This is a genomic window from Mucilaginibacter auburnensis (assembly GCF_002797815.1).
Lineage (GTDB): Bacteria > Bacteroidota > Bacteroidia > Sphingobacteriales > Sphingobacteriaceae > Mucilaginibacter > Mucilaginibacter auburnensis.
In genome coordinates this window covers 1-57,671 of record NZ_PGFJ01000002.1, presented here as the reverse complement: position 1 = coordinate 57,671, position 57,671 = coordinate 1, and the positions used below count along the sequence as shown (strand labels likewise).

Here is a 57,671-nt window from a genome sequence, read left to right as displayed (position 1 = left end):
AGCTTGTAAAATATGTAAAGGGACCTGATTTCCCTACCGGAGCAATTATTTACGGGACAGAAGGCCCGCGAGAAGCATTGGAAACCGGTCGTGGCCGTGTAGTTATACGTGCCCGTGCGGAGATTGAAACATATGGGGGTGGAGATAGAGAACGTATTATAGTTAGCGAAATACCTTACCAGGTAAACAAAGCTAACATGATTGAGCGTACTGCCGACCTGGTTAACGAGAAAAAGTTAGAAGGCATATCAGCTATTCGTGATGAATCCAACCGCGAGGGCATTCGGATAGTTTATGAAATACGCCGCGATGCAAACGCTTCAATTGTATTAAATAACCTATTCAAATATACGGCACTTCAAACTTCGTTTAGCGTAAATAACATCGCGCTTGTTCATGGCAGACCGATGCTGCTTAACTTGAAGGATTTGATCCACCATTTTGTTGAGCACCGCCATGAAGTAGTAATACGCCGTACCAAGTTTGAGTTAGCCGAGGCAGAAAAACGGGCGCATATATTAGAGGGTTTATTAATAGCGCTTGACCACCTTGATGAGGTGATCAAATTAATTCGTGCATCTCAAACACCGGATGAAGCCCGTGAGGGGTTGATCAGCCAGTTTGGACTAACTGACCTGCAAGCACGAGCCATATTAGATATGACATTGCGCAGGTTAACAGGACTTGAGCGCGATAAGATCAAAGAAGAATATGCCGCTTTAATGAAACTGATTGAGCATTTAACTGCCATCTTAAACGATGAAGGTATGCGAATGCAGATCATTAAAGATGAGCTATCAGAGATAAAAGATAAATACGGTGATGAGCGTAAAACTGAAATTGTACACTCATCTGCCGAAATGCAAACGGAAGATTTCATTGAAGACGAAGACGTTGTTATAACCATATCACATGAGGGTTATATTAAACGTACGCCTTTAACAGAATACCGCAGACAGGGTAGAGGTGGAAAGGGATCATTGGGCAGCAACAGCCGCGATGCTGATTTTATTGAACATCTGCTTATTGCTTCTAACCACAACTACATGTTGTTCTTTACAGAACAAGGACAATGTTTCTGGTTAAGAGTATTTGAAATACCGGAAGGTTCTCGTACATCAAAAGGCCGTGCAATTCAGAACATTATAAATATTCCAAAAGAGGAGAAAATAAAGGCTTACATAAAAGTGGTGAATTTGAAGGATAAGGACTATCTGGAAAATAACTTCATTATTATGTGTACACGAAAAGGTGTAATTAAAAAAACGTCGTTAGAAGCATACTCTCGCCCACGGGCTAATGGCATCAATGCTATCAATGTTAATGAGGGAGATTCATTATTAGAAGCTAACTTAACAAGCGGCAGCAGCGAAATTGTTATGGCGTTAAGCTCAGGCCGCGCAATACGCTTCAATGAGTCTACCGTAAGACCGATGGGCCGTACCGCTACGGGTGTAAGAGGTATTACTTTAGATAGCGAGAAAGACGAAGTTGTTGGCATGATAAGCATTGACAATCCTGAAACAACAGTATTGGTAGTATCAGAAAAAGGTTACGGTAAACGTACAGATATAGATGACTACAGAGTTACCAACAGAGGCGGCAAAGGAGTAAAAACACTAAATGTTACCGATAAGACAGGCAATTTAGTAGCCATTAAAGGCGTTACTGATAAAGAAGATTTGATGATCATCAACAAATCTGGTATTATCATACGTATTGCAGTTAGCGAATTACGTGTAATGGGTAGGGCAACGCAAGGAGTGAGGTTGATAACCCTTAAAGGTGAAGACGAAATTGCTTCTGTAGCAAAAATTGAGCACGACGAGGAAGAAGATAGTCAAAACAATGAAGGGGAGGATGCTGTTGAAAACAACGACAACCCAGAGGAAACAACAGAATAAAAGGAATGAGAATTCGTAAAATCATTTTTTCGGTTTTACTGATAATGTTTATCACACCCGAGGCATTCTGCCAATCGGAAGTGCTGAAAGGTGTGGTAAACAGTCTTGCTCGTTACAAAAGAAATAAAGAGCTGAAATATTTGTCAGCTGCAAAAAAGTCAATTGATAGCCTGATCGCTGTCAATAACGACACATCCAACTTTGAGAAAAATGTGTACCTGGCTGTTATAAACAGTTCTGTGTTGTATGCAGACTCGCTTAACTCTCTAAATCTTCCTGCTGACCTTTTAAATAAGACAACACAATTGGTTGACAAATTAAATGGAAGCAGAAAAAGGAAAGTCTTTGAAGAGGATCTAAAATACGTTGCTAATTGTCTTGCTAACGTACACATTCGTAATGCTTTTAATTACTTAAAAAAGTCAGATCTGTTGGTTGCGCAGCAAAATTTATTAAGTGCTAAAAAGTATGCTCCGCATTTTAATCGTCTGGATGCCTATTTAGCTTATATTAACGGAAGATTGGGAAATTTATCTGCAGCTGCCTCTTTTTACAACAATCTACCATTAACAGAGGAGGCCTGGAGTGAGAATATTGAGGCAGCTTCTGCTGTTTATAAAGCCGTAGGAGACACGACAAAAGCAATAAAATTACTTGAAAGAGTTAGAAGATCATCACCGGAAAATGGTTTCCTCTTACTTGATGAGGCTAACATTTACAATAATAAACGCGACTATGCTTCGTTAGCACCTCTTTTACCTGCATTACTTGAATCAAATAGCAATAATCCGGATATAGTTTTTGTCGCGGCTAACTGCTATGACAGGCTAAACAACTTTGAAAAAGCCGAAGCTCTTTATTCACAGGCTATAGAGTTAAACAGTTCCGCCTACGAACCAATATTTAATTTAGGCTTGCTTTACTTACGAAAAGCACAATTAAAAAACTTTACAGATAATAAAGACTTATTAGCTGCAACGAAGTGGCTCGAAAAAGCACATGAAGTGGCTCCGCTTAACACAAATAACCTGGAAGCTTTGCGCTTACTTTATACCAAAACCGGAAATACAGTACAACTAAATAACATTAATAATAAACTGAAACAGTTAACCAATTAAGATTAATATGAAAATAAAAAATTTATTTGCCAGCGCAGGCTTAGCATTTTTTTTAGTTGCGCCCGCGTTTGCACAAAAAGGCGAACTATCTACAGCTAAAAGTTCTTTTGATACTTACGATGGGTTACGTGCAACAAATAACGCTGCATTGGTAAAGCAATCTCTTACAAAAGCTAAAGCCGCAATTGATAAAGCTGCTGTTCACGAGAAAACGTCAGCCTTGCCTGAGACCTATGCTTTAAAGGCTGCAATCTACGCTCATTCAGCAATGCAAGATTCTGTAGAATCCACTTCCGCACCGCTTTTCACCGCTGCTGAAGAAGCTTTGGTAAAAGGGAAGGAGCTGGACGTTAAAAAGGAGAATGAGAAATATTTATCATCTGCTGAGTCTGCATTAGCTCAAAGCAAGTTAAATTTCGGAGTTTCTTATTATAAAGCAAACAAGTTTGACGATGCTTATAAAGCCTTTGATTACAGTCAAAAATATGCCAAAGGTGATACCTCGGCTATATATTTCGCCGGTATATCAGCCGGGGCTGCAAAAAACTATCCGGCGGCTATTGAACAGTATAAAAAACTATTGGCAACTAATTTCTCAGAAAAAGATAAAATCTATTTAGATCTTTCATCATTGTACTTATCTGTAAAAGATACAGTGAATGCAATGAATATTGCTGCGGAAGCTGTTCAAAAATACCCTGCTGATGCTGAATTACGCAAAAGAGAAATAGAGGTATCATTACAATCAGGAAAAGTTGACCAGGTTTTAAGCAAGATACTATCTGCCATTGAGAAAGATCCAAAAAATAAAACTTTGTATTATTACGCTGGTATTACTTACAGCCAGATAGCAGATGGTTTCACACCGAAAATATCCAAAACTAAAGATGCTACCGCTTTAGCTGCTCTACATAAAGAGAAAGAATCAAATTTTGTAAAAGCTGCCGATATGTTTAAAAAAGCGGTTGAAATTGATCCGGCGTATTTTGATGCAATTCTAAATCTGGGTTATGTTACATTAAATCCTGCAATTGATACTTATAACGCTGCTCAACAATTACCTGCAACAAAACAAAAAGAGTATGATGCTGCTTTAGCAAAATCAAAAACTCAGTTTGAAGCTGCCAGACCATATTTAGAAAAAGCAACAGAAGTTCAGCCGAATAACGTTGATGCATGGAGTAATTTGAAAACTTACTACATAGGAACTCAAAATACCGCTAAAGCGAACGAAGTTCAAAAGAAAATAGACGAACTTAGCAAAAAGTAAAGGAGTTTATAAATTTAAAGCCTGCGATATGCAGGCTTTAAAAATAATTTACTACTTAACATAATGTTAATTATGTGAAATATTTACTACTGAGCTGGGCGTGCGGTTGTATCTGTTTTATCAGTGTCTGTACGTGCGGTATCAGCAGGCATTGTTGTAGAATTACTATCCATTACTGCTGAATCTGAATTGGTTGTTGTTTCATTCATCGAGCTGCAGCCCGAAGCTATTGACGTGACAACCGCCGCGACAAAAGCCAAACTTAAAATTTTCTTTTTCATAGTATTAGTTTTTTAATTATCAATTAAACAATTACTTATGTAACCCAAGCATTGCTGTATTGTTTATTTTTTTGGCCTTTATACTTAAAAAATATATATTTTGTATAATGTTAGTTTCAGCACGCGTGTTAAAATGGCTTCTTAGATTTTATCCGCCTTTATTTTTTCAGAGGATATGGACAGTTAAAATTTGTCATGATTTTACCGGAATAACCCTAAAGATCAGCAAGAGCGTATTTAATACCAATTACAATCACTCCATATTTGGAGGAACCATATTTTCAGCTGCAGATATCTGTTATCCGGTTCTGTTTCATCAAATTTTTAGCAATAAAGGTTATAGCGTTGCCGTATGGTCTCGTTCAGCCGAAATTCATTTTATAAAAAAAATAACTAACAAAGTAGTTTTCAGTGTTAACTTGTCTGCTGAACAGATACAAGAAGTTGAAGTGCAGCTAAACCAAAGCGGAAAGTTTATCAGGTACTACCCTATTGTTATTTGTAATATGATTGGCGAAGTTTGCGCCGACCTAAAATGCGAAGTATATATTCGTGACCTTACGTTTACAAAACCCGACAGTGAATAAAGTTTACATGAACGATGAAGCCTTTACTAAAAAAGGCTTTTTAATATCAACAGATCAATCCCTGCTTGATATGGATGTTATTTATAATTACCTTGACAAAGATTCATATTGGTCAAAAGGAGTTCCATTTGATCGTTTGGAACGAGCAGTTAAAAATTCGCTAAGTTTTGGTGTGTATCATAACAAAACACAAATTGGGTTTGCAAGAGTGATAACAGATACAGCGACATTCGCTTACTTGGCCGATGTTTTTATATTACCCGATTACAGAAGACAAGGATTGTCTAAATGGCTGGTGCAAACCATTATGGTCCACCCAGATTTGCAGGGTTTGCGTAGATGGAGCCTGGCCACTGCCGATGCGCATGGCCTTTACGCACAATTTGGCTTTAGTGAAATAACGCATCCTGAAAGGTGGATGCAGATTTATACGCCTTACAAGGTTGAGGATTGATTGATGAATGTTAAAAAACAGATCTTTGAAGGCGAAGGTGTAACACTCGACTTTAAGAAAACCATTACCAGCTGTGAGAAGATTGCGCGCACAATGGTTTCCTTCGCTAATAACAGGGGTGGCAGGCTTCTTATCGGCGTAGCTGATGACGGAGCGATCAAGGGTGTAAAATCTGAAGATGAGGAACGTTATATGATAACCAGGGCGGCACATTTATATTCCAGGCCAGCTCTTGAACCTCGGTTTGAAGAAATTTATGTTGATGATAGACTGATTTTAATAGTTGATATTGAAGAAAGCAATCTTAAACCACATTCAGCATTAGCCGAAGATGGAAAATGGTGGGTCTACGTTCGTGTCAAAGACAAAAGCGTTTTGGCGAGCAAAGTTATGGTAGACGTTTTAAAACGCTCCACAAGCCCAACCGGAGTTTTCATATCTTATTCTGATAAAGAAAAGCTATTGCTGGAATATCTTGACAAAAACGAACGTATAGATATAAAACAATTATGCGACCTGATAAAAGTTGGCAGACGTGCCGCTCAACGCCTGTTGGTCAATCTTGCGTTGTCAGGCATTATCAAAATACACACTTCTGAGAAGGAAGAATATTACACCGCCGCAGGATAGTATAAATCTGTATTTTTGCGAACCTCTGCATCGCGAAATGAAAACAACTTACAAGAAATACAAAAATCATTATAGGGATAACTTAAAACTGGCTATACCAGTGGTTATTTCTCAAATGGGTCATACCCTGGTACATGCTTCAGATAGTATAATTGTTGGCCACTTTGCCGGCACTGTAAGCCTGGCAGCTGTATCATTAGCCAGCAGCATTTTTGTTGTTCCAATGGTTATTGGCATAGGAATTTCGTACGGCTCTACCCCACTTATTGCCCAACACAATAGCCGTGAAGAATTCTCAGCATGTGGAAGATTGCTGTCCAATAGTTTATTTATAAACCTCCTTAGCGGAATATTACTTTTTTCATTCATTGCGGTAGGTTCGGCTTACGCACTTGAGCATCTAAAACAGGATCAGAAAGTTATTGTACAAGCAAAGCCTTTCTTGATATTGTTGGGCACATCTATTATTCCTATGCTGGTCTTTAATACTTTTAAACAGTTTGCAGAAGGACTGGGATTTACCAAACAGGCTATGCTGATCTCCATATGGGGTAACATACTCAACATTTGTTTAGGGATAATATTTGTTAAAGGACTATTTGGTATCAAGCCAATGGGCATTATGGGTGTGGGATACAGTACACTAATAGATCGCTGTACAATGGCTTTAGTAATGGCGGTCTATATATTTCGTTCTAAGCATTTTAAAAAATACCTTACAGATTTTTCTTTAACAAAAATTGACGCTAAACGCTGTTTGCAAATACTCGGTATTGGCGGGCCGGTGGCTTTGCAGTACGGATTTGAGGTAAGCGCATTTAGTGGTGCTGCTGTAATTATAGGCAGTATTGGGCTTGTGCAGCTTGCAGCGCACCAAATAGCAATTAACCTTGCGTCAATAACCTATATGATGTCAAGCGGCCTTTCGGCGGCTGCTGCTATCAAGTCTGGTAATTACTTTGGCGTGCGCGACCACTCCTCTTTGCGAAAATCAGCAAATGCAAGCTATCATGTGGTGATAGCGTTTATGGCAATAACAGCTATAATTTTTACCATTGGAAACAACTTTTTGCCATGGATATATACTGAAGACAAAGCTGTAATAGCCGTTGCATCACAACTACTTATTATCGCAGCAATGTTTCAGTTGTTTGACGGCACGCAGGTTATTGGATTGGGTATTCTACGTGGTATGAGCGATGTAAATATCCCCACCCTTATAACGTTCTTCGCCTATTGGGTGTTAGGCTTACCACTGGGCTGGTTACTTGGTATTTATTTAGATTGGGGTGTATCGGGTGTTTGGTATGGCCTAACGGCTGGCTTATTGGCGTCTGCTATTTTATTGTATACCCGGTTTAAAGTGATCAGCCATAAGCATAGATTGGCGGATAGAAATGCATTAATAATTGCAAGAGATTAAAAGAATATTTCTTTCGCTAAGGCATATGTTGCACAATGGGCGTCAACAATGTTTCTGATATCAGGAGAGTAGCCGCCGCCCATACTCACCTGCACGGGAATATTATTTGTTTTGGCAGTTTCCAAAACAAACTTATCCCGTAATTTGCAGGCTTGTTGAGATAACGAAAGTTTTCCAAGTTTGTCTGATGCTAAAACATCAACTCCTGATAAATAAAACATAAAATCGGGTTGTTGCTGTTCAATGAGTTGGGGTAAAATGTTATGCAAAATATTTAAATATTCATCATCTCCGGTACCGTCGGCCAAACCTACATCAAGATCAGATTGTTCTTTTCTATATGGAAAGTTATTGGCGCCATGCATTGAAAATGTGAAAACGCGGGATTCCCCATTAAATATTTCAGCAGTTCCATTACCTTGATGTACATCTAAATCAATTATTAATATGGATCTTGCTAATTGTTTATTTAACAAATAATTAGCTGCAATGGCCTGGTCGTTCAACATGCAAAACCCTTCTCCCCAATTACTCCCTGCATGATGAGTGCCTCCTGCTACGTTAAATGCAATTCCATGGTTCAATGCAAAATGACAACCATCTATTGTTCCTTGAGCTATTCGTTGCTCACGAGCTACCAACCTATCGGTGAGTGGAAAGCCAATTCGCCTCTGCTCCTTTGCTGTTAATGCGAGATGATGTAATTGCTGCCAGTACACTGCATCATGTGTTGCCAGAATAACTTCTTCCGAACATAAATCAGGACTAAACAAATTTTCGTCGGTTATTATCCCTTGGTGTATCAGTTGTTCTGGTATGAGCTCATACTTCAGCATTGGAAAGCGATGTCCATCTGGCAGCGGGTGTGCATATATTTGATCGAAAGCTATTTTAAGCACAAAGAGTTATTTTAAACAAATAATTATTATGTAACGAACCAAAGATATCACGTATGTCTAAAAGCGGCTTACAGAGCTTAGTTTACATATCAAGCCTTATTGGGTTTGCTAACATAGGGATCTCCTTTAACGTAAAAGCGATAAGGAAGCAATGCATCCTCTTTTGCATATGCGACACCTACACGAGGTACAGCAGCAATTTGGTCATCTGTAAAGCTGAGGCCGTTATCTTCCAACCATAAAACATCACTTTGTAAACTCAAGCCATTTAATTTACGATCAATACCAAGAGCCTGCCCAACAGAGCCGGGCCCGGATGTAATATTATGTTTCGCAATAAGCATTTTACGCCTTGTCAACATATCATCTAACCCAATTGTTGGATGAATAGCCCTTATCAGAATTGCACATGGATCACCTTCATTAGAAACAACAATATTGAACATTTCATGAATGCCGTAACAAAGGTAAACATAAGCAATGCCACCTGACGCAAACATAGTTTTTGTGCGCTGGGTTAATCGGCCGCCGTAACTGTGCGCTGCTTTATCATTAATGCCATTATAAGCTTCTGTTTCAACTATATATCCACCTGTTATTACACCATTTATACAAGTAAATAAATGCTTACCTAACAGCTCTCTTGCAAGTGCCACAACATCATTTCGCTCATAAAAAGATGTAGGTATTTTCATTTTTTACGCAAGATGTTTTTCAACGCTTTATTTACTTCTTTGGCTTTGTCAAATATCATAATATGGGTACCCCCTTTTACGATAATTGGCTCCATGTTTCGATTTAATGGGAAAACCCTGTCAACATCACCAATGATCTGATAAACGTTATTGGGTACGGTTTCGTTTGTCCAATGCAATACCGCCCACATGGCCCATTTCATAAAAAACGGAGAAGCATGCAAAATCATATCTTTAAAAAGCCAAAGCTCCTCCTCTTTCATGTTGCCAAAAACAGGCCTTATAGCACCGCCGAGATGAGTAAATACTTTATCAGGTAATAATTTGTAAATAGGCGCTTTTCTAAATACGCTAAAATACCACGGGGCTTCATGCACCGTGCGTATACTGGAGATTAATATAGTTTTACTTAACGGCACTTTCTTAGCTATTTCCATGGCGATCATACCTCCTAAAGAATTACCAATAACAACATCATTGTATTTTATATCATATTCGCTAATAACCTTTTGCGCATACTTTTCTAAAGTATCTGTTACATCAGGTATAATCCAATCAACCGGCACAACTTCGTAATCTGATATCTCAATGTTATTATAAATACGTGTGTCAGCACCCAAGCCGGGTATCAAAAATACTCTGGGCATTGCCATTATAACTTAACAAGGTTTATAATCTCGGCCAGGTATTTTGCATCTACCTCGTCAAAATGCGCGTGATATTCGCTATCCACATCTAACACTGCTACCACTTCACCATTTTGAAAAACAGGTAATACTATTTCTGAAACAGATGCTGAACTGCAAGCAATGTGACCGGGAAACTGTTCAACATCCGGCACGATGATGGTTTGCTGCTCATGCCAGGCAGTGCCGCAAACCCCTTTACCCTTTTTAATTCGCGTACAAGCCACAGGGCCTTGGAACGGGCCGAGTACCAGCTCCTCGCCTTTTACTAAGTAAAAACCTACCCAAAGCCAATTAAATTGTTCTTTAAGCGCAGCACAAACGTTGCCCATGTTTGCAATTACATCATCTTCTCCGGAAAGCAAAGCTTCTATTTGAGGTATAAGTGATGTGTATTGTTCCTTCTTAGTTTCAGCTTTGCTAATAATTAAGTCTTCTGCCATATAAACAAAGGTAATTACGGACATGTCAAAGAAAATAAGACGAATATCATTTTTAATGATTTATTTAGCCAGATGAGAGTAGTAGCTGAGTTACCCCACGCGGATTTTAAAATCACGATTTTTAGTATGAACCAAAAGTTTATTGTGAAGATGGAACGGGGAACATTGGAGCAAACTTATAAAGTAGCAGAAATGGACCTTACCGACGGCGTGAATAGTGTATTTGAATTACTTGACGAAGAGTTTCTTAAAACTGTATCGGCACGTTTTAAGGATATGGCGATTGATTTTAAGGCGAGTTATAACAGATACAACTATTAATAAAGGTAATTAATATAATATATTGATATTTAAATAGTTATATTAGTAATGTTAAACATCTCGAAAAGTACTGAATACAATTGTTAAATCGGTTTAAGCCGCTTCATACTATATAAATGTTTTAAAGCTTTTTATGAAACTTCTTTTATAGCATAAAGCGGCTTATAATTTATGTTGGCTATCAATTTATTTGACCAACTCAAATTTTGCAGTAAAGTGTCTAAGAAACGGAGTTTGATAAACCATCTTCATTCCACTCACATTTGAACGTTTTTCAAAAACGGCAATTATTACCTCTGTTAAGTAATCCATATGGCTTTGTGTATAGGTACGTCGGGGGATAGCCAGTCGCACAAGTTCCTGCTGCGCATGCTCGCCGAACATTACTGACCCAATCTCCACACCTCTTATTCCTCCCTCCAGATACAATGCCGCGCACAATGCCTGTCCCGGAAACTCGTGCGCAGGTATATGTGGTAAAAAAGCTTTCGCATCAAGGTACAGCGCATGTCCGCCAGTTGGTTTCAGATACGGCACTTGAAATTCATCCAGTTTTTCACCAATGTATTCAATACTGCGAATACGATATTTTAGATAATCCTCTTCAACTATTTCTTTTAAACCTATTGCAATAGCCTCAAGATCACGGCCCGATAACCCTCCGTATGTTGGAAAGCCTTCCGTAATAATAAGCAGATTACGGCATTCTTCCGCCAGTTGCTGATCATGTACCGCTAAAAAGCCACCAATATTTGCAAATGCGTCCTTTTTCGCGCTCATTGTGCAACCATCTGCATAAGAAAACAATTCCTGTGCTATTTCTTTAACTGTTTTATCCTTAAACTCCGGTTCGCGTTGTTGAATGAAGTAGCAGTTTTCTGCAAAACGGCAGGCATCAATAAAAAAGGGTATCTTATATTCTAAACAAATTGACTTAACTTCTCTAATATTAGCCATGCTAACCGGTTGACCGCCTCCGGAATTATTGGTAACAGTCATTATAATAAGGGATATATTTTCCGCGCCTTTCTCTTGTATAAATTCGCGAAGTCTTTCCGTATCCATGTTCCCTTTAAACGGAGCCGGAACAGACGGGTCTTTGCTGGCGGTTGTTAGCAAGTCCACTCCTAAAGCTCCGGAAAATTCTATATTTGCTCGGGTTGTATCAAATAAGGTATTGCTTACAACATATTTTCCTATTCCACCTTTAATTGTAAATAATATCTTTTCTGCCGCACGGCCTTGATGGACAGGTATAATAAAAGGCATGTGCGTTAAATCGCGCACCGCAGCTTCAAAACGGAAGAAACTGTCGCTACCTGCGTAACTTTCGTCACCACGCATTACACCCGCCCATTGTTCACTGCTCATGGCACCGGTTCCGCTGTCTGTTAACAGGTCAATAATAACATCTCTGGATCGTAAAAGAAAAGGGTTATAATGTGCTTCTTTAAGCAAAACGGCGCGCTCTTCGGCCGTAGTAAAATGGATCGGCTCAACCGATTTGATCTTAAATGGTTCAATAATAGTTCTCATGAAAAAATATTAAAAAATGAATAAATAGTGCTGTAGTTTTAGCACTCCTTCATTCCGGGTTTTTAATAATATTTTTCCAGTTGGATAACATACCCCAAATGTAACGATTAATTTAATTTCAATTCGCCATTTGATTTGTGGGTTACATACTTTGTTATAAGCGCTTTTATATCTCTTACTAAATGGCATTAAAATTTCCATTTCAAAACCTGCAACAAAATGCGCCCAATAAGTGTAATTTTATTTAGCATGAGTAAAATATTTACAATAGCAGACGGTCTTGAAAATTTAGGTGCCCTGCGCACCGGAGGGCAAGGTTCTGTATATAAAGGCAAACGTACAGGCGCCATTTATACCGCAGTAAAACTTATACCAACACCAATCCACATAGAAAATGCGCAGGACAAAAACTATCGCAACTTCCAAAATGAGGTAGCCAAACTCAAAAAAGTAAATGAAAAACCGAATCCCAATGTAGTAAAAATGCTGAGCTGGGGTATTACTGAAAGCGGCTCGTTCCCTTACATAGAAATGGAATATATTGAGGGGCCCGATCTGAGCGAATTGCTTACTCCGCCAAATGAAAAAATATTTACGCTGAAAGAACTGCTAAAAGTTGCAGATCAGTTGTCGTGCGCACTTAAACATTGCCATAAAGTGGGCGTTAAACACGGTGATATAAAAAGCGATAACATAAAGTATAACACGCATACAGGTAACTATGTACTGCTTGATTTCGGACTGGCTATTATGAGTGAGGAACAGCGCCGCACCAGCATACGCCACGCCGGCGCTGTTGAATTTATGGCCCCCGAGCAAAATGAAGGTAAAATGCTGTTGCAAACCGATGTATACAGCTACGGTATTATCCTATACGAATTATTAAGCGGTCAGGTACCATTCCCTTTAAATAACAACAGCGATACGGCACGCAATACGGTAATGGTGGCGCATATGGAAGATAGTGTGCCTGATGTATTGCAATTGCGAAGAAATAACCTGCCTAAATCTTGGAACGAAGAAAAAAAAGAAACTGAGATGCAGGTGCCTGCGTGGTTGCTTGAAGTGATAAATAGGTGCCTGCAAAAACGCCCTGAAGATCGTTATGATAGCGGCGTTGAATTGCACCACGCTATCGCAAATGGCAGTGTTTCTACAGGTATTAACGTTATTAATGCACTTCAACCTGAAATAATAGCTTTACAGGAAGAAAATAAAAGGCTGCAACGGGTACTGGCCGAACGATCACAACCGGTAACAACATCCGGAGTATCTGGCGCACCGGTATCCAAAGCATTTTTTAACAGCATTTTCGCGCTCATGATTGTGTTTATGTTGCTATCAGGCTACCTGTTGTTTTTTAAAGACGGTTTTTCCGGCAGGGACAATGCAGCAAGGACAGATAGCATAGCAAAGGCAGACACATCTACTCAGATGATAGAACGTGAGTTGATGGAGCAGGCACTTCAACGCAGGCGTGACTCTTTAAGAGAAGAAGAAGAAGAACAACGACGCGTCAGAGAAGCTGCGCAGCAAGCTCAAGTTGATACCGGAACGGATCAAAACCCGGACACAACGTTAGCGCCAACCGAGTTTTAAAACAATATAATTCAACATAAAACATCTATAATAGTAAAGTGTTCAGTACACATACTTGCAATATTAATGGAAACTAAAGGAAATTTCTGGCAACGTTTAGGCATACAGGATTGGTTTCTTACCAATGAAACATCGGGCATAAACGGAAAAACTCCCGCATTAACCCCAGATACAGTTTATAAATACATTATAGAAAAGTTTGATGACTCTATTAAAGAGCTATCATTTGGGAACCGTGTAGTTTTCTATCATGAATTCATTATTAGTTTTAACGCTGACGACTACCGTGATTTTGTTGAAAACAAGCAGGGTATTTTTGGTTTGATAGCCAAAGAAACGGTAAAAAAATTTTACGAGATATTAAAACAGCTAAGGGCCGCCGGCAAAACGGTTGAGCCTTCAGGTTCTAAATGGGTTTTCAGGCTGGTATCCCACCCGGACTATGTTCGCGGAGATAAGGGCTTTATAGGTAAGCTACTACCTGATAACAATAACACCCCCAAACCTGAGAATTTACGGGTAACATTCATTCCTCGACAAACTGGTATTGCGCAAACCTTTGATGTTAATAATGATATTTTGAAGGGCTTTACTTATTACAGCGATGGCTATATGGAAATCCCATACGAAGAAGAGTTGGAATATAACGAAGAAAAATCTTTAACCAGCAATGCAATAGCACGTTTAGAGACCATCATTCCTGACAAACAATTTGCCGGTAAAAAGGTGGAGTATTTAATGAAAGCTGATGATATAATCGTATCTGGCAACGATGAAACGCGCGACGAACCTCATATTTTCAAAATTCCGTCAGAATGGGTTAACTCTCCGCACCTTCAAATAAAATTTAATAAAACAGATGGCAAGTTTTACCTGGCATCCTTTGGCGAGGTAACTACCATGAACGAAGTTGTTGTTAAAGCCAGTGATATTAACGCACCGCTTTGGGTGGAGCTTCCTGTAAATTCACGGTTATTGCTTAACGGAATTATTGGTATTAATCTATTCAAAGCATAGTATGTCGCACATATTATCCATAGTGCTATTGATATTGGTTCTTGGCTTATTGGTCACACATTTCATTGATATAAAAAAATCGGGCAACTAAAATGGCTGAGAACTTCTTCGGGCAAACAGATACCGGTAAAGTACGCGACAATAACGAAGATACGTTTATTGCGCAGTTAAGTTCAAACAAGCAATATATATTAGCTTGCGTTATTGACGGAGTAGGCGGATACCACGGTGGAGAAGTTGCAGCAGACCTTGCTAAAGAAGAAATATTAAAACACCTGGGACAAAGCAAAGGCGATCTAATCCCCGATATGATTGATGCGTTCAAGCGCGCAAATGCCAGGATCTATGCCGAAAAACAAGTCAATAGGAAGCATGAACAAATGGCGTGTGTGGCTACGCTGGCCGTTGCCGATCTAAAAAACAATCAGTTTTTCTATGCTCACGTAGGTGATACCAGACTTTATTTGCTGCGAGATGGATCTCTTGTAAAAATAACAAACGACCATTCTTTTGTTGGGTATTTGGAAGATTCAGGCAGGTTAACTGAAACTGCTGCCATGAAACACCCTAAGCGCAATGAAATAAATAAAGCATTGGGTTTTAGCGAATTGATAGAAACTGATGATACTTATATTGAAACGGGGCAATCTCCGTTTTTACCGGGCGACATGCTGCTGTTATGTAGCGATGGACTTACCGACATGGTGGATAAAAACGACATCACGCAACTGGTTACCGGTAATGACACGCTTGAACAAAAAACTGCTGCACTTATTGAGGCGGCCAACGTTAACGGTGGCAATGATAATATTACCGTTGTTTTGGTAAAAAACAACAAAGCACCTCAAACATCAGGTACAGTGCTACAGGCTTCTACAGCAAAAAAAAGCACGGTTTCGCTTGACGAACAACTGCCAATAGTTGAGCATATACCCCAGAATGAGATTTTAACACCAATGCAACCTAAAAAAAGTAATTTATTAACTCTATTGCTATTTATAATTTGCCTAGCCCTACTGGCATCATCAATATGGCTTTTTATGCAGTGGCAAAAGTATGCACCGCATAACGATACAGCGACTAAAACAACAAATCCCGCACGTAATACCCAGGAAGTTTTATTGCAGGATGCGTTCAACAATGCCAAAGGCGACACACTTGTTCTGTCTGACAGTATTTTTAAAAGCCCGATATTAATAACTGATACGATATTTATAAAGGCCGACAGCCTTTTTGTAAAAGCCAGAGGCAACATTATTTTACAGCGTGACACCGCCTACCACGGTCCCGCCATTGTAATATCACCTACAGCCAAAGTAACTTTGTTAGATAGCCTACAATTCAGTGGTTTCCCCACCGCTATTTACCTTAACAATACTAACTTGATTTTGAAGCATACCAGTTTTACTGGTAGTATAACACCTGTAGTAAACAGATTTACTTTTGGGGGCAAATCAGTTGTTAACAGCAAGATATCCGTAATGACAACTAATACCGATTCTGTAAATAAACGCCACGCAAATATCAATGGATCAAAATAAGCCCGCTACAATGCCAGGCCGCAACATTGAACGCTCTTTTTTATTGGCAGTAACTATACTGTTGGCGTTGTTTTTCTTCCGGTTATACACAGTTTTGCAAACAAGGTTCGAAGATGTTGAATCGCGCGTGAAAGACGGAACAATGATCAACCTAAATGGTAAGAATCCGGCTGCGGCTGTAAAGCTTTTACTTCAAAAAGGTTATTATTTTGATGATAAACGCGATGTTGACCTAATTGAAAACACAGTTGCTGCAGCTATAAAACCCGGAGAAACAATTGACAACATTGGTGAACTGAATAAACGCAGGTTTAACCTGCTGGCTGATGAAGCTTATGTAAAGGGTGGCGAATCCTTTAAATCTCGGGTGGATGCATCAAGATCTTTGTTAGGTTATACAGGCAATGACTCTCTGACGTTTATCCAGGAGAAACGGAGCCCTTCCACCCTGCCCTCGGTTGTTGACCTCAAAATGGGAGAACATACCATGGATGGCTTCATCCTTAATAAAGCGACACCTGTGCCAGGCGTTTTGGTAAAGCTGGAACTGATATTACCTCAGGATAGTATTTATAATGACGAACCTATTGAAGACATAAAGATTGTAACCGCTAAAAAAAACGGAATTACAACTGTAAACTTACCTGACAGCGCCGGTAAAAAACATTTGCAGGAACTTAGCGCATACGCACGTACTGATAACAAAGGTCATTTTGCATTTACTAATCTGCCGGCCAATAAAGCTTTTAAAGTTTTGCCTTTACAACCCGGCTTTCAATTTGGATCATCACAGGGCGTGCAAGATCTTGATGGTGATGCCTCGTTCACATTTCAACAAACACCACATACTATCAGACTTTTCTCTACGCGCGATTTTAACATTCTGAAAAAAGAAAAGGCGCTGATCATACGTACCCCGCAGGAATTTAATCGCTGGTTCATTATCATCGCCGCAAGTTTAATAGCTGCATTCGTGCTGATGCATATTGTTCTATCGTGGAAGTTCAGAGCGGCAGATCAATTTATTTTGCCGGTTATTATGTTGTTTACCGGGCTTTCTTTTTTAACATTATTAAGCCTGCAAGACCCTTTACGCGACAGATTCTTAGCTAAAGACAGCTTAGCTTATTTAGTGATTGGTTTTTTTGTAATGCTGATAGTATTATTTGTCAATCTGCGCAGTTTCAATACAGACTCGCGTTTGTACCGCATGCTGGTATTTAAAAATCTACCATCGTCTGCAAATGGTTGGCCCTGGGTAATTTCAGCAATAGGCTTATTAGCATTAACCATAACATTTGGTACCGGCCCCGAAGGTAGCGGTGTAAAGGTTAATCTATTTGGCTTTCAGCCTAGCGAAATAGTAAAATATCTTATCATACTTTTTCTGGCAGGTTTTTTTGCAGTTAACGAAAAGCTCATCAGCGAATACACCAGTTGGCGAAAACGCTGGTCGTTTTTTTGGTTTGCGCTGATATCCATACTTACCACGCTAATGTTGTTTTTGCTTCTGGGCGATTTAGGGCCGGCAATGGTAGTGTGTTTCACTTTTATTGCATTGTTCTCCTTTTCGCGCGGCGATTTTATGTTTATGGCTGTATCGGTGGTGCTTTATGTAATTGTGTCGTGGATACTCAAAAACGTATGGCTTTCTGCTGGTGTAACACTGAGTATTGTAGCGTTACTGATGTTATTACAGCGCAAACAATTAAGTGAATCGGCTATGATGGTGCTGCTGATAATGGCTGCGTTTTTAACAATAGACCAAGTTCCTTATCTGGATAAATTATTCCCTGGCCCTGTGCAGCGTTTAGTTGATCGAAAAGCCATTTGGCAGGATGCCTGGAACAATGAAGTTTATGGTGGCGATCAGGTAGCTAACGGACTTTGGGCCATGGCGGGCGGTGGTATTACCGGGCAAGGTGTTGGTGAGGGCTACGCTAAAACTATCCCGGAGGCACATACAGATATGATACTCCCATCAATGGGCGAAGAATTTGGCTGGATGGGTATTGTAACCATTTTTGTACTCTTTCTTTTGTATCTGCACCGTGCTATTATAATAGGGCGCCGAACGGGTACGCCGTTTCTTTTTTACTTGTGTGCGGGTATAGGTATTTCCACCTTTGTGCAGTTTATCCTTATTGCGGGTGGCTCAACCGGCGCCCTGCCGCTATCTGGCGTATCTTTACCGTTCCAAAGTTATGGGGGCTCATCGCTGGTGGCTAATCTATTAGCTTCGGGATTTCTACTCTCAGCATCAAGGGTAAAGGGAACACCGGTACAAATGAACTACATAGCCAAACAACAAGATAATAATCTGGTACCCGCGCTTCTTGCAGCATTTATTGGTATATTCCTATTAACAGTAAATGTGTCCCGTTATTTATTTAACAACAAAATTTGGGTTGTCCAGCCCTCGCTTGTTGCTGATAGAAGTGGCGCGCGCATGTTTAGTTATAACCCACGTATCGCTATTTTAATGAATAGGCTCAAAGCCGGATCGCTGTTTGACCGCAACGGTGTGATATTAGCAACCAGCGATCCGGACAGCGTGAAGCGACAACACTTTAAACTGTATGGGGCAGGCATTGAGAATTACAACCTCGACTCGGCAATGCATAAACGTGTTAGCAGATATTACCCATTTGATGAACAGATGTTTTTTTGGACAGGTGATGCAAATACCGGCGTGTTTAATGGCAGCGTAAACGGTTACTTTGCCGAGTATGAGCACGCCGCCGAACTGCGTGGATTTGATATGCCCACTACCAGATTTACTGTATTAGCGAAACGCTATTCTGAAAACAGATACCTCGCGCGGGGCGTAAAAGAAATGACCGTGGTTAAAAAAGATTATAAAGCTATCGCTCCGCTGCTACTTGCCGGAATAAACAGCAAAGAAGTAGAAGCTTTTAAAAATCGTAACCGGGATGTAAAGCTCACTATGGATGCCGGTTTACAAACCAGTATACAACGCTCTATAGCAACAGATACCTCACTAAATGATAACAGGGTATCAGTGGTTATAATGCAGGCTAATACCGGTGACGTGTTAACTTCGGCAGTATATCCGCTCCCACCTGTTCATAACTGGGAAAAACTGACCATGAGTTATGCTGAACAAAACCAGCTATCGCAATGGATAACAACTTCTGACCTGGGCTTTACACACTTTACTCAACCTGGCTCAACGGCTAAAGTACTTACATCTATGGCTGCCTTCAATAAACTGGGGTTGGCTGCTGCCAATAAACGATACTCCGTAAGTACTTCGGAACGCATTCGCACTAAAGGTTTGGAACCTGATGAAACCGGCGTAATTGACCTGCGCCGCGGGTTGGTAAAATCAAATAACGTTTACTTTATTAAGCTGGCCAACCAGGAACATTTGCAGGAGCAAATGGGCGATTTGTATTTAAAAACCGGTATGTTTTTACATGGTGTAGGGGGCTACTATTATAATAAGCCCGAAGAAAATGCCGCTCAGGAAGAAAAGTGGCGACAACTATGGCGCAGAACAGAGTTTAATACAAAACCGCGCTATAATCCTAACAACATTCGCCTAACACGCGCAAAAGGTATTTCGGGTATGGCGTGGGGACAGGGCGAATTAATTGCTACGCCAGCGGCGATAGCCCGCCTGGCATCAGGCGTAGCAAATAATGGTATGTTAATTAATAACCGCTATGTTTTGGAGGTAAGCGATTCTCTGCTTCCTGTGAAGCCAGCGATAAAATTGGCTAACAATCCAAAATACGCGCAGCTTTTACGTGAATATATGATAGAGCAAAGTGCCCCTAAAAGATATACATTGGGTGTTTCAGTAGCGGGTAAAACAGGTACTCCCGAGCGCATCTGGAAAAAAGAACAGATCAATGATGGTTGGTATGTATTTTTTGCTCCAATGGCAAAATACAATGGCAATATTGTGGTTTGTGTACGTATAGAATCAACCAAAGGCTCGTCAGACGCGGTGCATCTGGCCGGGCGGCACGTTGTACCATTCTTAATTAAAAAGGGTTATATTAAAGATATTACTCCGCAAACAAATCAATGAAGGTTAGGTTAAACAAACAGGTTGAAAAAAACGTCAACATTAAACATGGTATTCAATTTTTTTAACAATGATGCTGATGAGCGCCCGTCAGATGTGAAAGGTGTGCGCCACGCCCTACTTCAATTTATTAAACAACAATTGCAAAAGGCAGAAGGCGGCGAAGGTGGTAACATAAAAGGTGTTTGCCTTTATATAAATACTACCGATGCGGATAAACATGTTTATGAAGCCGCTGTTTATGCCGAACAACCCCAATTATTGAGGGACGAGATACAAAGAACTGCTGACGATTATGCAGTAGCGCTTCCCACGAATTGGTCGCTTGATGTAATATTTGATGAAAACATTCCTACCGAAGCAACAAAGGCTCTTAATATTGATGCAGCATTTTTTGTTAAAACAGCTAAACACGCTATAAAAAAAGAAGCCACAGCTTATATACGTGCTTTAAGCGGAGAGACATTGGAATCAGAGTATATACTAAAATCAGAAAGCGGTAAAATTAACATTGGTCGCGATAAAAAAACACAGTCTGATGAAGGATATTTCCGCACCAACCACATAGCATTTCCGTCAGAGAGTAAAAGCAAAGAAAACAGATTCATCAGCAGACAGCACGCACATATTGAGTGGAACAACGATGCAGGGCGCTTTATGATATTCGCCGATGAGGGTGGCATACCTCCCCGCAATAAAGTAAAAATACGGTCAGAAGCTAATGAACAGATAACAAAATTACACGCTACCCACATTGGCCACGAATTGCAGGAGGGTGATCAGATAGTATTGGGAGAGTCAGCAGTAATTGAATTTAGCTATAAATCCCTTAAAAATGAGTAAGGTATTTACTATAGCTGATGGATTAGAAAACCTTGGTGCATTGCGTACAGGTGGCCAGGGTTCTGTTTACAAAGGCAGGCGCTACGGCCCTATTTATTCGGCGGTAAAGCTGATACCAACTCCGTTATATACGGAAGACCAAAATGATAAAAATTATCGCAATTACTTAAATGAGGTAGCTAAACTACAAAAGGTTAATGAGAACCCAAGCCCCAATGTAGTTAAGATATTGAGTTCAGGTATTACAGAAAGTGGCTCCTTTCCATTTATTGAAATGGAATATATTGAGGGCCCTGACCTGGCCGAATTGCTGCAGGCACCGCACGACAAGATCTTTACTTTAAAAGAATTGATAAAAGTTGCCGATCAGTTAGCATGCGCGCTTGCGCATTGCCACAAGGTTGGTGTTAAACATGGCGATATTAAAAGCAACAACGTAAAGTACAATATACACACAGGTAACTATGTGCTGCTTGATTTTGGTTTAGCTATAATGACTGAAGAACAGCGTCGCAGCAGTATGCGCCATGCCGGAGCTATTGAATTCATGGCTCCTGAACAGAACGAAGGTAAAATGCTTTTGCAAACCGATATATATAGCTACGGAATAATTTTGTATGAGTTGCTTACAGGCCAGGTACCCTTCCCGCTTCCGGGCAATGGAGATACCGGCCATAACGCGGTAATGGTGAGCCATATGGAACAGGATATACCAAATGCTGCTACTTTGCGCAAAGCTAACTTGCCGGAACATTGGAGTGAAGACAAGAAAGTGCTGGAGATGCAGATACCTGATTGGTTTATGCGTTTGCTACATAAATGTCTTCAAAAAAATCCTGAAGAGAGATTTGCTGACGGTACAGACCTACACAATAATATAATAAATGGTAGTTTATCTGCCGCATCTGCCCAAACAGACGCACTGAGTGCAGTGGCATTAAATACTGAAAACACACGACTCCGCGAACAACTTGCAGCTATTAAAGGAGCTGACGGAACATCTTATAACCATTACCTTAATGTTTTTGAGCGCGATAAGAGGATGGTTGTCATTTCAAAAAAATTATTAATTGGGGTAGTGAGCATAGCGGGCTTGTTTCTTTCATTATTTCTTTTTAAAGTATTCTCGTCCAAGACAAACGGCAACACTTACGCCCCGGTTTACGAATCGCCATATACGTTTTTAAAACCTTATAATACAGACAGTATGATGAGGGCTGAGCGTGAACATGTAATCAGATTAAGAATGGACAGCATTGACCGGATTAAAGCAACACAGCAAAAAAATTATATTCCGCCGCCGGCAAAGAAAAAAAGAAAAAAATTCCTGGGAATATTCTAATTAACTAAGGGTTGTACCCTTTTTGAAATTATGGATCAACCAGCATGTAAATCTGTTAAGTCAATTAATATTGTGGATTTTGATAGCTGCGAAAAAAACGCAAAACAGATATTGCCGAAGTCAAATGAATAAAATACAATTTAGCCTAAGTGTCATTTATAAATCATTTCGAGCGATTGATTAAAATGTTTATGGTTTTGTATCGTCTGTTGATTTATGTTAAAAAGATTCCCTCTTATTATCCTGATCTGGTTGTTGAGCAACCTTTATTTTTATCAGGCTATCAAAACAACTGTCGCCACTAATCAATATGCAATAGTTTACTGGACAGCTAATCTTTTATTGATGGCAGGCATATTGGCCGCATTTTTTGTACGGCGTGGTTCCCCTTTACAGCAGACACTTATTACCTGGTTGATGGGTTTGATGTTGTTAGCCTTTGTTCCAGGCGTAGCAGCTGCGCCTATCCTATTATTAGAAGATATTACCCGGATATTCCGTGACTTTCCGCCACGTTCCATCTTAATCAGCCAATTGGCAATCGGTGTGGCATTCATCGCTTTTTCGGTAGTACTGTTTGGCATTACTCGGGGCCGCCACTTTTATCGTTTAAAGAAAACTACACTGCGTTTTCCCAATCTGCCCGAAGCTTTTGATGGATTTACGCTTACCCAGATAACCGACGTGCACTCAGGCAGTTTTACAGACGCAGCCGGCGTGCAAAAAGGCCTTGATCTGATCAATGCTCAGCGTAGCGACGTTATCCTGTTTACTGGCGACCTGGTTAACAATAAGGCTAGCGAAATGGAACCATGGATAATACCTTTTGCCGGACTTAAAGCAAATACCGGCAAATATTCGGTACTGGGTAATCATGATTATGGCGATTATATTAGTTGGGAAAGCGCGGAAGCAAAAACGGCCAATTTAAAACGCCTTAAGGAAGTGCACGCCGACATTGGCTTTAAGTTGTTGTTGGACGAGTCTGTTCAGCTCCACAGGAATGGCGCTTCTATTACGATTATTGGCGTAGAAAATTGGGGAAAAGGTGGTTTTCACAAATATGGCGATCTTAGTAAAGCCACCAATAACGTAGATAATGACGCATTCAAGATACTGCTATCACATGATCCCTCCCACTGGGAAGCTGTTACCTTGAATCACGAAAAGCCTATTGATTTAACGTTGTCGGGGCACACGCACGGTATGCAGTTCGGTATTGATTTTCTCGGGCTTAAATGGAGTCCTGTGCAATATGTCTATAAACAATGGCTGGGCCTTTACGAAAACGCAGGTCGTTACCTATATGTTAACAGAGGTTTTGGCTTTCTGGGACTCAAGGGTCGAATTGGAATGTGGCCGGAGATAGCAGTTATCACGTTGAAACGCGGATAAATGAATAATACATCCTTTCCTATTATTTTCAAATACCCGGTAAAGTGGCTGTAGCTGCTTTACTTGCCGATACAGAATTTACTAAATATATTATCCAGTAAATCATCGGTTGTAACAGAACCCGTTATTTCACCTAAGTAATGTAAGGCCTGTTTAATATCCATAGCAAGAAAATCTGACGTAATATCCTCCATCCCACTTAAAACCCTTACAAGTGCATCCTCTGTTTTTTGTAGTGCCTCGAGGTGTCTAACATTGGTTACCAAGATATCCTGACCCTCCAGTCGCTTTTTGACAGCCGCATGATAGATTTTAAGTTTTAGCTCATCAATGTGCTGTTTTTCTTTAGCAGACACAATAACAGCGCTTTCGGTTTGGGGAATAGCAGCTTTTTCATCATTAGAAAGCAGATCGGCTTTGTTAGCCACAACTAACATATTAATACCAGGCTTACTAAGCTTTTCCAGATCTTCATTCAATTCGGCCAAAGTAATTTGCGCAGCATCATACAAGTAAATAAGCAAAGCAGATTGACTTATTTTTTCCATTGTACGCTCCACACCTATTTTTTCAATAGTATCTGTAGCCTCTCGTATGCCAGCAGTATCAATTAAACGGAAGTTGATGCCATTAATATTAAGCACCTCCTCTATCGTGTCACGTGTAGTACCCGGTATATGGCTTACAATAGCACGCTCTTCGTTTAGCAGCGCGTTAAGTAAAGTTGATTTACCGGCGTTAGGCCTACCTGCTATCACCGTGTTAATTCCCTGCTTAATAGCATTGCCTAATTCAAACGATTGGATTAACGCTGTTATAACTTTTAAAATATCGTTGATCAATTTTTTTAACTGATCACGGTTGGCAAACTCAACGTCTTCTTCTGCAAAGTCAAGCTCCAACTCAATTAACGACGCAAATTGCACCAATTGCTCTCTTAAAACTTGCAACTGGTTGCTAAAACCACCCCGCAATTGCTGCAAGGCAATTTGTTGTGATGCTTTTGAGTTAGACGCTATCAAATCTGCAACAGCTTCTGCCTGCGACAAGTCAAGTTGGCCATTTAAAAATGCTCTCAACGTAAACTCGCCGGGCTTGGCGTTTCTCGCACCGTTTTTAACCAGCAACTTAATTATAGACTCAATAATGTAATTAGAACCGTGGCATGATATCTCTACAACATTTTCGCGGGTATAAGACTTCGGCCCTACAAATAATGATACCAGCACTTCGTCGAGTAACATATCGCCGTCAACTATATTACCGAAATGAATGGTATGTGAGCTTTGCTGAGTTAGGTCTTTTCCTTTAAAAACTTTATTGGCAATGGTTATAGCATTTGGTCCAGACAGGCGTATAATTCCTATAGCACCGCTTCCGGGCGGTGTTGCTAATGCTACAATGGTTTCTGTTATATAGTTCATTGTTCGTAATTTCACGGCTCATAGGGTGGTTAAAAACACACCATCTGGGCGCGATGTAAAGGTCGCAATTTACTGATGAATAGTAACCATTAAGCGTCAAACAAAAATCATAACTTGTCCCGCAATATGGTAACCTTTTTTGAAGCATCTCTTGATAAAATTTCTGTGCACCACGTAGGCAATAAGTCGCAGAATGAAATGTATGCGCTGTCTGAAGCATCATTGCAGTTAAAAGATGAATTAATGAGCAGTTTGCTGATGCAATACTTTTTATCACCTTTTGAAAAAACTAACGAAGTATACCATTTAATGCATAGTAGTGGTGATTTGAAATTAAATGAGCTACACCACTTCGTTACACAGGCATTTGTTAACGAAAACCAGTTTCATGAGGTATCCGAACAAATAGCTAAATACCTTTATGAGGTATCTGATCATCCGAAGATAAAACCAGGAGAAGTTTACGTTACCTGCTTTAAACAACTTCAGATTGAAGGTGAGTTATTAGATGCTATCGGCGTATTTAAATCAGAAACCAAAGAAACATATCTAAAGGTTTACCCTGATAAAGGCGGGTTTAACCTGGGTTATGAGGAAAATGCCATCAACATTAATAAACTGGATAAAGGCTGTCTCATTTTTAATACCGACAAAGAAAGCGGCTATAAAGTTGTGGTTATCGACAATAACACCAGGGGTACAGAAGCCGCCGTTTATTGGAAGGATAGCTTTTTACAATTGAAGATCCGTAACGACAGCTATAATCAAACCAGTAATGCATTGGGTATTTACAAAAACTTTGTAACCAATAAAATTGATGAAGATTTTGAAATGACCAAGGCTGACAAAATTGACCTGCTCAATCGCTCAATGAAGTACTTCAAAGAGAAAGAGACTTTTGACCTGGACGAGTTTGCAGGTGAAGTAATTGGCAATGAACAGGCAATTGCGTCTTTCAAAACATTCAAAAACCAATACGAGGAAGAGTTTGAAACACCCATACCTGATACCTTTGACATTGCAGCCAATGCTGTAAAAAAACAGGCGCGGGTTTATAAAAGTGTTTTAAAGCTGGACAAAAACTTCCATATTTATATTCACGGTGATAAGGACCTGATAGAAAAAGGATTTGACGATGGAAAGGCTATGAATTACTACAAAGTTTATTTCAAAGAAGAACAATAGATGATAATATTGCTTGTATTACTTTTAATAGCTCATCTGGCTTCAGCGGTATACTTTTCTATCAAAATAATGAATACTGGCTTGCTTACAATAAAACAAAAGAGCTTAAACATAGTATTACTATTCACCATCCCCAGTATATGGTGCTCGTTGATTTTTTATGTTTTAAAAAAACAGCCCGGTTCTCACAACATACCGGTAAAAAACGATGTGTCAACCAAGGAATTCCATGAGAGCAAAACAGGCTATCCAATGTAATTTACACGTCTTCCTTTTGTAACAACGCGGGTATCGTTCTTAAAATTAATTTAATATCATTCTTAAAGCTGTGGTTTTGAGCATAGGTATTATCCAACATCAAGCGTTCGTCTTCGCTCATCTCACCTTTACCTCGCTTTTCTACCTGCCATAGGCCGGTTATACCTGCAGGTGCGGAAAAGCGTAATACATATTTGTCTGTAGTTAATTTCTCAGCTTCATACAATGGTAACGGACGGTTACCTACAATACTCATGTCGCCTATAATAACGTTCCATAGCTGGGGCAATTCGTCAATACTTGTGTTACGTATAAACTTACCAACTTTAGTTATTCGTGGATCATTTTTTATTTTGAAGAAGGCCGAACCCGCAGCATTTTGCTTGCTATACCTGAAATCTTTTTCGCACCAGCTAACTTTATCAGCGTACAACGGATACTGACATTTACCATAACTTTGACAGGCATCACATAAAAACTGATGCGCTGCAGTTTCGGTCTCTTTAGGCTCGTTACCCGAATCTATATTGTATTGATTTAAGTGTTGAAGGTCTTTAACCCGCTGATCGGCATTGACATACATCGACCTGAATTTATAAAACCTGAATACACGGTAACCAGTTCCAACCCTTAACGAGTAGTAAAATGCCGGACCTTTTGATTCAAGTCTGATCCAGAGATAAATAATCAAAAACAGTGGCGAAAGCATTAGCAAAGCTCCACCTGCAAATACAAGGTCAAATATACGTTTACTTGTTTCTATTTTCTTAAGCTTTGGTGTTGTATTTTGAAGGCTACCTCTTAGCGACGACCAGTTTTCAATCAAAAAATTAACTCTTACTTCTATGTTTTCAGAGATCAAAGGCAACCTAAAAACGTCTGCTACACCAGAAGCTAAGGCCAGCTTTACTAAATTTCTATTTAGATGATTAACTATCAATAAAAAAGGTACAGGTGGCAATCCCTTATTTTTAAGTGCTTCTACCAGAGCCAATCCCGAGGGCGCCATAATTTCGCTGTTGCAAATTACGGCACATATTGGCAATTGCTGATTTTGCCATGCAGAAACGAGTTCAATACCGTTGCCATATAAAGCCAGCTCCCGGCCATTAAAGTTTAACGTCTTAAAAATAGCAATAGCTGTATCATCAAACCCAACCAGCGCAATTATCTGTTTACTTTCTATTGAAGAAGTATTGGTTATACTCATAACGCGGTAGCTTTGTTAATTTACAATTCGCCTTAAAACAACTCTTATACGGGCTTCCAGTTCGGCCGGATTGAAAGGTTTAACTATAAAGTCATCTGCTCCGCTGTCTAAACATTTAATGCGTTTATCAGAGCTATCTTCACCCGACAAAATAATTATTGGTATGGACTTAAAAAAATCACTTGCTTTTACTTGATTGATTAACTCTAATCCGTTTAACTGCGGGGTGTTTAAATCGGCAATAATAAGGTCGGGTATGTTGCCGCTTTGCATAAATGCCAAAGCCTCCATCCCATCTTGTGATATTTGAATTTCATATGTGGCACTTAAAAACTCTTTAAGTATGGCCTGCATATATAGGTCGTCTTCTACTACAAGTATTTTTTTTTGGATGGTGTTTGATAAACTCATGTTTTAGTAAGCAAGTATGATAATTTGAATGAATCTGGCTGTCAAGAATACAAAATATTGCGCTTGTTTAAATTTATTTTGTTACCTTTTAACGTAAATTATTTTGTTAAGTTAGCTAATAATTTACTTTTTTTATACCGCCAATTTTAAACTTTACTAATCCTTTTTACGTAATACCCTTTGCCAAATGTCTGTGACGCAATTTATATTTGATAACGACCAGCTAAATAGATTATTCCCGTACTACATTCTTTTGAATAAAGACTTTAGCATTGAGGGTTATGGCAGCGCTTTGGGAAAAATTATAGGCAAGCAAGGGGGGCAATATTTCAAAGATATTTTTAAAGTTATTGATAGCGTAGATAGTGCCAATAATATATCAAATATTAATGCGTCCGATGGCTACACTATGAAGATCAGTATTGCTTCGCATCCTGACATGGTATTAAGTGGCGCTTTAGAATATCTTAAGCAAGCAGGCAAATACTTTTTTTCGGGCAATTTGGTAGCTAACGCTATCAAATCTGATAGTAGTACAAATAATACAGAACTTCCTGAAAATTTTAATTTCCCTGATAATTTTTTTGAGCGTGTTGTAAACGAATTGCCGTCTGACGTTGTAGTGCTCGACACCGACCACACCTATCGCTTCATTAACCCAAGAGCTATTAAAGATGCTGAATTGCGTGAGTGGATGATTGGTAAAACAGATGAAGACTATTGCAATTTAAAAGGCAGGCCGCTAAGTTTAGCAGAGGAGAGACGCCGGCAGTTTAATGAAGTGATGCGTACGCGGAAGCAGCGCATGTGGGAAGAACGTATGTCTGCCCCCGATGGCTCAACTCACTACTTGCTTAGAAATATGTATCCGGTGTTGGATAACGATCAAAGCGTTGAGTTTGTAATAGGTTATGGGCTTGACATCACCGACCGTAAGATAATGGAAGATCAATTGCGGATCAACGAAAAAAGATATCGTGACCTCTATAATTTTTCACCGGCATTAATTTATACACACTCAACTGACGGAACTTTGTTATCAGTTAACCCTGCTATTTTCGCTGTATTAGGATACACTGCTGATGAGGTTGTAAATAAAAATATAAAGGTATTGCTACCTGGTATTGATAAAGACCGAATACAGGTTGACTATATTGATAAAGTAAACGGTGCCGGCACAAGCAAAGGCATATTTCGCGCTACACATAAAAATGGTAACAGTAAGTATTTGTTTTATCAAAATTACAAGGTAGAGGAACAAGATAGCCAGCCCTACATTATAGGTTTTTCTCAGGACATCACCGAAAGGATTTTAGCTGAGAAAGAGTTATTACTTGCTAAACGAAATACAGAAAAGCTTTCAAAAGTAAAAGATACCTTTCTCGCTAATATGAGCCATGAATTGCGTACACCGATGAACGGTATATTGGGTGTTACCAATTTATTAAGCAAAACTGTGCTTAATGACCAGCAAACTCATTATGCTCACCTAATTACAGATTCGGTTAACAACCTGCTCACCATCATCAATGATATACTTGATATGGAGAAGATCAGTTCAGGCAATATCGAGTTTGAGCATCGTGCGTTTAAGGTGGTTGACAAAGTTGCTTCTATCGTGCACTCTTTTGAATATAAGGCAAATCAGAAGCAAGTGCAGTTGAAATTAAACAACACCTTACCAAGTAACTTAGTTGTAATTGGTGATCAACATCGCCTTGCACAAATACTTAATAATTTGTTAAGCAACGCCATTAAATTTACTAACAAAGGTTCTGTAATAGTTACAACAGGTTTGCTTCATTACACCGATGCTGACGCTATTGTTGAGTTTGTAGTTGAAGACACAGGGATAGGTATAGATGAAAGCAGGCTACCTACCATTTTTGAACCTTTTGTTAAAGCATCAACAAAATTTGCAGGAAAATTTGGAGGAACTGGCTTAGGCCTTTCAATAAGTAAAAATCTGGCTGAAATGCAGGGTGGCAGTATTGAATTAAAAAGCAAGGTTGGCGTGGGCAGTACTTTTACATTCAACCTGCCATTTAAACGCGGACAGTTACAGGCTTTGAGTGAAACGAAGGCCCCTCCTCTGAGTCTGTCAAAAATTGAGAAGAAAATATTAGTGGCCGAGGATATAGAGTTGAACCAGTTTCTGGTTAAAACAATGCTCGAATCATGGGGCGGCAGTGTTGATATTGCGGTGAACGGTAAAGAAGCCATTGAAAAAGTAAATGGAAATACTTACGATTTGATATTGATGGACATTCAAATGCCTGAAATGGATGGTATAACGGCTACTCGCCATATTAGAGAATTAAACAATGATCAAAAAGCTAATATTCCTATTATAGCTTTTACTGCAAATACTTTACAGGGTGATGCAAAGCTTTACAAAGATGCAGGAATGAATGACTACATAACTAAGCCCTATACCGAAGAAAAGCTGCACGAAAAAATATCAGAAGTATTAAACCTGGCTGAAAAAGAGCAAACCGAAACTCCTTCTGCGCCTGATACAACACAGCAAATAGTGTTAGAGAATGAAGAAAGATTGTACAGCATTGCAATGATCGAGGCAATTGGCAAAAACAATCCAGCTTTTATTGATAAAATGATAGTGATGTTTGTTGACTTTGTAGTAAAAGACTTTGACAAGCTAAAAGAAGCTGCATCCCAAAATAACTGGAAAGAAGTTGGACAGATAGCTCACAAATTAAAATCAACATTTGGCAACATGGGCGTAACATCACTTGTACCTTATGTTATTGAACTTGAATCGCAGGCTGGTGAGCCTAATCAATTAATTGAGAAACTGGATAACGGGCTTGCAAAGGTTTTTAAACAAATGAAAGCAGATTACCCTGACTTGTTTACTAACTAATATTTAATACGCGTTTTAATCGTTTCCAGGTACCTTTCCATAATCCACCATCTATTTGTATACGCCTGTCGGTTGTCCATACAATAGCGCTGTTTACCTTGTGCATTTTACCAAATCCTTTTTGCGTAAGTTTCAATGCAAGGTAACCATCTTCATTGGTGCCCGGCGGATGATTGAATCCATCAACCTGCAAACCCTCCTCCCTTCTAAAACCTGAGTTAAAGCCATATATGTTTACAGCTTCTGTTTTTTTATATTTGTTATAAAGGCGGGTAAGTTCTGCAAACCACTCATAGAAATAATAAGTTATTCTGCCGGTACTACCAATGGGTATAAAAGAAAAGATGCCGTAAGTTATAGCTACGTTTTGGCGTTCTAATGGTTTGCTCATCTCCTCTATCCAGTTTTTAGGATAAATTGTGTCGGCGTCAGCATTTAATATATATTTTCCGCGCGCATGTTGTAATCCAAAGTTACGGGCAGGAGTTATACCTTGTATAGTTTGTAAAATACAGGTGACGCCGCAGGCTTTTACCAACTCCTCTGTTTTGTCTTTAGAGTTATTGTTTACAACTATTATTTCAACATTTTTTTCCGTAATGTTATGGCACAGGGATGATAGCGTAGGCACTATGTTTTCTTCCTCATTATACGCCGGCATTACAATAGATACATCCGGAATACCTTCTTTTACAAGGTTGCGGTTGTAAGCTTCGGCTATACTCTGTGTGGTAGCTTCTGCATGGTTGTTATTCTTTAAGTAATTACTAATGTATTGCGGTATAAAAACAGATTTCATTTACCTGGATTTTGTATGTATGGGTTATAAAGTTAACATTTATACGGTATTAATATGGCTTGGTGTTTCCTTAAAATGGATAATATGCACTAACAAGTTAAATTGATATTTACTTATTGTTCCATAAAAATTGATTTTATATTTGTGACACACCCCTGGCTACAGCCTTATAATGGAAGATAAAGAAATAATCCCGGAATTGTTTGTTGTTGGCGCTGGCCCCGGAGACCCTGAGCTGATAACTGTTAAGGCCTATAAAATTTTGCAAACTGCCAACGCTGTTTTATATGATAACCTTGCCAATAAACAGTTGTTAGACCTCACACCAACTGATTGTGACCATGTTTATGTTGGCAAGCAACCTTATGGCGCATATACTCCTCAAGAGGAAATCAACGCTATGATAAAGCACTTTGCATTCAGTCGCGGCAGAGTTGTCAGGTTAAAGGGAGGCGATCCGTTTATTTTTGGACGCGGGTTTGAGGAAATATTATATGCGCGTGAGCACGGTATTAAAACTCATTACATACCCGGAATAACCAGCATGCAGGCATCCGGGCTTGGCGATATACCGTTAACACATCGTGCCGTGAGTGAGGGTATTTGGGCAATTACCGGCACAAAAAAAGATGGCACTTTATCTGCCGACCTTAAACTGGCCATGCAAAGTAATACTACCGTTATAATTTACATGGGCATGAAACAAATTCCTGTAATATCGACAGCTTATGTTGAGGCAGGAAAAGGCGATACCCCCGCAGCTATTATACAACACGCTTCTCTCCCACAACAAAAATGGGCAAAAGGTACCGTTAAAGATTTGGCTGTAATGGCAGAAAGCAAACAACTCACTTACCCTGCACTTATAATTATAGGACATGTAGTTGACCTTGCCCCGTAAATTAATTACGAAAGTTTTGAGTGATCATTAAGCCATAAATACCTCCATCTAAAATGCCGATCCCTAACCGGCCAAAAGTTGGATTTAATATATTGGCCTTGTGCCCCGGCGACTTCATCAATCCGCTATGTGCCATATCCAACGTTTGTGATAGTGCCAGATTCTCACCCGCAGTAAGAAAAACTATTTTATCTGCTTTCATCCTGTCAAAAGGATTTTTACGTTCGGGCGTATAATGCGAAAAATACCCCCTCAAAAACATATCTAACGAATGTTTACGTGCTACTTTAGTTAGTTCTTCATCGGCTTCAACCGGCTTCAAGCCGTTAGCGGCTCTTTCCTTATTTACCAATTTCAACATTTCAGCTTCTAAATCACGTCTAACGGTTGGATGTTTTACAATAAAAGGTAAGGTAACACTGCCGTGTTCATCTTCAACTGTAGTTTTATTGAGTGACCGGTTAAGCGCCTCGCCGAATATGGGCGAAAGTTTTTTCTCAAGCCAGCTGACTTTGGATATTAAACTTTCGGTAAAACGGGCATCCCGCGTATCTCTGGAAATTTTAGTTAGTGGTGCGAGCAGAAAAAAAGTGGCTAACAAAGCGGCCCAGATCAATCCGTTAATAATACCTGTTATAATCCCTCCCGTTTTATTAACGGGATGCGCTTCCACCCTATCAGAAATGTTATTTAAAATACGCGTAATTATGTTGTCAAACAAAAATCGCGCTATTATTATAACAATTATAAAAGCAAACGGATGCGCCCAAAATCCCAGCGGCGAAAGTAGACTGCCAAACGGGGCATAAAGAAAGAAACCGGCAGCTAAACTGCTCAGCCAGGATAGCAAGTATAAAGATGATACGATAAAGCCGCGTTTGATGTCAAACCAAACACTAAGTCCTATAACCAGTATCAAAATAAAATCGATGTAATTCATTGCGCTACAATAAACAAATAAATGTTTTAATAGACAATTATCGCTCAATTTATGTATGTCAAAATGTGTTGAAAAACTTACTATCCATCTAATAACTAACTTTTAAAACAAGATAAAATAACACTAAAATATATAAAAATACTTGTGAATAGTCCAACTATTTGTCAAAAATTGACCGTTTTAGCTCAAAATTTGTGTTAATCAGTCAACAAAAGTATTGTAGTGTCTTATTTATGTATCATTTGTAATATTTATAAACTTTTTCAACTAAAAATGATTTGAAATGAGGTTTTTTTATGATATTTATACCCATTTCTAGTCAAAAAATATGAGTTTCAACTATCGCAGGATTGTTATAAAAATTGGGTCGAATGTGCTTACACAAAGCAACGGGCTGCCCGATCAGGTGCGTATAGGTAATTTGGTTGACCAGATAGCTGAAATCAAAAAGCAAGGTATCGAAGTTATTTTAGTTTCATCAGGAGCAGTTGCCGCAGGCAGAAGTCTGATCTCGGTATCTGACAAATATGATGCAATAGCCACCAGGCAGTTATTGGCATCAATAGGGCAAGTGAAATTGATCAATATTTACGCGCACTTGTTTGAACAGCATCAAATACTTTGTTCTCAGGTATTGGTGACCACAGATGATTTTAAAGGCAGGTTACATTACCTCAATATGAAAAACTGCCTGGAAATACTTTTACAACATAACGTTGTACCAATTGTAAACGAAAATGATGTGGTATCGGTAACAGAACTGATGTTTACTGATAATGATGAATTGGCAGGGTTAATAGCTTCTATGCTTAATGCGCAGGCTTTAATATTGCTAACTAATGTTGATGGCATCTATGATGGCGATCCGAACTTGGAGGGGTCGTCTGTTATTAATGAAGTTAAAGGAGCTGATATAGATTTTTCCTCATTTATATCGTCAGGTAAATCACAGTTTGGTCGAGGTGGAATGATAACTAAATCAACCATGGCGCAAAAAACTTCACGACTTGGCATTTCTGTTCATATAGCCAATGGCACTACGGATAATATTTTATTAGATCTGCTTAACAACAAAGCTGTGCAAACACACTTTGTCCCCACAAAAAGTGCTTCTGAAAAAAAGAAATGGATCGCCCACTCAGAAAAATCTGCTACCGGCATAGTGCAGGTCAATGCCGGGGCACGGCTTGCGCTTACGTCGAATAAAGCGACAAGCTTACTTCCAGTGGGTATTACCGATATTCTTTCTGACTTTAAAAAGGGAGAAATTATAAAATTAGTTGATGATAATAAGGACCTGATTGGTTTAGGTGTTGCTGAATACGGTGCCGACAAAGCAAAAGAAAGCATGGGACGTAAAAACCAAAAGCCGTTGGTTCATTATGATTATCTTTACCTACAATCCTGATCTATTATGAGCTACAAAGCATATTTTGAACGTGCGCAAACAGCGGCACGCAACCTTGACGTTTCCCCTACCCGGATCAACGAAGTGCTTGAAGCGCTTGCGGCAGAAACTGTAGCGCAAACCGTCCACCTTTTAGAAGAAAACAAAAAAGATCTGGAGCGCATGGATCCGGCTAACCCCAACTATGACCGGCTTAAATTAACGGAAGCGCGAATAAGCGATATTGCTAAAGACATTGTTAATGTATCAATGTTAGATAATCCGTTAGGGCATATCCTTTCAGATAAAATGCTCCCTAACGGGTTGCATATCTCAAAAATTAGCGTTCCGTTAGGCGTAGTAGGTGTTATTTATGAGGCACGCCCCAATGTTACTTTTGATGTATTTGCGTTGTGCTTCAAAACAGGTAATATATGTATACTAAAAGGTGGTAGTGATGCGGCTTACTCTAACCAGGCAATTATTGGCGTAATACATAAAGTACTAACCGCCTACAATATTGATACAAACGTAGTTGTGTTATTACCTAAAGAACGTGAAGCTGCTGAAGCTTTAATGCAGGCAGTTGGCTATGTTGATGTTATAATACCTCGCGGTAGTCAGGGTTTGATTAACAGCGTACGGAAAAATAGTAAGGTTCCTGTAATTGAAACCGGTGCAGGTATTGTTCATACGTATTTTGATGAAACTGCGGATCTGGAAAAAGGAAGGGCAATAATTTTAAACGCTAAAACACGTAGAGTAAGCGTTTGCAACGCTTTAGATTGCGCTATTATACATTCGTCGCGTATAAATGACCTGGCAGCAGTAGCCAAACCGCTTGGTGAAGCAGGTGTGACCATATTTGCCGACCAACGAGCTTTTACTGCGTTACAAAACAACTATCCTGGTGAATTGCTGCATCCTGCAGGTGATGAACACTTCGGAACCGAGTTCCTATCCTTAAAAATGGCTATAAAAACGGTTGACGGCTTACAACAGGCACTTGAACACATAGCTAAGTACAGCTCAAAACATAGTGAAGCTATTGTAACTGAGGATGAAAAAAACATGGAGATATTTTTAAACCGGGTTGATGCAGCAGCTGTTTATGTGAATACTTCTACAGCGTTTACAGATGGTGCTCAATTTGGCCTTGGGGCCGAAATAGGCATCAGCACCCAGAAACTACACGCGCGCGGCCCAATGGCATTACAGGAACTTACCAGCTATAAATGGTTGGTAAGGGGTAACGGACAAGTACGCGCTTAAGGCTATAAAACCATGTGCCGGCCCATCCGGCACATGGTTGATTTTGGGTTTACATCCTCATATAGTTAATAAGGGCTGCAAAGCAAATGATTGCTAAAATAACCACTTGCATCTTCTGTTCGATTGATAACTGCTTAATCACTTTCATCTCTTATATTTTAGGGGTATAACAAATTTATACGTTCGCAAACTTTTTGCAAGTCCTTACGTTACTTTTAGTATTTTCTCAATAAATTTTTTAAGCTTATTTTATAATTTCAGTTCAAACACGTATTCAGTTAAAAAATTGTAATGAAGTTGTTATTTTAATGATAACTTTTTTTGTTAAAAACCTCTTTTAAAGGCAAAAAAACGCGGATTGTGCGCTTTTTTCTGCGTATTTTTTTAATATCTCGCTTAACTGATTTTTTAAAGAGTAATACATCAAAAACCCTTGTGTTAAAAAACTATTAATTATCCTCCCTTCAAAAAACTCTTAACATGTTATTGTCCATTAACCCAAGCAACGCTAAAATAGTTGCAAAGCACAAACCGTATACAAAATTATACACACAAAGCATTGTACAACAAGTAGATACTGCATGGTCTAAATGGCGATTAACATCACACCAGGAAAGAAGCGAATTGCTATTGTCCATGGCAAAAAAATTGGTGGACAGCAAAAATAAGCTCGCTGAACTGATGGGTACAGAAATGGGTAAGCCAATAAAGCAAGGTATTGCAGAGATTGAAAAATGCGCGGCCGTTTGTGAGTATTACTATCAAAATGCCGCTGGGTTTTTACAGGAACAAGATATTAAAACAGACGGCTCAAAAAGCTATGTAAGCTTTCAGCCAATAGGTGTTGTGTTGGCTGTGATGCCCTGGAACTTTCCGTTTTGGCAGGTATTCCGTTTTTTAGCACCTGCACTTGCGGCAGGCAATTGTGGTTTGTTGAAACATGCGTCTAACGTTATGGGTTGCGCATTGGCAATTGAGGATATTGTAAAGCAGGCCGGATTTCCTGATAACGTTTTTCGCGCGCTGTTGTTGGATAGCGCATCAGTAAATGATGTTATAGCAAATCCTTTGGTAAAAGCTCTTACGTTAACAGGCAGCACAAATGCCGGTAAAAAGGTGGCCGAAAAGGCCGGCTCGCTTTTGAAGAAGACTGTGCTTGAACTTGGTGGAAGTGATGCCTATATTGTATTAGAAGATGCGGATTTGGAACATGCCGCAGAGACATGTGTTAATAGCAGACTTATCAACGCCGGGCAAAGCTGCATTGCTGCTAAACGCTTTGTTGTGGTTGAAAGGATCGAGAAAGAATTTACGCGGCTGTTTGTTGAAAAAATGAAAGCTAAGGTGATGGGAGATCCAATGGTTGAAGGCACTGATGTAGGGCCAATGGCACGCGCCGATCTGCGCGACGAGTTACATGAGCAGGTTGACCATTCAGTTACTAAGGGTGCCAAATGCTTGTTAGGTGGTTATGTTCCGGAGGGTAAGAATGCCTTCTATCCCCCTACTGTACTTACCAATGTAAAGAAAGGCATGCCAGCCTACGATGAGGAGCTTTTCGGGCCTGTAGCAGCCATTATAAGCGCTAAAGACGAGGCCGATGCTATACGAATAGCTAACGACAGTGTTTTCGGCTTAGGTGGCGCCGTTTTTACGCAGGATAAGGAGCGCGGCGAACTCATTGCAGCTACACAAATGGAAGCAGGCTCATGCTTTGTAAATGGGTTGGTTAAATCAGACCCAAGGTTGCCTTTTGGTGGTATCAAAGAATCGGGCTATGGGCGCGAGCTGGGCATGTTTGGTATCCACGAATTTGTTAACATCAAATCGGTTTGGATAGCTTAAAGTTAACACTAAGTTGTCCCATGTGCATATGCAACATGACTTTTTTTCAATGGGACAAATGTTAAAAATCACTGTTAAACAGTTTAATAACTACATTTCGTTGGTTATGGTAAGACTTTTAAGTCAGGGTATTTTGCTTTAAGTATTTCATAAACTCTTACCTGTCAAAGAATTGGAAAACACGGCTAAAAAGCAATTTTTGGTCCACCGAATGGGACAGCTTTCAATACACTAAGTAAGATATTTATTATTTATCCACCAATATCTGTTTGCCTACAACCCTACCCAAAGCCAGCAACCATCCCAATCCTATAATGAAGAAAACAACCAGCGCCAACGTTGAATTGCGCATACTTCCGGTAAGTTGTTCTATAAAACCGAAGCTAAACAACCCACCAACTATAGCCAGTTTCTCTGTAACATCGTAAAAACTAAAGAAAGAAGCTGTATCAGGAATATCCTGCGGCAGAAATTTAGAATAAGTTGATCTGGACAGCGATTGCACCCCTCCCATTATTAGCCCAACCAATACAGCCAATAAATAAAACTGCGTGGCTGTAGTTACAAAATAAGCACAAAGGCAGGCAACAACCCATATCAGTATAACTCCTGTAAGTACCTTAACGTTCCCAAACCTATCAGACAGCCTGGACATAAGCGTAGCTCCGCCAATAGCTACCAACTGGATGATGAGTATGATCTGTATAAGTGATGTTGTTGGCATTTTCAACTCTTTAGCCGCAAAACTCGTGGCAACCAGCATAATAGTTTGCACCCCCATGCTGTAAAAAAAGAACGCCGGTAAATAGCGTTTAAGTGTTGGCATATTTTTAACCTTTTGCCATACCTTACCTAACTCAATAAAGCCACCCTTAATTATATTATGTGTATGTGCCTTAGCTACCGGACTCCCCTTTGGCAAAACCTTAAAAGGTATCATGGCAAAACCTATCCACCAGATACCAACCATTAAAAAAGATAGTTGCGCCGCACCTCCCCCGGTTAAACCAAATGTATCAGGCGATAGTACAAATACAAAGCAAATTACCTGCAGTAATACGCTGCCAATGTATCCAAAGGTAAATCCTTTAGCACTCACCTTGTCCTGCATGTCTAAAGTAGCTATTTCGGGCAGGTAAGAGTTGTAAAATACAAAGCTGCCGCAGTACCCAATGGCAGCAATGGCAAAGCAGATCATACCGTATTCGAGGTTGTTCTTATTGAAGAAGAACAATCCGCAACAGGCCATTGCGCCCATGGTGGTAAAAAACTGCATAAATACCTTTTTATTACCGCGGTAATCTGCTATCGAACTCAATACCGGTAACATTAACGCAATTATCATGTAAGCGGCCGCAAGCGTGTACTGTTGTAAAACTGTATTAATAATACTACGCCCAAAAAACTGTACGCGGTCGCCATTAGCGGGGTTAGCTGTAATGGCTACATAATAGGCAGGGAATACAGTTGAAGTTATTACCAGGTTATACGCCGAATTGGCCCAGTCAAACATGGCCCAGGCGCGTATGGTTCTTTTATCGTTTTTAACGGTCATGGTGGGTAAAGGTAAGTAAAGGTAATATTTGTACAGGATAGCTGGCAAACAAAAAAGGCTTCCTAAGGAAGCCTTCTATCTGTAAAAGATACTATTACTTATTAAAGTGACCAATAATTAAGCTGGCCAGCTCAACACCAATACGCTCTTGTGCTTCGTTGGTTGCAGCGCCGATATGCGGTGTTAATGAAATTTTTGGATGAGAGATGATCTCCTGACGAGGAGTTGGCTCATTATCAAATACATCTAAAGCAGCAAATGAAACCTGACCGCTGTTTAAAGCGTCAACAAGCGCTAACTCATCAATCAAACCACCACGAGAGCAGTTAACCAAGCCTACACCTTTTTTGGTTTGTGCCAGTTCTTCTGCACCCAAAAGGGCTTTGTCAACAAAAGGTGTGTGCAGGGTAATGAAATCAGCAGTTTTAATGATCTCATCTAAAGTAGCTGTTTTAATTGTTACACTAACTTTAGTGCCACCGCTACCTAACACAACCTCAACTTCCGGGTTAAAAGGGAAAAGATCGTAGGCAATAACGTCCATACCAACGCCAATAGCAATTTTAGCCACTTCACGACCGATACGACCAAAACCAACTATACCTAAAGTACGGCCACGTAATTCAACGCCTTTAGCATAAGCTTTTTTAAGATCATTAAACTTGGTGTTACCTTCAACCGGCATTTTGCGGTTGCTATCCTGTAAAAATCTTACACCGGTAAATAAATGACTGAAAACCAGTTCGGCTACAGATAAAGATGATGAGGCCGGAGTGTTATAAACACCAATGCCTTTTTCTTTAGCGTAATCAACATCAATGTTATCAACACCAACACCACCACGACCAATTAACTTCAAATTTGGACAAGCGTCAATCAGCGCTTTACGTACTTTGGTTGCACTACGTACAGTGATAGCATCGTAATTTTGCAATTTAACAGGCAGTTCATCCTGAGGGATATTGTTGGTATCAACCTCAAAGCCTGCATCTTCTAACATTTTTTTACCGATGGGATCGATACCATCGTTAGCTAATATTTTGATCATTGGGGAATAGTAATTAGTTAATTAGTGATTAGAGATTAGTTGTAATTGGTGATCAGAAAAAACTAATCTCTAATCACCAATCTCTAATCTCTATTTATTCTTCTCTGCAAACTCCTGCATTACTTCAACAAGTGCATATACACTATTGATAGATAGCGCGTTATAAATTGAGGCACGGAAACCGCCAACACTGCGGTGACCCTTAATCCCTATAATGCCACGCTCATCGCAAAGTTTAAGGAATGGTTTCTCCAATTCAGCGTTTTCCATTACAAAGCAAACGTTCATGTTTGAACGGTCTTCTGTTGCGCAAACCGGTTTGAACAAAGGGTTACGCTCAATTTCTCCATAAAGAACCTTTGCTTTCGCTTCGTTTTCTTTCTGAATAGCTGCTACACCGCCTTTTGATTTAACCCATGCCAATGTTAACATTGAAACGTATATGGCAAATACCGGTGGCGTGTTATACATTGAACCATTATCGATCTGAATTTTGTAGTCAAGCATTGACGGTATTTTACGATCAACTTTGCCCAACAACTCATCTTTAACAATTACAAGGGTAGTACCGGCCGGACCCATATTTTTTTGTGCGCCTGCGTAGATCAAACCAAAATCCGCAACATTGATAGTACGGCTGAAAATATCAGAAGACATGTCACAAACTACCGGAATTGGTGATTTAGGGAAGTGATGTAATTGCGTACCGTATATGGTATTATTTGAGGTAAGATGCAAATAAGCCGCATCAGCAGGTACTTCGTAATCTTTAGGAATGTAGGTGAAGTTACTTTCTTTTGAAGTTGCAATTACATCTACCTGGCCAAAGTATTTAGCTTCTTTTAAAGCCTTATTTGCCCATACGCCCGATTCCACATAAGCCGCTTTAGCATTGCCGGCTAACAGGTTGTAAGGCACCATTGCAAACTGTGTGCTTGCACCACCTTGTAAAAACAACACCGAGTAACCTTCCGGAACTTCCAACAACTCTTTTACTAACTTAACAGCTTCATCTAAAACCGCTTCAAACTCGGGCGAACGGTGTGATATCTCTAAAATAGATAAGCCTATTCCATTAAAATCAACTACTGCAGCCGCAGCTTGTTTTAAAACTTCGTGTGGTAAAATGCCGGGACCGGCACCAAAATTATGTTTCATATGATTTGAAATTGGTATCTCAACAAAATAACAGAATTAAGAAGTTTGTATTTTGTTGGCGCAAAGGTAATTAATTCGACAAAATTTGTAGAGATTATTTACAGTTATTTTAAAATAATACAACTTAATAATAATATGGTCTTTTATTAAAAATTTCTCAATAATACCACTTTGTGCATTAACAAATATTATAAAGATTGTAACTTTTTGGGGTGCTTTAATTCTGAAATAACGGCCTTTGGATTGGCCGAGGAGAACACCGCGCTACCTGCTACCAGTACATTTGCACCGGCATCAATTAATTGTTGAGCGTTTTGGGCATCTACGCCACCATCTATCTCTATTAATAAATCAGGATTTACGGATTGAGCCATTGCTCTCAACTGTTTTATTTTCTTGTAAGTATTTTCTATAAAATGTTGGCCGCCAAAACCAGGGTTTACCGACATGATCAATATCATATCCACCTCGGCTATGATATCCTCTAACACACTTATAGGTGTGTGCGGATTGATGGCCACCCCTGCCCTGCAGCCCAGTTCTTTTATTACCTGAACAGTTCTGTGCAAGTGTGGGCACGTTTCAAAATGAACTGTGAGACCTGCTGCTCCGGCATCTTTAAACGCTTTTAAATAACGTTCGGGTTGTACAATCATCAAATGCACATCCAGTGGCTTTTGGGCATGTTTATTTACAGCGGCAATAACCGGAAAACCAAATGATATGTTGGGTACAAACTCACCGTCCATTACATCTACATGTATCCAATCTGCCTCACTGGTGTTAAGTAATTCGATGTCACGTTGCAGGTTGCCGAAATCAGCAGCGAGTATAGATGGGGATATTAGATGGTCATTAGTCATTGGTCAGTGGTCATTGGTGTCAGGGCAAATATATTAAATGCACACCAATTCATTTTAAAGTAATGAACATCAATATTAGCTAATACACATAAAAAACGAACTAATGACAAAAATCAGTCACAGTTTAACAGAAGGTCATAATATTTTTTCATTAGTACCATATCATAGTTTACTAATGAATTGTAAGCTTCATTAACCAGTTCGGTCAGGATAGATGCACCTAATTGTCCGCCGTTATTTGGGATAGATTCATAGTATACTATAAGCTCCTTAACCCTGATAATCTCGTACAATAAATGCTGCACAAGGTCGGCCTCAGGTCCGGTAGTTTTACCTGAGCTATTATTATTCAAAAAATCCAACGGATCAATTGGAGTAGACGTCATTTCAAATCAGGAGCGGATACTATCTTGGCTTAAACAATAACTCTTAATTAACAAAAGTTAAAAATGTAGATTTTGTTTTAGAAATTTTGTAAAAAATGTGTTTAAACAGCAAAAGCCTTATTGCTAAGGCTTTTCGCTATCTAAAAATCACAAATTGTTTTAATTTGTTATTGCTGAGGTGCTGGTTTTGGTAATAAAGCCTTACGGGAAAGCTTTAATTTACCTTGCTTGTCAATGTCAAGCAATTTAACACGCACTTCGTCTCCTATCTGGAATATGCCATCCATAGTTTCGAAACGTTTATGGTCAATCTCAGAAATGTGAAGCAAACCATCTTTACCCGGCATAATTTCAACAAATGCACCAAAAGGCATAATTGATTTTACTTTACCTTCGTAAATTTCGCCAACCTCCGGTCTTGCAGCTATGTTTTTAATGCGGGTAACTGCTTTATCAATAGCTTCCTTGTTATCTGCAAATATTTGCACCACACCTTGGTTGCCAACTTCTTCAATGTTGATAGTTGCACCGGTTTCGCGTTGCATTTCCTGAATGATCTTACCACCGGGCCCGATAACAGCACCTATAAATTCTTTATCAATTTTAAGGGTGATAATACGTGGCGCATGTGGTTTGTAATCTTCGCGAGGAGCTGTAAGTGTTTTAGCCATTTCGCCAAGGATATGTAAACGACCATCTTTAGCCTGATTTAAAGCGTTGCTTAATACCTCGTATGATAACCCGTTAATTTTCAAGTCCATCTGTACTGCAACTATACCGTTTTTAGTACCTGTTACTTTAAAATCCATATCACCTAAGTGATCTTCATCACCTAAAATATCAGAAAGGATAGCATATTTAGTACCCATTTCGTTAGTGATCAGGCCCATTGCAATACCTGATACCGGATTAGTTATTTTAACACCTGCATCCATCAAAGCCAATGTACCTGCGCAAACTGTAGCCATTGATGAAGAACCATTTGATTCCAGAATATCAGAAACTACACGGATAGTATACGGATTCTCGTCGCTTGGAGGTAATACCTGTTTTAACGAACGCATAGCCAGGTTACCGTGACCAATTTCGCGGCGACCTGCACCTCTGTTAGGACGAACCTCGCCTGTTGAGAAACCAGGGAAATTGTAGTGTAAAAGGAATTTTTGGTAACCGTTAATGAATGCGCCATCAATCATCTGCTCATCATCTTTAGCGCCTAAAGTAACAGTAGTTAATGATTGTGTTTCGCCACGGGTAAATACGGCAGAACCGTGAGCAGATGGCAGGTAGCCAACTTCGCTCCATATAGGGCGTATCTGTGTAGTGGTACGACCATCTAAACGTTTGCCTTCATCTAAAACAAGGTTACGAATAGCGTCATACTCAACATCATGATAGTATTTTTTAGCTAAGAACTTGGTAACATCATCAATCTCGCCTAAAGTAGCTATGTATTCATCACGGATTGCTTTGAATTTAGCAGAGCGCTCGTCTTTTGCAGATGCTTCGGCTGCAGTAGCATAAACTTTATCGTAAGTTGCAGCGTAGATAGCTTTTTTCAACTCTTCATTGCTATGCTCGTGGCTATAGACGCGTTTTTCAGTTTTACCAACTTCAATAGTTAACTCTTTTTGAGCTAAACACTGAACTTTGATAGCGTTGTGCGCAAATTTAATCGCCTCAACCAGTTCTTCTTCCTGGATCTCTTTTGATTCGCCCTCCACCATGTTGATGTCGTGCTCAGAACCGGCAACAATAAACTCTAAAGTAGCATTAGCTAATTGGCTTAAAGTTGGGTTGATAACCAGTTTGCCATCAATTTTAGCTACGCGAACTTCTGATATAGGTCCGTTAAAAGGGATGTCAGAAACAGCTAAAGCGGCAGAAGCAGCTAAACCTGCCAAAGCATCAGGCATTATATCTTTATCAGCAGATATTAAGCTGATCATTACTTGCGTGTCTGCGTGGTAATCTTCCGGGAACAACGGACGTAACGCGCGGTCAACCAAACGAGAGATCAGTACCTCATAGTCTGATAAACGCGCCTCACGGCGTAAGAAACCGCCGGGAATACGGCCGGTAGCAGCATATTTTTCTTGATAATCAACAGAAAGCGGTAAAAAATCAACGCCCTCTTTAGCCTCAGGTGATGATACTACGGTAGCAAGCAACATAGTGTCGCCCATTTTTACTACTACTGAACCATCGGCCTGTTTAGCCAGTTTGCCGGTTTCGATCTCAATGGTGCGTCCGTCGCCCAGATCAATAACCTTTTTAATTACATTTAAACTCATCTTGTTTTCATTGTGATGCGCTTTTCATCTTTAGGAGCGCATCAGGGTTTTTATTGTGTGTAAAATATTTTAGCAGAAAGTAAAAAAGCCATCCCCTAAAATTGAGACGGCTTTTTTTTAAAACATTCAGATACTTATTTGATGATATCTCTAAGCTCTAAAGCTTTGATAATAGCACGGTATCTTTCAATATCTTTTTTGTATAAGTATGCCAATAATCCGCGGCGTTTACCTACTAATTTTTGCAATGATAACTGGGTTGAAAAATCATGTTTGTTTTTTTTCAAGTGACCGGTTAAATGTGCGATGCGGTGTGTAAACAATGCTACCTGACCTTCGGTTGAACCTGTATCGGTTGCACTTTTACCATGTTTTGCAAAGATCTCTGCCTTTGACTCTTTACCTAAATACATTACGGGAATAATATTAAAGCGTGAATTAATTTATTTATTGTGGGTGCAAAGGTAATTGATTGGCTGGATATAAACAACAGGGACCTTTTATTTTTCCGAATATCAGTTTACGAATTTGATAACGCCCTTTGCCTCTCTTTTATTTTACCGGGAATGAAAAATAAAGCCATCAATGCCCCTAAAAATCCAAGTGCTGCTGATATCCGCATAATGTTGCTGTAAGCATATATAAATGACAAATTATAACTGCCCTTGATTACGATTTTTTGTTCAGTTGTAACATTAGCGGGCACCTTTGCATCGCCAAGGTTGGCAGCCTGTTGCAAAACATATTGTTTTTGCTTTGAGTTTATAGGTAGCCGGTCAATTTGTTTGGTAAGCGCTGAACTGAAAAACAACACCGCCAGCGCACCAAATATAGCATTGGCAAACACGCCCGATATACGGGTCATGGCATTGTTTACTCCGGACGCTGTGCCCGAAAAATCATCACTAACTGAACTCATTACCGTAGCAGTTAAAGGCGCCACCGTTGCCGACATGCCCAAACCCAAAACTAATATACCCGGAAAAAATGTAGTAAAATATTCTGCCGCGCCATTAGTTTTCTCTATAAATGATAATATTAGCAAACCCGTACCTGCCAATGCCGGCCCTGCTATCAAAAACAATTTCGGCCCATATTTATCGGCTAAACTACCGGCAAATCTGGCAAGTATTACCATCAGCACTGTAAAGGGAAGAAAAGTCAAGCCTGATTGCAATTGACTGTATCCCTGAACCTGCACCAGGTTAAGCGATAAAAAAAGCATACCAGCGCCTAAGCCTGCGTATAGAAAAAACGTCAGCAAATTAACGCCTGTAAAAACCGGATTTTTGAATAGCCTTAAAGGCACCATAGGATGCGTACTTTTCTTTTCAATAACTATAAAGATTATTAAAAACAGTATTCCTCCCGCTAAAGATCCATATGATTGGAAACTGCCCCACCCTGTTTGCGGAACACGCAAAAAACCAAAGGTTAACAAAGCCAGCGCTAAAGCTATAGTGATGGCGCCCGGAAAATCAAGTGTTTTATCGACGGAATTATCGCGTGTTTCGTCTACACGAAACGCAAGCATCAAAAATGCGGCAACTCCAATGGGTATGTTGATAAAAAAGATATATCGCCACAAACCTGCATCAGCTAATGCTCCACCCAAAACGGGCCCGCCCATGGTAACAACCGTAGTAAATGCCGACCACGTTCCTATTGCCTTACCGCGCTCTTTGGGGTTTATAATTGATGATATTAGAGATAAACTACCTGGAATCATGAATGCGCCACCCATACCCTGTATGGCGCGGCAGACTATTAGCATATTAACACTGCCTGCAACTCCGCAAGCTGCCGAACCGACGATGAACAAAACAATCCCACACATAAACACTTTCTTCCGCCCCAATTTGTCGCCCATTGCTCCGCCTATCAATATCAACGATGCTAACATCAATAAGTAAGAATTAAGCACCCAGAACACCTCAGAACCAGACGCGTCAAGATCTTTTTGCAAGGCTGGTAAAACAACATTTAGCGCAGTGGCATCAATAAAAGCCATGGCAGAGGGCAGAATGGTTGCCACCATTACCCATTTGCCCTTAGTGCTGCTTAATGATACTGTTGCCATCTTTACTTAGCTGTTGTTTATAAAGATAGGTTTTGAACTTCGTTAACAAAAGCCACTTGCTGTTTGCAAATGGCTTCATGAAAAGAATGTTTTAAAATTTACACATTAGCTTCAGCATACTTTTTAAAATTATTCAATATTGCCTGCCAGCCGCCCTGTTGCATTTCTAATGAATTCATACCTTCCGGTTCAAATGTTTCTACAACTTCGGTACTATCGCCGTTACCGGTAAATGTAATTTCAACTTTACGGCCATCGCCGATGGTATAAGCTATATATTTATGCTCCTGCACATTAGTATAAACGCCACCAAAGTCAAAACTAAAACTACCATCTTTGGCAGCCATTGTTGTGCTGAATTTTCCGTCAACGCGCAGATCGTTCTCGGCATTTGGAGCATGCCAGTCGTCGCTTGCAAAGGCCCAACCTTTAATATGCTCAGGCTCATTCCAAAATTGCCATACTTTTTCTACAGGTGCGTTTACAGTTGCTGTTACAGTGATTGTTTTTTGTGCGGTTTCCATTTTAGTTTCTATTTAAGTGGATGATTATCTTGAATTGTACAACACAAAACTAATGCTAAAACCGTCACAACGTAATGGGCAAAAAGGACAAGGTGAGGGAGATATCCAACCTAAATATCAACCGCCACAAAATGCTCAACAACCGGAAAAGGATCATAATAATGATGTAACAACTCCTTCCAGGGTTCATAAACTTCTGACTGCCGGAAACCAATTGTGTGGTCTTCCATCCGCTCCCACTCTACTAACAGCAAATATTTACCGCTTTGCTCCAGGCACCGCTGTAAACTGTGTTTAATATAACCCGGAACCGAACTGATAAATCGTCCGGCTATTTTAAAGTCGCGCTCAAAATCAGTTTCTTTGCCGGGTAGCACATAAAGTTCCGCCGCCTCAAGCACCATAACGACCTATTGTTCCTTCTATCAATTCTCCATAAAAATCAGCAACACTCATTCCGGCAGCGCGCACCTGCTGTGGTATCAAACTATTTGATGATTGCCCGGGCGTTGTGTTTACCTCAATGAAGTAGAAATCTTCGGTTCCTTCTTCTAAAATAAAATCAACCCTAACCATGCCGCGGCAGTTTAAGCGTTGGTACACTTCGGTTACTATGTTGCCCACCTGCGCAACCTTCATAACCGACAGGTCTGCAGGTGTTATTTCTTCAGAAACGCCCGGCGTATATTTGGCTTCATAATCAAAAAAGTCTTTTGAACTAATGATCTCAGTTACAGGCAACACCTGCACCTTGCCGTGCAGATTGACTATACCCACGCTAAATTCGCGGCCTTTTATAAACTCCTCTACCAGTATCTGATCGTCCTCATTAAATGCTTTGTTTATAGCTTCCTGCAAGCCGTTAACTTTATAAACCTTGCTCATGCCTACACTGCTGCCACCATTATTAGGCTTAACAAACAACGGAAATTTTAAACGCGCTGCAATACCGCCAATATCATGCGGATCGCGCTTTTTTAATTTAACCGAAGCAGCTACATGTAGATCATGAATTCCGTGTACAATGGCTTTGGTAAAAGCTTTGTTCATGCTAATAGCAGACGTGGTAACATCGCAGGTATTATAAGGCATATTGATCAGGTCAAAATAGCCTTGCAGTTTACCGTCTTCGCCCGGCGTTCCGTGTATGGTGATAAAGGCAAAATCAAACTTAATCTTCTCCCCGCCCACTGTTATGCTAAAATCATTCTTATCCACATCAACACCTGCTGCGCCGTCGTCATAAAACCAACGGTTGCGGTCAACCAAAATGGTATAAACCTTATATTTTGCAGGATCTAGATTAGCGGCTATGTTTTTCGCGCTGTTAATTGAAACTTCGTATTCGCCGGTAAAACCGCCGGCCAGCAGAGCTATGTTTTTGGTTGCCATATGGTGCCAAATATAAATATTTTTAAAAGGGATATACTCAACTAACTAAGCTTTTGCACAGCAATTGATTGGGATAAACTCCCCTATTTTTACGCTTGTTCCACTCATATTTTGAAAAAATTACCCTATGTTTGATAGCCTTTTAAAGAGGAAACTTATTGAATAGCAAATGAAGAAATTAATAGCTTACCTTAAAACCTCATCATTCCGCAAAACAGTATTAATGGCTGTGGTTACGGTTATTGGTATTGTTTTAATAGCTTTTTTCAGTTTAAGTTACTATACTGATCATGGAAGCGGTGTTCCTGTACCGTCGGTAAAGGGATTGAGCATTGACCAGGCTGTAAATAAGCTGGAAGAACAAGGTTTTGATTTTCATGTAGATACTGTATATGTGGGCGATAAAGCACCCGGCACCATTATAGAACAAGACCCTGATGCAGGCACTTTGGTTAAAGAAGGCCGCGTAATTTACCTAACCATGGTAACCATGCAGGCACCGCCTGTTGCCTTGCCGGATATTGAGCAAAAGCCTTACATCAACGCATTATCTGCATTAAGCAACGCGGGTTTAAAAATTGGTGATACCACCTATACGCCGGATATTGCACGCGACGTTGTATTAGAAGTTAAATTGGCCGGACAGGTTGTTCGCCCGGGCATGAAAATTCCAAAGGGTTCACGCATTGATCTGGTTTTGGGTGATGGTAATGGCGCCAATGAACAGGACATTCCTGAACTAATAGGTCAGGATCTGGACGCGGCACGTTTTGCCGTAAAGGGTTTAGGGCTTACCATTGGAATTATCACTTACCAGGGAACTATTACAGACTCGACCAACCTGAAAGTAGTTGATCAGTTTCCTAAACGCACCGATTCTACTACCACTACCAGTATTGGAACACGTATTAATTTAACCGTTTCACAAGGCTCTGTTGATGGAAATTAGTGCTGCGACCTTTGATAAGCTTTTAAAGCAGCGTACTCAGGTTAACATACTTGATGTGCGCGAGGTTATTGAGTTCCATACCTATAATATAGGGGGTGTTAATTTACCATTATCGAGGCTTTACGACAATGTAGATAATACCGGCTTTAACAAAACCGACGAGATTGTTGTTATATGCAAAGCCGGCATTCGCAGCAAAACAGCCCAGGCTATATTGCTGCAAAACGGCTATACAAATGTTAAAAATTTAAGCGGCGGACTCTTAGCTATACAAAGGTTGCCGCAATCATTATAATTTAAAATGACACAGAAAGCTTCTACCGGCTCATCACCAGTTAAAAAGTTTATTATTGCCCTTGTTGTGGTTATCGTCCTGGCTTTTGGCGGAACCGGGCTATTTTACTATCTGAAATTTTTCGGCCCCAATGTTACGGGGAATGAGGAATACCTTTACATACGCACCGGATCTTCTTTTAGTGATGTTTATCAAACTATCCGTCAAAAAGAGATAGTTAGAGACAGCGCCGATTTTTTGTGGGCAGCGCAAAACATGAAGTATCCTGCCAGAGTTAAACCCGGCAGGTACAGATTAAAGGAGGGCATGAGCAACCGTGCATTGATTAACATGCTGGCCATAGGTAACCAGGAGCCTGTAAAACTTTCATTCCACAACATACGCCTTAAAGAACAATTTGCCGCGTTTGCTGCTAAAAATCTGGAACCGGATTCAGCCGCTATTATTCAACTTCTTGATTCTGCTGAGTATGTAAAGCAATTCGGTTTTACTACAGATGATGTTTATGTAGCGTTCATGCCCGATTCGTATGAGCTATACTGGAATACCACTCCGGAAAAGCTGTTCAAAAAGATGTACGATCATTATGAAGCTTTCTGGACTAAAGACCGTAAAGACAAAGCTGCAGCTGTTAATTTAACACCTGCCCAGGTGAGTATATTGGCATCTATTGTTGACGCTGAGGCCTTAAAGGATGACGAAATGCCAACTATAGCCGGCTTATATTTAAATCGCCTTAAAAAAGGGATGAAGCTGGAGTCAGACCCTACAGTGATCTTCGCCATGAAAGATTTTACTATCAGAAGAGTGCTGAACAAATATTTGTCTACGCCATCACCATATAATACTTATGCCAACAAAGGCTTGCCACCAGGCCCCATAATGATGCCATCAGTGAATGCAGTTAAAGCTGTGCTAAACTACAAACCCAGCAATTACATTTATATGTGTGCAAAGGAAGATTTTTCAGGGTACCATAACTTTACAGACAATGTTGCCCAACACCTCATCAACGCGCGTAAGTTTCAACAGGCGCTTAACGAGCGTAACATCAAAAAATAATGTTTGAGCATTCTACTAAAATACGTGTACGCTACGGCGAAACAGATCAGATGGGATACATGTACTACGGCAACTACGCCGAGTTTTTTGAGGTGGGCCGTGTAGAAATGCTGCGCAGTATGGGGTTAACCTATGCAGGCATGGAAGCATCAGGCATTATGATGCCCGTTATGGAGATGCATTGTAAATACCTTAAACCGGCATTGTATGATGAGGAAATAACTATACGCGTTATTATAGATAAGATGCCCGGAGCTACTATCCATTTTAATTACGAGTTATTTAACGAAAAGCTGGAACTTATACATCAGGGTGAAACCTTACTTTGCTTTGTTAAAAAGGAAACCATGCGCCCATGCCTGCCCCCCCGCGACTTTTTAAATAAGCTGAAGCCTTTTTTTAATTAAATTAGCAGTAATGAGATGGGTACACCGTTTGCTATTACGACATGCTGAGTTTTACAGGCGCTTTGTTAAGTACCTTAAAGAACTAACACCTAAATGGTTTGGCGGCATATCTGTATATGTTGTACTGGTATCGCTGGTTAATGAGTTTTTAGAGGAGTCGCTTTTAAACCGCGCATCTGCATTAGCTTACAGCTTTATGCTGGCTTTATTCCCGGCAATTATCTTTCTGTTCACCCTTATTGCATATATACCCGTTAACGACTTTCAGGATACGCTGCTTAACGTAGTGCAAACCATTTTACCAACCAACGCCTATTTGGCTTTTCAAAGCACTATTGAGGATATCATCAAAAATCAAAACGCCAAGCTACTCTCGGTAGGTTTTATCTCTGCCCTATATTTTGCAACCAATGGCGTGGGCAATTTAATGCGTGCGTTCAATGATTCATCGCTGATTCTCGAAAAACGCACTTGGCTTAAACGACGCGTTGTGGCTACTACGCTTACTGTAGTGATAAGTTTTGCCTTACTGGCTGCTATAGTAGTGTTGATAGTTGGCGAACACATCATTACCAACATGCAGGAACATATAGCCAGTGAAAGCAGTTTTTGGATATATGCGGTAACATTATCACGTTGGCTTATCATCATTGCCATATTCTTTTTCAGCATATCGTTACTGTACAGATATGGCCCGGCCCATAAATTGCGTTGGAAGTTTTTAAACCCCGGATCGGTGCTGGCCACTATGCTGGCCGTGCTAACTTCAATTGGCTTTACGTACTACATTAACAACTTTGGGCAGTACAATAAGGTCTACGGTTCAATTGGAACACTCATCGTTGTTATGATATGGTTATACATCAATTCGCTTATTTTGCTCATCGGATTCGAGCTAAATGCCAATATTGATCTGGCAAAACGCAAGATAAAAGTTGAAAAACCACGCTTTAATACCTTCCGGAGGCAAAATTTCACCTCCTAATTATTTGGCTTTCTGTACGTTAAAACTATATTAAAAAAACTTTAATTTGAATTTGGCAATTCGGCCCGGATTTGTACTTTTGTCCCCGGAGAGTTGGCAGAGTGGTCGATTGCGGCAGTCTTGAAAACTGTTGACTGTAACAGGTCCTGGGGTTCGAATCCCTAACTCTCCGCAACAACTTAATACAAAATATAAAAGCCTGTAAATTAAAAATTTACAGGCTTTTTGTTTTAGAGGAAATCTTATTTTACTTCACTTTTTCGGGATCAGATAGTGCTGCGCGTCCCAATTTCATATCCACATTTAGAAAATTATCTTATTACTGATACATAACCGGCTAATGGTTTTGTTTTGACACCGGTTATAATGTAATAATAAGTACCTACCGGCACTGTACTACCTTTATAGCTCCCATCCCAGGATACAGCGTACCCATTTGAAAAATAAACGGTGGTACCATTCCTGTTAAATACAGTTACGGTGATGTTATTGTAACTATCCAGGTTAGTAATATCCCAAATGTCGTTTATGCCATCGCCGTTGGGTGTAAAAGTATTAGGTATGGTTACCGGGCCAAATGGTACCGAGGTAACAGTAAGAAGGCCACTTACATACTTAAAAGTATAATTCGCTGCTGTACCGCCGCTTAACGTTATGGGGTACTGGCCTCTTCGTGATGTTAGTACAGCCGTGGTTGCTGCTATTGGTTGCATTGCTAATTGAGTTACATCTTCACCATTAACAAAACCCTGATAACTTATGGTTAGCACCGGGTTAGCATCGCCATAAATTTTGTTTTTATTGTCGGCAGTCGCTACTAACGGCGCGGGCGTCACCGTACTGGCAGGCATTGGCATAATAACGTCCGGCGCGCCCGAACTTTGCAATAATATATCTCCCGAATACCCCCCGGCTTTAACAACAGTTGTTTTTGCTAAGCGGATATAAATAGTTGTGGACGAAATATTAAATGTATTAGCAGACCCAAACGTTAGCGTATTACTAAAGGCAATATTATCCTTACTGAGCTCAAAACCTGGCGGCGGAGTAATAACAACAGCATCTGTTAAATTTTTCGCCGAAAACGTGAAACTTGTTGGTAAGGATGGCGTACCGTAAACCGTGGTAAGTGGTTGTAAATTGCCGGTGGTATTGATCACGGCTCCTGCCGGATTGACTGTAATATTGAAAGTAATTACAGGGCCGCAATCGGCCTTGGGTATATATGAATTGCCTGTTAAATTTGATTGTCCTGCCAAATTAAATTTAGATGTTGCGGTTAAGGATGGCGTATTAACAACAGACATGGTGTTATTTCCAGTATTAGAAACATAAAGCCAATCACCATTATCACTTATCATAATACCAATTGGCCCCGGCCCAACTGGTATAGTGCTTATAATTACATTTGTAGCTGTGTTTATTACAGATAGATTATTGTCGGCCCAATTAGATACATAGAGACGACTTCCATCCGGGCTTAGTATCATACCTCCCTGTGCGTTTGAACCAATAGTGATTCGGGTTGTTATAGTACCTGTTATTGTGTTAACCACTTCTATTTCATTTTGATTATGATGAATAACGTACAAAGTTTTATCATCCTTACTCAATAAAATGTATAGCTGACCCGGAGCTGTAGTGATTGTGGATATAACAGTTTTTGTTACTGTGTTTATTACGGATATGGTGCCGTCCGCATTGCCAACATACAATTTACCCCCATCAGAACTCAATGAAATTCTAATTGGATTACTCCCTACAGTTATTCTGCCGGTTACCGTGTTGGTCAAAGCATCTATTTCTGCTATGGTGTTAGATGACGATTCACTTACATAAACTTTCAAATCATCAGGACTGACCGCTATTGCTTCCGGACTTGAATTAAGTGGTATTGTAGCGAGTACCCTGTTAGTTCGCATATAAATAACGCTTATGTCATTAGATCCAGCGTTGCCAACATAAACCCTGTCGTTATCATGGCTTGTGGCAATTCCCTTTGGACTATCACCTACTGCTATATTCGTAATTAATGCACTTGTTGTTGCATTGATTGAAGAAACAATGTTACGGCTGGTAATAGGTATGTAAAGTAAAGGCGGCTGACTTTGATACCCTAAAGGTGTAGCTACAATTGTTGCAGTTATTGGCACCTTGGTATTGTTTACTGTAGTAAATGCAGGGATATCGCCTGTACCTTTTACACCTAAACCAATCACAGGCGTGTTATTTGTCCATTGATAAGTACATGTGCAAACCGGATAATTCACAACTGCAGTTTGGTTGCCGGCAGTAACAGTTTGACTGGTTTGCGCTTTTAAAACCAATGGAAAAAAGATAAACAGATAGGTTAATACCCGGCAAAATTTAGGCGTCATGATTGATTTAGCATCTAACTTACATAATTTATTACCCTTCACGTAAAATCATTTAGATAACCTGAAAATAAATTTGCGCAACTCAAAAGTTGCATTTATATTTGCAACCAAAGAGTTGCACAAATTATATAGTAATGAAGCAGGATATATTTCAAGCCATAGCCGATCCTACACGCAGGGCAATTTTAACTTTAGTGGCCATACAGGCGTTAACGCCAAACGCCATGGCCGAAAAATTTGATATGACACGCCAGGCTGTATCAAAGCATATAAAAGTTTTACAGGAATGCGACCTGATCAAACCGCAACATAGTGGCCGGGAGATTTATTATCATTTTAATGCTAAAAGGATGCAGGAATTTGATAACTGGCTGGCTCAATTCAGGCAAAACTGGGAAACGCAGTTTAGCCAGCTCGATGCATTATTATCAACTATTAAAGAACAGAAAAAATGAACAACCATTTGCTATTTGATTTCAATGTTGACAAGGCAGCCAAAACGGTTTACATAACCCGTGAGTTTAATGCAGGTCTTGATCTGGTTTGGGATGCCTTTACACAGGCCGATCTACTTGACCAATGGGGTGCTCCTGCCCCTATGCAGGCCAAAACTAAATACATGGATTTTAAAGTTGGCGGGCGCAGATTTTACGCAATGATTAGTCCCGATGGACAGGAACGTTGGGCGGTGCAGGAATTTACCTCTATAACCCCCAAAACCAACTTTAAAATGTATAATGCTTTTTCCGACGAGCACGAGAACCGTGAACTGCCCGGTTCTGAATGGGATTACAACTTCAGTGAAGAGAACGGCAGAACAACGGTAAACATTATCATTTTCAATGAATCATTTGAGCGGTTGGAAAGATTGCTGGAAGGATTCAAGATCGGCTTTACAATGACTTTAGCCAATTTGGAGAACCTACTTTCTACATTATCAGAAAAACAATAAAAAAAAACAATCACACTTAAATAAAAAACATGAGAACAATTAACCCATGGATCAACTTCAACGGTAATGCTGAAGAAGCCTTCACTTTTTACAAATCGGTATTTGGCGGCGAATTCACAAAGCTTGTTCGCTTTGGCGACCTGACAAGCGATGAATTTCCGGTTGATGAAAGTGAAGCCAATAAAATAATGACCATTGCTTTATCCATAGGCAAGCATAATGTATTAATTGCAAATGACGTACCCGGATTCATGGGTCCTGTGAATGAGCATGAGAACCGGTCAAAAATTGTTTTAAATGCTGAAAGCCGCGAAGAAGCAGAACGGGTGTTCAATGGTCTGTCTGTAGGTGGAGATGTGGAAGGGCCAATTGGCGACAGCCCTTGGGGAACCTACGCCGGAATGTTCAGAGATAAATATGGTATTGAATGGATTATTGAGTTTGATCCATCTTACGGTAATTAAGTGCTGTAAAATGTTGTTCATCAATCACTACCCAGGCATTTTGGGTATTGATTGATGATTACAACAATTCCGCTTAAGCAAATGGTGTTTTTTTCACCACAGCTTTAATTTTATTATCTCTTATTTTGATGAAGATCTCTGTACCTTCTTTAGCCAAGGCAACAGGTACATAACCCATACCAATAGCTTTTTGTAATGATGTCGATTGTGTGCCGGATGTAACTCTTCCTATTGTGTTGCCATCGGCATCTGTTATCTCATAATCATGCCTTGGGATGCCTCTTTCCAGCATTTCAAAGCCAACCAGTTTTTTGGTAATGCC

At 39.9% G+C, this 57,671-nt stretch carries 53 protein-coding genes and 1 tRNA gene (1 of these 54 running past the window's edge); 30 read left to right on the top strand and 24 right to left on the bottom strand.

All coding sequences use genetic code 11. The annotated features are described in order from the left end of the window. The 3 genes in view from gyrA to CLV57_RS10785 are tightly spaced (at most 44 nt apart) and all read left to right on the top strand, a layout consistent with a single transcriptional unit that may run on beyond the window. A protein-coding gene (gyrA, locus tag CLV57_RS10795) for a DNA gyrase subunit A (protein WP_100341425.1) crosses the window boundary here: on the top strand, positions 1–1,904 show its 3' portion. The gene continues 643 nt to the left of window position 1, outside the view; only the last 1,904 of its 2,547 coding nucleotides appear in the window; its start codon lies off the left edge, out of view; the stop codon is at positions 1,902–1,904. A gap of 44 nt (positions 1,905–1,948) precedes the next feature. Then, positions 1,949–3,022: a tetratricopeptide repeat protein gene (locus CLV57_RS10790; RefSeq protein WP_100341424.1), complete on the top strand. Its 1,074-nt coding sequence runs from the start codon at positions 1,949–1,951 to the stop codon at positions 3,020–3,022. 7 nt (positions 3,023–3,029) lie between these two features. Then, positions 3,030–4,292 carry a tetratricopeptide repeat protein gene (locus CLV57_RS10785; protein WP_100341423.1) on the top strand — a complete coding sequence of 421 codons (1,263 nt, stop codon included), beginning with the start codon at positions 3,030–3,032 and terminating at the stop codon, positions 4,290–4,292. An 86-nt stretch (positions 4,293–4,378) separates the two neighbouring features. On the opposite strand, the gene CLV57_RS18380 is transcribed toward CLV57_RS10785, so the two are convergent. Continuing rightward, on the bottom strand, positions 4,379–4,573 hold the full coding sequence (locus CLV57_RS18380; protein WP_157799130.1) for a hypothetical protein: 195 nt from the start codon (positions 4,571–4,573) through the stop codon (positions 4,379–4,381). 107 nt (positions 4,574–4,680) lie between these two features. Between CLV57_RS18380 and CLV57_RS10780 the strand changes: the two genes are divergently transcribed. From CLV57_RS10780 to CLV57_RS10765, 4 genes are read left to right on the top strand one after another with little or no spacing between them, the layout of a single operon-like run. Further along, positions 4,681–5,160 carry a DUF4442 domain-containing protein gene (locus CLV57_RS10780; RefSeq protein ID WP_100341422.1) on the top strand — a complete coding sequence of 160 codons (480 nt, stop codon included), beginning with the start codon at positions 4,681–4,683 and terminating at the stop codon, positions 5,158–5,160. Next, the gene (locus CLV57_RS10775) at positions 5,153–5,614 is read left to right on the top strand and encodes a GNAT family N-acetyltransferase (RefSeq protein ID WP_245856981.1); all 462 of its coding nucleotides are present in this window, start codon (positions 5,153–5,155) and stop codon (positions 5,612–5,614) included. Before CLV57_RS10780 ends, CLV57_RS10775 begins: the two co-directional genes overlap by 8 nt. Positions 5,615–5,617: 3 nt before the next feature. Continuing rightward, positions 5,618–6,244, top strand: a complete 627-nt coding sequence (locus CLV57_RS10770) for an AlbA family DNA-binding domain-containing protein (RefSeq protein ID WP_100341420.1) — start codon at positions 5,618–5,620, stop codon at positions 6,242–6,244. 37 nt (positions 6,245–6,281) lie between these two features. Beyond that, positions 6,282–7,667 (top strand): MATE family efflux transporter, encoded by a 1,386-nt coding sequence (locus CLV57_RS10765; protein WP_100341419.1) that lies wholly within the window; start codon positions 6,282–6,284, stop codon positions 7,665–7,667. On the opposite strand, the gene CLV57_RS10760 is transcribed toward CLV57_RS10765, so the two are convergent. From CLV57_RS10760 to CLV57_RS10745, 4 genes are all read right to left on the bottom strand, one after another. Then, positions 7,664–8,566: a histone deacetylase family protein gene (locus CLV57_RS10760; protein ID WP_100341418.1), complete on the bottom strand. Its 903-nt coding sequence runs from the start codon at positions 8,564–8,566 to the stop codon at positions 7,664–7,666. The genes CLV57_RS10765 and CLV57_RS10760 overlap by 4 nt on opposite strands. Positions 8,567–8,655: 89 nt before the next feature. Continuing rightward, positions 8,656–9,261 carry a DNA-3-methyladenine glycosylase gene (locus CLV57_RS10755; protein ID WP_100341417.1) on the bottom strand — a complete coding sequence of 202 codons (606 nt, stop codon included), beginning with the start codon at positions 9,259–9,261 and terminating at the stop codon, positions 8,656–8,658. After that, the gene (locus tag CLV57_RS10750; RefSeq protein WP_157799129.1) at positions 9,258–9,908 is read right to left on the bottom strand and encodes an alpha/beta fold hydrolase; all 651 of its coding nucleotides are present in this window, start codon (positions 9,906–9,908) and stop codon (positions 9,258–9,260) included. Before CLV57_RS10750 ends, CLV57_RS10755 begins: the two co-directional genes overlap by 4 nt. Before the next feature lie 5 nt (positions 9,909–9,913). Beyond that, a complete protein-coding gene (locus tag CLV57_RS10745) occupies positions 9,914–10,390 on the bottom strand; it encodes a GAF domain-containing protein (RefSeq protein WP_100341415.1) in 477 nt (158 codons plus the stop codon). 126 nt (positions 10,391–10,516) lie between these two features. Here CLV57_RS10745 and CLV57_RS10740 point away from each other — a divergent pair, with 126 nt between their 5' ends. Then, the gene (locus tag CLV57_RS10740; RefSeq protein WP_317044583.1) at positions 10,517–10,711 is read left to right on the top strand and encodes a hypothetical protein; all 195 of its coding nucleotides are present in this window, start codon (positions 10,517–10,519) and stop codon (positions 10,709–10,711) included. A 186-nt stretch (positions 10,712–10,897) separates the two neighbouring features. Here CLV57_RS10740 and CLV57_RS10735 read toward each other — a convergent pair whose 3' ends face one another. Next, positions 10,898–12,247: a tryptophanase gene (locus CLV57_RS10735; protein ID WP_100341413.1), complete on the bottom strand. Its 1,350-nt coding sequence runs from the start codon at positions 12,245–12,247 to the stop codon at positions 10,898–10,900. Between the two features lie 249 nt (positions 12,248–12,496). Between CLV57_RS10735 and CLV57_RS10730 the strand changes: the two genes are divergently transcribed. The 7 genes from CLV57_RS10730 (at position 12,497) to CLV57_RS10700 (ending at position 24,041) form a co-directional block, all read left to right on the top strand. Continuing rightward, positions 12,497–13,846 (top strand): serine/threonine protein kinase, encoded by a 1,350-nt coding sequence (locus tag CLV57_RS10730; protein WP_100341412.1) that lies wholly within the window; start codon positions 12,497–12,499, stop codon positions 13,844–13,846. 66 nt (positions 13,847–13,912) lie between these two features. Then, entirely contained in the window at positions 13,913–14,863 is a 951-nt protein-coding gene (locus tag CLV57_RS10725; protein ID WP_100341411.1) for a hypothetical protein, read from the top strand. A 92-nt stretch (positions 14,864–14,955) separates the two neighbouring features. Continuing rightward, positions 14,956–16,404 (top strand): PP2C family protein-serine/threonine phosphatase, encoded by a 1,449-nt coding sequence (locus CLV57_RS10720; RefSeq protein ID WP_100341410.1) that lies wholly within the window; start codon positions 14,956–14,958, stop codon positions 16,402–16,404. Beyond that, the gene (locus tag CLV57_RS10715; protein ID WP_100341409.1) at positions 16,391–20,464 is read left to right on the top strand and encodes an FtsW/RodA/SpoVE family cell cycle protein; all 4,074 of its coding nucleotides are present in this window, start codon (positions 16,391–16,393) and stop codon (positions 20,462–20,464) included. Before CLV57_RS10720 ends, CLV57_RS10715 begins: the two co-directional genes overlap by 14 nt. Before the next feature lie 45 nt (positions 20,465–20,509). Beyond that, positions 20,510–21,304: an FHA domain-containing protein gene (locus tag CLV57_RS10710; RefSeq protein WP_100341408.1), complete on the top strand. Its 795-nt coding sequence runs from the start codon at positions 20,510–20,512 to the stop codon at positions 21,302–21,304. After that, a complete protein-coding gene (locus CLV57_RS10705; protein WP_100341407.1) occupies positions 21,297–22,646 on the top strand; it encodes a serine/threonine protein kinase in 1,350 nt (449 codons plus the stop codon). The genes CLV57_RS10710 and CLV57_RS10705 overlap by 8 nt, the downstream gene beginning before the upstream one ends. Before the next feature lie 216 nt (positions 22,647–22,862). Next, positions 22,863–24,041, top strand: coding sequence for a metallophosphoesterase (locus tag CLV57_RS10700; RefSeq protein ID WP_100341406.1), 1,179 nt, complete (start codon positions 22,863–22,865; stop codon positions 24,039–24,041). Between the two features lie 59 nt (positions 24,042–24,100). Here CLV57_RS10700 and mnmE read toward each other — a convergent pair whose 3' ends face one another. Continuing rightward, a complete protein-coding gene (gene mnmE, locus CLV57_RS10695) occupies positions 24,101–25,465 on the bottom strand; it encodes a tRNA uridine-5-carboxymethylaminomethyl(34) synthesis GTPase MnmE (RefSeq protein WP_100341405.1) in 1,365 nt (454 codons plus the stop codon). 126 nt (positions 25,466–25,591) lie between these two features. On the opposite strand from mnmE, the gene CLV57_RS10690 reads away from it, so the two are divergent. Next, positions 25,592–26,650, top strand: a complete 1,059-nt coding sequence (locus CLV57_RS10690; RefSeq protein ID WP_100341404.1) for a nucleoid-associated protein — start codon at positions 25,592–25,594, stop codon at positions 26,648–26,650. Between the two features lie 259 nt (positions 26,651–26,909). Here the strand turns inward: CLV57_RS10690 and CLV57_RS18610 are convergent, their stop codons facing one another. Continuing rightward, positions 26,910–28,118: a sugar transferase gene (locus CLV57_RS18610; RefSeq protein ID WP_157799128.1), complete on the bottom strand. Its 1,209-nt coding sequence runs from the start codon at positions 28,116–28,118 to the stop codon at positions 26,910–26,912. A gap of 15 nt (positions 28,119–28,133) precedes the next feature. Next, positions 28,134–28,529 (bottom strand): response regulator transcription factor, encoded by a 396-nt coding sequence (locus CLV57_RS10675; protein ID WP_100341402.1) that lies wholly within the window; start codon positions 28,527–28,529, stop codon positions 28,134–28,136. A gap of 187 nt (positions 28,530–28,716) precedes the next feature. Here CLV57_RS10675 and CLV57_RS10670 point away from each other — a divergent pair, with 187 nt between their 5' ends. Then, positions 28,717–31,413 (top strand): PAS domain-containing hybrid sensor histidine kinase/response regulator, encoded by a 2,697-nt coding sequence (locus CLV57_RS10670; protein WP_100341401.1) that lies wholly within the window; start codon positions 28,717–28,719, stop codon positions 31,411–31,413. Here the strand turns inward: CLV57_RS10670 and CLV57_RS10665 are convergent. Next, positions 31,406–32,212: a glycosyltransferase gene (locus tag CLV57_RS10665; protein ID WP_100341400.1), complete on the bottom strand. Its 807-nt coding sequence runs from the start codon at positions 32,210–32,212 to the stop codon at positions 31,406–31,408. The genes CLV57_RS10670 and CLV57_RS10665 overlap by 8 nt on opposite strands. A 172-nt stretch (positions 32,213–32,384) precedes the next feature. Between CLV57_RS10665 and cobA the strand changes: the two genes are divergently transcribed. After that, entirely contained in the window at positions 32,385–33,113 is a 729-nt protein-coding gene (cobA, locus tag CLV57_RS10660) for a uroporphyrinogen-III C-methyltransferase (protein WP_100341399.1), read from the top strand. A 1-nt stretch (position 33,114) separates the two neighbouring features. Here cobA and CLV57_RS10655 read toward each other — a convergent pair whose 3' ends face one another. Then, on the bottom strand, positions 33,115–34,053 hold the full coding sequence (locus CLV57_RS10655) for a CvpA family protein (protein ID WP_100341398.1): 939 nt from the start codon (positions 34,051–34,053) through the stop codon (positions 33,115–33,117). 328 nt (positions 34,054–34,381) lie between these two features. Between CLV57_RS10655 and proB the strand changes: the two genes are divergently transcribed. The 3 genes from proB (at position 34,382) to CLV57_RS10640 (ending at position 38,557) form a co-directional block, all read left to right on the top strand. Continuing rightward, positions 34,382–35,461 carry a glutamate 5-kinase gene (gene proB / locus CLV57_RS10650; RefSeq protein ID WP_100341397.1) on the top strand — a complete coding sequence of 360 codons (1,080 nt, stop codon included), beginning with the start codon at positions 34,382–34,384 and terminating at the stop codon, positions 35,459–35,461. A 6-nt stretch (positions 35,462–35,467) separates the two neighbouring features. Continuing rightward, a complete protein-coding gene (locus tag CLV57_RS10645; RefSeq protein WP_100341396.1) occupies positions 35,468–36,712 on the top strand; it encodes a glutamate-5-semialdehyde dehydrogenase in 1,245 nt (414 codons plus the stop codon). Positions 36,713–37,192: 480 nt separating this feature from the next. Then, positions 37,193–38,557 (top strand): NAD-dependent succinate-semialdehyde dehydrogenase, encoded by a 1,365-nt coding sequence (locus CLV57_RS10640; RefSeq protein WP_100341395.1) that lies wholly within the window; start codon positions 37,193–37,195, stop codon positions 38,555–38,557. 247 nt (positions 38,558–38,804) lie between these two features. Here the strand turns inward: CLV57_RS10640 and CLV57_RS10635 are convergent, their stop codons facing one another. The 11 genes from CLV57_RS10635 to CLV57_RS10585 all read right to left on the bottom strand — a co-directional run bounded on the left by CLV57_RS10635 (position 38,805) and on the right by CLV57_RS10585 (position 49,857). Beyond that, positions 38,805–40,112 carry an MFS transporter gene (locus CLV57_RS10635; protein ID WP_100341394.1) on the bottom strand — a complete coding sequence of 436 codons (1,308 nt, stop codon included), beginning with the start codon at positions 40,110–40,112 and terminating at the stop codon, positions 38,805–38,807. Between the two features lie 94 nt (positions 40,113–40,206). After that, positions 40,207–41,160, bottom strand: a complete 954-nt coding sequence (locus tag CLV57_RS10630; RefSeq protein ID WP_211290067.1) for a D-2-hydroxyacid dehydrogenase — start codon at positions 41,158–41,160, stop codon at positions 40,207–40,209. Positions 41,161–41,250: 90 nt separating this feature from the next. Then, a complete protein-coding gene (serC, locus tag CLV57_RS10625; RefSeq protein WP_100341393.1) occupies positions 41,251–42,318 on the bottom strand; it encodes a 3-phosphoserine/phosphohydroxythreonine transaminase in 1,068 nt (355 codons plus the stop codon). Between the two features lie 188 nt (positions 42,319–42,506). After that, positions 42,507–43,181 carry a ribulose-phosphate 3-epimerase gene (rpe, locus tag CLV57_RS10620; RefSeq protein ID WP_100341392.1) on the bottom strand — a complete coding sequence of 225 codons (675 nt, stop codon included), beginning with the start codon at positions 43,179–43,181 and terminating at the stop codon, positions 42,507–42,509. Between the two features lie 113 nt (positions 43,182–43,294). Further along, positions 43,295–43,567 carry a hypothetical protein gene (locus tag CLV57_RS10615; protein WP_100341391.1) on the bottom strand — a complete coding sequence of 91 codons (273 nt, stop codon included), beginning with the start codon at positions 43,565–43,567 and terminating at the stop codon, positions 43,295–43,297. A gap of 167 nt (positions 43,568–43,734) precedes the next feature. Continuing rightward, entirely contained in the window at positions 43,735–45,861 is a 2,127-nt protein-coding gene (gene pnp, locus CLV57_RS10610; RefSeq protein WP_100341390.1) for a polyribonucleotide nucleotidyltransferase, read from the bottom strand. 134 nt (positions 45,862–45,995) lie between these two features. Beyond that, on the bottom strand, positions 45,996–46,274 hold the full coding sequence (gene rpsO / locus CLV57_RS10605; protein ID WP_100341389.1) for a 30S ribosomal protein S15: 279 nt from the start codon (positions 46,272–46,274) through the stop codon (positions 45,996–45,998). Between the two features lie 107 nt (positions 46,275–46,381). After that, positions 46,382–47,941, bottom strand: a complete 1,560-nt coding sequence (locus tag CLV57_RS10600) for an MFS transporter (RefSeq protein ID WP_100341388.1) — start codon at positions 47,939–47,941, stop codon at positions 46,382–46,384. A gap of 98 nt (positions 47,942–48,039) precedes the next feature. Beyond that, positions 48,040–48,465 (bottom strand): SRPBCC family protein, encoded by a 426-nt coding sequence (locus CLV57_RS10595; RefSeq protein WP_100341387.1) that lies wholly within the window; start codon positions 48,463–48,465, stop codon positions 48,040–48,042. Between the two features lie 110 nt (positions 48,466–48,575). Continuing rightward, positions 48,576–48,869, bottom strand: coding sequence for an antibiotic biosynthesis monooxygenase family protein (locus CLV57_RS10590; protein ID WP_100341386.1), 294 nt, complete (start codon positions 48,867–48,869; stop codon positions 48,576–48,578). Next, complete coding sequence (locus tag CLV57_RS10585) at positions 48,859–49,857, bottom strand: D-alanine--D-alanine ligase (RefSeq protein WP_100341385.1); 999 nt, start codon at positions 49,855–49,857, stop codon at positions 48,859–48,861. Before CLV57_RS10585 ends, CLV57_RS10590 begins: the two co-directional genes overlap by 11 nt. A 169-nt stretch (positions 49,858–50,026) precedes the next feature. Between CLV57_RS10585 and CLV57_RS10580 the strand changes: the two genes are divergently transcribed. The 6 genes from CLV57_RS10580 (at position 50,027) to CLV57_RS10555 (ending at position 53,727) form a co-directional block, all read left to right on the top strand. Continuing rightward, the gene (locus CLV57_RS10580; protein ID WP_100341384.1) at positions 50,027–50,806 is read left to right on the top strand and encodes a PASTA domain-containing protein; all 780 of its coding nucleotides are present in this window, start codon (positions 50,027–50,029) and stop codon (positions 50,804–50,806) included. Continuing rightward, entirely contained in the window at positions 50,796–51,101 is a 306-nt protein-coding gene (locus CLV57_RS10575) for a rhodanese-like domain-containing protein (RefSeq protein ID WP_100341383.1), read from the top strand. The genes CLV57_RS10580 and CLV57_RS10575 overlap by 11 nt, the downstream gene beginning before the upstream one ends. A gap of 6 nt (positions 51,102–51,107) precedes the next feature. Further along, complete coding sequence (gene mltG / locus CLV57_RS10570) at positions 51,108–52,163, top strand: endolytic transglycosylase MltG (RefSeq protein ID WP_100341382.1); 1,056 nt, start codon at positions 51,108–51,110, stop codon at positions 52,161–52,163. After that, entirely contained in the window at positions 52,163–52,570 is a 408-nt protein-coding gene (locus CLV57_RS10565; protein ID WP_100341381.1) for an acyl-CoA thioesterase, read from the top strand. Before mltG ends, CLV57_RS10565 begins: the two co-directional genes overlap by 1 nt. Positions 52,571–52,580: 10 nt before the next feature. Further along, positions 52,581–53,555 (top strand): YihY/virulence factor BrkB family protein, encoded by a 975-nt coding sequence (locus CLV57_RS10560; protein WP_100341380.1) that lies wholly within the window; start codon positions 52,581–52,583, stop codon positions 53,553–53,555. Between the two features lie 87 nt (positions 53,556–53,642). Next, positions 53,643–53,727: transfer RNA gene (locus tag CLV57_RS10555), tRNA-Ser, on the top strand. Positions 53,728–53,866: 139 nt separating this feature from the next. On the opposite strand, the gene CLV57_RS10550 is transcribed toward CLV57_RS10555, so the two are convergent. Beyond that, on the bottom strand, positions 53,867–55,933 hold the full coding sequence (locus CLV57_RS10550) for a T9SS type B sorting domain-containing protein (protein WP_157799127.1): 2,067 nt from the start codon (positions 55,931–55,933) through the stop codon (positions 53,867–53,869). Positions 55,934–56,067: 134 nt separating this feature from the next. Here CLV57_RS10550 and CLV57_RS10545 point away from each other — a divergent pair, with 134 nt between their 5' ends. Genes CLV57_RS10545 through CLV57_RS10535 form a run of 3 tightly spaced genes read left to right on the top strand, consistent with a single transcriptional unit; the run spans position 56,068 to position 57,349 of the window. Beyond that, positions 56,068–56,388: an ArsR/SmtB family transcription factor gene (locus CLV57_RS10545; protein WP_100341378.1), complete on the top strand. Its 321-nt coding sequence runs from the start codon at positions 56,068–56,070 to the stop codon at positions 56,386–56,388. Then, the gene (locus tag CLV57_RS10540; protein WP_100341377.1) at positions 56,385–56,885 is read left to right on the top strand and encodes an SRPBCC family protein; all 501 of its coding nucleotides are present in this window, start codon (positions 56,385–56,387) and stop codon (positions 56,883–56,885) included. The genes CLV57_RS10545 and CLV57_RS10540 overlap by 4 nt, the downstream gene beginning before the upstream one ends. Positions 56,886–56,914: 29 nt before the next feature. Beyond that, entirely contained in the window at positions 56,915–57,349 is a 435-nt protein-coding gene (locus CLV57_RS10535; protein ID WP_100341376.1) for a VOC family protein, read from the top strand. A gap of 73 nt (positions 57,350–57,422) precedes the next feature. Here CLV57_RS10535 and CLV57_RS10530 read toward each other — a convergent pair. Then, on the bottom strand, positions 57,423–57,671 hold a 249-nt coding region (locus CLV57_RS10530; RefSeq protein WP_317044582.1), incomplete at its 5' end, for a glycine cleavage T C-terminal barrel domain-containing protein.

What these genes read in the sequence shown, in the direction of transcription:
- cobA (WP_100341399.1), top strand. Translation starts at nt 32,385, where the DNA reads ATGGAAGATAAAGAAATAATCCCGGAATTGTTTGTTGTTGGCGCTGGC.
- CLV57_RS10615 (WP_100341391.1), bottom strand. Translation starts at nt 43,567, where the DNA reads ATGACGTCTACTCCAATTGATCCGTTGGATTTTTTGAATAATAATAGC.
- CLV57_RS10550 (WP_157799127.1), bottom strand. Translation starts at nt 55,933, where the DNA reads ATGACGCCTAAATTTTGCCGGGTATTAACCTATCTGTTTATCTTTTTT.
- CLV57_RS10600 (WP_100341388.1), bottom strand. Translation starts at nt 47,941, where the DNA reads ATGGCAACAGTATCATTAAGCAGCACTAAGGGCAAATGGGTAATGGTG.
- CLV57_RS10770 (WP_100341420.1), top strand. Translation starts at nt 5,618, where the DNA reads ATGAATGTTAAAAAACAGATCTTTGAAGGCGAAGGTGTAACACTCGAC.
- CLV57_RS10725 (WP_100341411.1), top strand. Translation starts at nt 13,913, where the DNA reads ATGGAAACTAAAGGAAATTTCTGGCAACGTTTAGGCATACAGGATTGG.
- CLV57_RS10580 (WP_100341384.1), top strand. Translation starts at nt 50,027, where the DNA reads ATGAAGAAATTAATAGCTTACCTTAAAACCTCATCATTCCGCAAAACA.
- CLV57_RS10575 (WP_100341383.1), top strand. Translation starts at nt 50,796, where the DNA reads ATGGAAATTAGTGCTGCGACCTTTGATAAGCTTTTAAAGCAGCGTACT.
- CLV57_RS10585 (WP_100341385.1), bottom strand. Translation starts at nt 49,857, where the DNA reads ATGGCAACCAAAAACATAGCTCTGCTGGCCGGCGGTTTTACCGGCGAA.
- CLV57_RS10700 (WP_100341406.1), top strand. Translation starts at nt 22,863, where the DNA reads ATGTTAAAAAGATTCCCTCTTATTATCCTGATCTGGTTGTTGAGCAAC.
- CLV57_RS10740 (WP_317044583.1), top strand. Translation starts at nt 10,517, where the DNA reads ATGAACCAAAAGTTTATTGTGAAGATGGAACGGGGAACATTGGAGCAA.
- CLV57_RS10535 (WP_100341376.1), top strand. Translation starts at nt 56,915, where the DNA reads ATGAGAACAATTAACCCATGGATCAACTTCAACGGTAATGCTGAAGAA.
- rpsO (WP_100341389.1), bottom strand. Translation starts at nt 46,274, where the DNA reads ATGTATTTAGGTAAAGAGTCAAAGGCAGAGATCTTTGCAAAACATGGT.
- CLV57_RS10670 (WP_100341401.1), top strand. Translation starts at nt 28,717, where the DNA reads ATGTCTGTGACGCAATTTATATTTGATAACGACCAGCTAAATAGATTA.
- CLV57_RS10690 (WP_100341404.1), top strand. Translation starts at nt 25,592, where the DNA reads ATGGTAACCTTTTTTGAAGCATCTCTTGATAAAATTTCTGTGCACCAC.
- CLV57_RS10635 (WP_100341394.1), bottom strand. Translation starts at nt 40,112, where the DNA reads ATGACCGTTAAAAACGATAAAAGAACCATACGCGCCTGGGCCATGTTT.
- mnmE (WP_100341405.1), bottom strand. Translation starts at nt 25,465, where the DNA reads ATGAACTATATAACAGAAACCATTGTAGCATTAGCAACACCGCCCGGA.
- CLV57_RS10565 (WP_100341381.1), top strand. Translation starts at nt 52,163, where the DNA reads ATGTTTGAGCATTCTACTAAAATACGTGTACGCTACGGCGAAACAGAT.
- CLV57_RS10630 (WP_211290067.1), bottom strand. Translation starts at nt 41,160, where the DNA reads ATGATCAAAATATTAGCTAACGATGGTATCGATCCCATCGGTAAAAAA.
- CLV57_RS10675 (WP_100341402.1), bottom strand. Translation starts at nt 28,529, where the DNA reads ATGAGTTTATCAAACACCATCCAAAAAAAAATACTTGTAGTAGAAGAC.
- CLV57_RS10560 (WP_100341380.1), top strand. Translation starts at nt 52,581, where the DNA reads ATGAGATGGGTACACCGTTTGCTATTACGACATGCTGAGTTTTACAGG.
- CLV57_RS10745 (WP_100341415.1), bottom strand. Translation starts at nt 10,390, where the DNA reads ATGGCAGAAGACTTAATTATTAGCAAAGCTGAAACTAAGAAGGAACAA.
- CLV57_RS10595 (WP_100341387.1), bottom strand. Translation starts at nt 48,465, where the DNA reads ATGGAAACCGCACAAAAAACAATCACTGTAACAGCAACTGTAAACGCA.
- CLV57_RS10785 (WP_100341423.1), top strand. Translation starts at nt 3,030, where the DNA reads ATGAAAATAAAAAATTTATTTGCCAGCGCAGGCTTAGCATTTTTTTTA.
- CLV57_RS10540 (WP_100341377.1), top strand. Translation starts at nt 56,385, where the DNA reads ATGAACAACCATTTGCTATTTGATTTCAATGTTGACAAGGCAGCCAAA.
- rpe (WP_100341392.1), bottom strand. Translation starts at nt 43,181, where the DNA reads ATGACTAATGACCATCTAATATCCCCATCTATACTCGCTGCTGATTTC.
- CLV57_RS10590 (WP_100341386.1), bottom strand. Translation starts at nt 48,869, where the DNA reads ATGGTGCTTGAGGCGGCGGAACTTTATGTGCTACCCGGCAAAGAAACT.
- CLV57_RS10545 (WP_100341378.1), top strand. Translation starts at nt 56,068, where the DNA reads ATGAAGCAGGATATATTTCAAGCCATAGCCGATCCTACACGCAGGGCA.
- proB (WP_100341397.1), top strand. Translation starts at nt 34,382, where the DNA reads ATGAGTTTCAACTATCGCAGGATTGTTATAAAAATTGGGTCGAATGTG.
- mltG (WP_100341382.1), top strand. Translation starts at nt 51,108, where the DNA reads ATGACACAGAAAGCTTCTACCGGCTCATCACCAGTTAAAAAGTTTATT.
- CLV57_RS10765 (WP_100341419.1), top strand. Translation starts at nt 6,282, where the DNA reads ATGAAAACAACTTACAAGAAATACAAAAATCATTATAGGGATAACTTA.
- CLV57_RS10735 (WP_100341413.1), bottom strand. Translation starts at nt 12,247, where the DNA reads ATGAGAACTATTATTGAACCATTTAAGATCAAATCGGTTGAGCCGATC.
- CLV57_RS10655 (WP_100341398.1), bottom strand. Translation starts at nt 34,053, where the DNA reads ATGAATTACATCGATTTTATTTTGATACTGGTTATAGGACTTAGTGTT.
- CLV57_RS10780 (WP_100341422.1), top strand. Translation starts at nt 4,681, where the DNA reads ATGTTAGTTTCAGCACGCGTGTTAAAATGGCTTCTTAGATTTTATCCG.
- CLV57_RS10715 (WP_100341409.1), top strand. Translation starts at nt 16,391, where the DNA reads ATGGATCAAAATAAGCCCGCTACAATGCCAGGCCGCAACATTGAACGC.
- CLV57_RS10640 (WP_100341395.1), top strand. Translation starts at nt 37,193, where the DNA reads ATGTTATTGTCCATTAACCCAAGCAACGCTAAAATAGTTGCAAAGCAC.
- CLV57_RS10710 (WP_100341408.1), top strand. Translation starts at nt 20,510, where the DNA reads ATGGTATTCAATTTTTTTAACAATGATGCTGATGAGCGCCCGTCAGAT.
- CLV57_RS18610 (WP_157799128.1), bottom strand. Translation starts at nt 28,118, where the DNA reads ATGAGTATAACCAATACTTCTTCAATAGAAAGTAAACAGATAATTGCG.
- CLV57_RS10665 (WP_100341400.1), bottom strand. Translation starts at nt 32,212, where the DNA reads ATGAAATCTGTTTTTATACCGCAATACATTAGTAATTACTTAAAGAAT.
- CLV57_RS10750 (WP_157799129.1), bottom strand. Translation starts at nt 9,908, where the DNA reads ATGCCCAGAGTATTTTTGATACCCGGCTTGGGTGCTGACACACGTATT.
- CLV57_RS18380 (WP_157799130.1), bottom strand. Translation starts at nt 4,573, where the DNA reads ATGAAAAAGAAAATTTTAAGTTTGGCTTTTGTCGCGGCGGTTGTCACG.
- CLV57_RS10645 (WP_100341396.1), top strand. Translation starts at nt 35,468, where the DNA reads ATGAGCTACAAAGCATATTTTGAACGTGCGCAAACAGCGGCACGCAAC.
- CLV57_RS10705 (WP_100341407.1), top strand. Translation starts at nt 21,297, where the DNA reads ATGAGTAAGGTATTTACTATAGCTGATGGATTAGAAAACCTTGGTGCA.
- pnp (WP_100341390.1), bottom strand. Translation starts at nt 45,861, where the DNA reads ATGAGTTTAAATGTAATTAAAAAGGTTATTGATCTGGGCGACGGACGC.
- CLV57_RS10730 (WP_100341412.1), top strand. Translation starts at nt 12,497, where the DNA reads ATGAGTAAAATATTTACAATAGCAGACGGTCTTGAAAATTTAGGTGCC.
- CLV57_RS10720 (WP_100341410.1), top strand. Translation starts at nt 14,956, where the DNA reads ATGGCTGAGAACTTCTTCGGGCAAACAGATACCGGTAAAGTACGCGAC.
- CLV57_RS10755 (WP_100341417.1), bottom strand. Translation starts at nt 9,261, where the DNA reads ATGAAAATACCTACATCTTTTTATGAGCGAAATGATGTTGTGGCACTT.
- CLV57_RS10790 (WP_100341424.1), top strand. Translation starts at nt 1,949, where the DNA reads ATGTTTATCACACCCGAGGCATTCTGCCAATCGGAAGTGCTGAAAGGT.
- serC (WP_100341393.1), bottom strand. Translation starts at nt 42,318, where the DNA reads ATGAAACATAATTTTGGTGCCGGTCCCGGCATTTTACCACACGAAGTT.